Here is a 57,671-nt window from a genome sequence, read left to right as displayed (position 1 = left end):
GTCGGCGCCTTTTTCCTGCCCGCCGCGCTGCCGCTGCGCCGCCGGCTGCGGCAGGTGGTGCTGCCGCTTTATGGAGGCGGGATCCTGGGGGCGCTGCCGCTGTTCTGGTACCTGCTGCGCGATCCCGCCAGCTTCCTGGCCCATGTGGCGGGGTTCCACACCGGGCCGCACAAGGCCTACTGGCTGGACCATGCGGCGGCGGAACCGGGGCTGGCGTTGGGGCTGGGTGCGCGGCTGCAGCTGGCGCAGGAGACCTGGCTGTCCGGCAGCGCGCTGGTGCTGGCGCTGCTGCTGGCCTGCTGCCTGTGGGCCGCGCCGCGGGGCAGCACCCGCAGGACCCCGCCGCAGGGCGGCGGCCAGATCCTGGTGCTGGGGGCCGCGCTGGTCCTGGCGGCGGCGATGAGCCTGCTGCCGGCGCCGGGCTTTGTGCAGTATTATATTCCGCCGCTGGCGGTTCTGGTGCTGCTGGCGGCGCTGCTGTGGCGGCGGCTGGAGGCGCCGGTGCAGGCCGGGCTGCTGCCGCTTCTGGGCGGCGCGGCACTGGTCTGCCTGGCGCTGGGAGCGCCGCGGCTGGGCGGCGGCCTGGCGGCGCTGGCCCGGCCCGGGGAATTTGCCGGGGCAAAGGCCGTGCGCGGCGGCGCCGCGCTGCGCCAGGCGCTGGCCCGCGCAGGCGCGCCGGAAGGGCCCATCGCCACCTTCATGCCGGTCTACCCGCTGGAGGCCGGACTGCCGGTATATGCGGAATTTGCCACCGGGCAGTTTGCTTACCGGATTTCGCCCTATTTGAAAGAAGAGCTGCGGCGCCATTACCGGATGGCGGGGCCTGAGGATCTGGAGGCGCTGTTTGCCGCCGATCCGCCCGCTGCCCTGCTGCTGGGCTACGCGCCGGAGCTGGAGAAACCGCTGCTGGCCTATGCGCTGGCACGGGGCTGCCGCAGGATCCCGGCCGGGGAGAGGCCGGAAGAAGGGCAAAAAGAAGGGCCGGGGGATCTGGCCAACAGATACGGCACCGGACAGCTGTTCCTGTGCCCGCCGCACAAGCAGCCGTGAAGCTGCAGCGGCCGCAAGACGAAGGGGTTTGAGGCCCGGAAAGACCAGAGCAGGCCGGGGCGGGGGCCCGGGCGCAGGCGTGGGAGATGTATTTTGACGAGTGGAGGGATTACCGATGCAATGCGTGCTTCTGGCCGGCGGGCTTGGCTCCAGGCTGGCTGAGGAAACCGTGTCCATACCCAAGCCGATGGTCGAGGTGGGGGGGCGCCCGATCATTGCCCGGGTGATGGATATCTACAGCCATTTCGGCCATCAGGAATTTATCGTGGCGGCGGGCTACAAGGCACTGCTGCTCAAGCAGTTCTTTGCCAATTACCATCTGATTGCCAATAATATCAGCGTCTCGGTCGACACCGGAAAGCTGCGGCTGATCCCGTCCCGCCCCGGCGGCTGGAACGTCTCGGTGGTGGACACCGGCGCCCATACCATGACCTCGGGGCGGATCCGCCGCCTGCGCGACTGGCTGACCCCCAACGAGACCTTCATGTGCACCTATTCCGACGGGCTCGGCAATATCGACATCGCGGCGCTGATCGACTTCCACAAGTCGCACGGCAAGCTGGCCACGGTCACCGCGGTGCAGCCGCCCGCCCGCTTCGGCAATATCGAGCTGAAGGGCGACCGGGTCGATGCCTTCACCGAGAAGGTGCGCAAGCGCGAGACCTGGATCAACGGCGGCTTCTTCGTCTTCGAGCCCGGGGTGATGGACTATATGGTCGACGACATGGAGCCGCTGGAGCAGTCGCCGCTGACCCAGATGGCGCGCGACGGCGAGCTGATGGCCTACCGCCATGAAGGCTTCTGGCACCCGATGGACACCATCCGCGACCGCAACAGCCTCAACGCCATGTGCGACGAGGAGGTGCCGCCCTGGATGCGGTTCGAAGACAGGCCCGGCGCGGCGTTCCCCGCCGTGGCGATCTGAGGCGGCGCGCATGGCAGAGGGTCCGGATCCCGGTTTCGGCGGCGTCTTTGCCGGGCGGCGGGTGCTGGTCACCGGCCATACCGGCTTCAAGGGCGGCTGGCTGTGCCTCTGGCTGCAGCAGCTGGGGGCCCGGGTCACCGGGCTGGCGCTGGCGCCGGAGCCGGGCCCGTCCTTCTTTGCCGCCTGCGGGCTGGATCAGGCTCTGGACAGCCGGATTGCCGATATCCGCGATCCCGGCGCGCTGGCGGAAGCGCTGGCGGGGGCGGATGCGGAGGTGCTGTTCCACCTGGCTGCGCAGCCCCTGGTGCGCCGGTCCTACCAGGCGCCGGCCGCAACCTTCGAGACCAATGCCGGCGGCACTGCCCATGTGCTGGATGCAGCACTCAGGATGCCGTCGCTGCAGGCCGCCGTCGTGGTCAGCAGCGACAAATGCTACGAGAACCGGGAATGGGACTGGGGCTACCGCGAGAGCGACCCCCTGGGCGGCCATGATCCCTACAGCGCCTCCAAGGCCTGCACCGAGCTGGTGGCGGGCGCCTACAGAAATGCTTTCTTTGCGGCCCCGGACGGGCCGCAGCTGGCCACCGCCCGGGCGGGCAATGTGTTCGGCGGCGGCGACTGGGGCGCGGAGCGGCTGGTGCCCGATCTGGCCCGTGCTGCCGCTGCGGATCAGCCGCTGCAGATCCGCCGCCCGCAGGCGGTGCGGCCCTGGCAGCATGTGCTGGAGCCCTTGTCGGGCTACCTGGCGCTGGCAGCGCGGCTCCTGGGGCCGGAGGGGGCAGAGTTTGCCGGAGCCTGGAATTTCGGCCCGCCGCTGGCGGGCACCGTCACCGTGCGGGAGCTGACGGCGCTCTTCTGCGCGGCCTGGGGGGCGGGGGCGCCGAAGATGGATTTCAGCCCGGCAGAGGACGGCCCGCATGAGGCCGGGCTGCTGCGGCTCGACAGCACCCGGGCGCGGCTGCGGCTGGGCTGGCAGCCGCAGCTGGCGCTGCCGGAGGCGGCGGCGATGACAGCTGAATGGTACCGGGCGTTCCAGGACGGCGGCACCGGCATGGCGGCGCTGAGCCGGGCGCAGATCAGCCGCTACAGCAGCCTGATGGCGGCAGATGCAGACAGAACAGGGATCCGGCGGCAGCCCGCCGCGCAATAGCAGCAAGCGGCCCGGGGGCGCCGCGCACAGACGGTTTGAGGGGGATGATTTCAATGCGTGTGAATTACGGCCAGACAGTGCACGGCCAGGAAGAGATCGATGCGGTTGTCGAGGTGCTGAAGACCTCGACCCAGATGGGGCCGCGGGTGCGGCAGATGCAGCAGGAGGTGGCGGCGCTCTTTGCCAAGCGCCACGGGATCATGGTGAATTCCGGCTCCTCTGCCAATTACCTGGCGGTGGAAATCCTGGACCTGCCCAAGGGCAGCGAGGTCATCACCCCGGCGCTGACCTTTGCCACCACGGTGGCGCCGCTGGTGCGCCAGGGGCTGGTGCCGGCCTTCGCGGATGTGGAGGAGGGCACCTATAACATCGATGCTGAGGCCATCGAGGCAATGATCACGCCCAGCACCTCGGCGCTGATGATCCCGTCGCTGATCGGCAACCTGCCGGACTGGCCGCGGATCCGGCAGATTGCCGATGCCCATGGGCTGAAGGTGATCGAGGACAGCGCCGACACCCTGGGCGCCGCCATCGGCGGCACCAGCACCGGCACCTGGTCCGATGTCTCCACCACCAGCTTCTACGGCTCCCATGTGATCAACGGCGCGGGCAACGGCGGCATGCTCTGCGTCAATGAGGACAGCCTGGGGCGGCAGGCGCTGCTGCTGCGCTCCTGGGGGCGGACCTCCTCGCTGTTCGAAGAATCCGAGAAGCTGGAGAACCGGTTCAGCGCCCGTGTCGACGGCATCGATTATGACGCCAAATTCCTGTTCGAGGCACTTGGCTACAATCTGGAGCCGTCCGAGATCAGCGCCGCCTTCGGACTGGTGCAGCTGGGCAAGCTGGAGCGCAACATCACCGCGCGGGAGCAGAATTTCGCAGCCCATCTGGCGTTTTTTTCCCAATACAGGGACTGGTTTGTCCTGCCCCGCCAGCTGCCGCAGTCGCGCACCGGCTGGCTGGCCTTCCCGCTGACGCTGCGCGCAGACGCGCCGTTCAGCCGCAAGGAGCTGCAGATCGCGCTGGAGCGGGCCGACATCCAGACCCGGCCGGTGTTCACCGGCAACATCCTGCGCCAGCCGGCCATGCAGGGGGTGGCGCACCGGGCCGCGCCGGGCGGCTATCCGCAGGCCGACCGGGTGATGGAGGGCGGCATCCTGCTGGCCTGCCACCACGGGCTGGAGGCGGCGCAGATTGCCTACATGCATGACACATTCAGCCGCTTCGCGGCCCCGTTCCAGAAGGACATTGCCTCATGAACCGGACCTTCACCCGCCCGCCTGCCACCCGCCCGCCTGCGCGCCCGTCACTGCTGACCGCCTGCCGCTGCTGCCGCTCGTCCAATCTGATGCTGGTGCTGCCGATGGGCGCGCATCCGCCCGCCAACATGTTCGTGCGCCCTGAGGACCGGACCAGGCCGCAGCCGTCCTTTGCGCTCAATGCCCAGGCCTGCCTCGACTGCGGCCTGCTGCAGGTGGCCGACCAGGTGCCGCCGGATTTCTTCACCAACTATCTCTATGTGCCCTCGGGCGCGGCCACCATGCACAGCCATTTCGCGGAGCTGGCGCAGGTGGCCGTGGCGCGCGCGGGCCGCGGTGAAGGCGCCGGGCTGATCGTCGACATCGGCTGCAACGACGGGCTGATGCTCAGCCATGCCAATGCGCAGGGCGGCCGCACCCTGGGCATTGATCCGGCTGCCAATCTGGCGGTGATCGCGGCAGAGCGCGGGGTGCGGGTGGACACCGCCTTCTTCAACCCGGAGACCGCAGCACGGGTCCGCGCCGCCGAAGGCCCGGCCCGGGTGATCACCACCACCAACACCTTCAACCACATCGATGACCTGCATGGCTTCTGCACCGGGGTGCTGGCGCTTTTGGAAGACGACGGCACCTTCATCATCGAGGTGCCCTGGGGCAAGACCATCCTGGAGACCAACGAGTTCGATAATGTCTATCACGAGCACCTGTCGGAGCTGAGCCTGCTGTCGATCGTGCGGCTGGGCGAAGCGGTGGGGCTGGATGTGGTGGATGTCACCCGGCTGCCGGTGCATGGCGGCTCGATGCGGGTGTTCCTGCAGCCCGCGGCGCTGCAGGCGGACCCCGCGCCCGTGGTGGCACAGATGCTGGAAGAAGAACGGGCCGCCGGTCTGTTGCGGCGCGAAAGCTACGAGGCCTTTGCCGGCCGGGTGCAGGATCTGGGCGAAGTGCTGACCCGGATCCTGAAGGGGCTCAAGGCCAGCGGCAAGAGCATTGCCGGCTACGGCGCCCCGGCCAAGGGCAACACGCTGCTGAACTATTTCGGCATCGGCCCGGAGACGCTGGACTTCCTGGCCGACCGCAACCCGCTGAAGCAGGGGCTCTATTCGCCGGGGATGATGATCCCGGTGCTGGGGCCGGAGGCGGTGGCGGAGCGGCAGCCCGACTACCTGCTGGTGCTGGCCTGGAATTTCTTTGATGAAATCCGCGAGCAGATGGCGGAGTTCGAGGCCCGCGGCGGCAAGTTCATCGTGCCGCTGCCCAGCCCGCGGATCATTCCCTGAGGGCGGGCGGTGGCACGGGTGCTCATAACCGGGGCCAGCGGCTTCATCGGCTCGCATCTGGCGCGGGCCTGCCTGGCGCGCGGCGACGCGGTCAGCGTGCTGCTGCGCCCGGCCTCGCGGCTGGACCGGCTGCAGGGCATTGCACCGCAGCTGCAGCTGCTGCGGGCGCCGCCGCAGGACCCGGCGGCACTGGCCGCGGCGCTGGCGGCGGCCCGGCCGCAGATCCTGTTCCACGCCGCCGCCGCGACCCGGTTCCGGGCGGAGCCGGGGCTGGAGGATCTGGGCCGCAGCATCGGGGACAACCTGCTGCCGCTGACCGCGCTGCTGGCTGCCGCCGCCGCGGCGGAGCCGCCGCAAGTGCTGGTGCGGCTGGGCACCATTGCCGAATACGGCGCCGGGCCGGAGCGGTTCAGCGAAACCGCCCGCGAGGCGCCGCTGAATGCCTACGGGGCCTCGATGCTGGCCGCCACCCGCTATCTTGAGATGGCGCAACCGCGGCTGCCGTTTGCGGCGGTGACAGCCCGGCTGGCGCTGACCTGCGGGCCCGGCCAGTCGCAGGATTTCCTGATCCCGCAGCTGGCCCGCAACCTGGCCGCGGGCCGGGTGACAGAACTGCACAGCCCGCACAGCCGCCGCGAGCTGATTTATGTGGAGGACGCGGTGGCCGGGCTGCTGGCCATTGCCGCCCGGCCTGCCGCCGCCGGGCCGGTGGTCAACCTGGGCAGCGGCCTGGCCCCGGACATGGCAGAGCTGGCGGCGCTGATGGCCCGGCTGGCGCAGGCGCCGCAGGCGCTGATCCGCCTCCCGGCGGAGGCTGCAGCGGGCCGCGGCACAGGCAGCCTGCTGCACACGGATACCACGCGGATCCGCAGCCGCCTGGGCTGGGCGCCGCAATTCACCCTTGCCGAAGGGCTTGAAAGGATATTGCAATGGGAACAACAGATGCTGCAGACCCCGGCCGGGGCGCAGAAACAGGACCGGAAACAGGCCTGACGCTGGTGTCGGTGCTGATCCCGGCGCTGAACGAGGAGCAGACCGTGCGCACCGCCTATGAGCGGGTCGCCGCGGTGTTCGAGGGGCTGCCGGACTGCACCCCGGAGATCATCTTCACCGATAATCACTCCAGCGACCGCACCTTTGCGATCCTGACGGAGATCGCTGCCGCCGACCCGCGGGTGCGGGTGATCCGCTTTTCCCGCAACGTCGGCTACCAGGCCTCTGTGCTGACCGCCTACCGGGCGGCGCGGGGCGATTGCGCGGTGCAGCTGGATTGCGACCTGCAGGACCCGCCCGAGCTGATCCCGCGGATGCTGGAAATGTGGCGCCAGGGCCATCACGTGGTCTACGGCATCCGCCGCCGCCTGCCCGACGGGGTGCTGGTGGCGGCCGCGCGGCGCGGTTTCTATGCGCTGATCGACATGATCAGCCAGGACGACCTGCCGCGCAATGCCGGCGAGTTCCGTCTCAGCGACCGCCGCATCCTGGATGAGCTGCGCCGCTCCAACGACCGCTCGCCCTATGTGCGGGGCATGATCAGCGGCATGGGATTCAGCCAGGCGGGGTTCGAGTACGACCGCGCCGCCCGCACCGCCGGAGAGTCGAAGTTTCCGTTCCGGGCGATGCTGTCGCTGGCGGTGGACGGGCTGATCAATCATTCGCTGCTGCCCCTGCGGCTGGCCTCGCTGATCAGCCTCACCGCCGGGCTGCTGACCTTCCTGCTGATGATCTTTTATGTGATTGCAAAGGTGGTGTTCGGCCAGGACTGGCCCGCGGGCTTTGCCACCACCACCATCCTGCTGCTGCTGTCGATTACCCTCAACGCCATGTTCCTTGGCATCATCGGCGAATACATCGGGCGGATCTTCCTGCAGTCCAAGGATCTGCAGCGGCCGCTGATCGAACGGGAGCTGAACGCGCCGCCGGAGTTCCACAGCGCCCGCCCGGCGGCGCTGCCGCCGCCGCAGGCAGAGCTGCCGCGCAGGCCGCGGCCGCGCCCCCCTTCCGAAGGCGCGCCGCCGGGCCGGCTGCGCCAGCGCAGCAGTCATTGAACGGGCCGGGAGGGAGCGCGCGATGCGGCTGCTGCTGATCCAGGGCGGCTTCGGGGCCGGCGGCGCCGAGAAGGTGATGGCAATGCTGGCCGCCCACCGTGCCGCCCGGGGCGACGAGGTGCATGCGGCGGCGCTGTCGATGCCTGCCGAAGGCTCCTATTTCCCCTATCCGGACGCGGTTGCCCTGCATCCGATGCAGACGGCCGGCGCCCCGGCGCGCGGTGCCGTGCAGCTGCACCGCATGCGCCACATCCGCCAGGTCATGGGCCTGGTGCAGCCGGATCTGGTGGTGTCCTTCCTGACCAAGGTGAACGTGCTGACCCTGGCGGCGGCGGCCACGCTGCATCCGTCCTGCCCGGTGATCATATCGGAGCGCAACAATCCGCAGGCGCAGGGCGGGCACCCGGTCTGGCGGCGGGCGCAGGACCTGCTGGCCCGGCGCGCCGCCGCCGTGGTGATGCAGACCCAGCGCGCCCGCGAGGCGCTGCCCTGCGCCCTGCGCGCGCGTGCCCGGGTGATCCCCAACCCCTGCGCCCCCTATGCCGGCATCGCGCCGCGGCTGGATCCGGGACGGGACGGGCTGCAGCTGGCGGCCGCCGGGCGGCTGGACCGGCAGAAGGGGTTCGACCTGCTGCTGCAGGCGATGCAGGAGATACATGCAGCGCTGCCCGCCACCCGGCTCACCATCTGGGGCGAGGGCCCGGAGCGGAGGCGGCTGGAGCAGCTGCGCGCCCGGCTGGGGCTGCAGCACTGCGTGTCGCTGCCGGGCCTGTGCCCGCAGCCCGGCGGCTGGATCGGGGAGGCCGACATGCTGCTTCTGTCCTCGCGCTACGAGGGGTTTCCCAATGTTCTGGCAGAGGCGGCGGTGCACGGGCTGCCGGCGGTGGCATTTGACTGCGACTACGGCCCGCGCGAGCTGATCCGCGACGGGGAAAACGGGCTTTTGGTGCCGCCGGAGGATCCGGCTGCCCTGGCCCGCGCGGTGATCCGGCTGGCCCGCGACCCGGGCCTGCGGCAGCGCATGTCCACGGCGGCGCCGCAGGCCTGGGCGCGGCTGGCGCCGGACCGGGTGCTGGCGGACTGGGATCAGGTCATTGCGGGGGCTGCCGGGCCCGGGGCCGCTCAGGCCGCCCAGGCGGCCAGCGCCGGGTCCAGTTCATCCAGGCTCTGAATCCGCAGATGCGCCGCATGACCGGCACCGGGGGGCTCGGGATCATGCACCGCCCCGGGGCGCAGGATCTGCACCGCGGCCCAGCCGCGCGCCCTGGGGGTCACGAAATCCTTGGCCGGGTTGTCAGCGACATAGACCAGCCGGGCGCCCCGCGGCGCCTTGTCTTCCATTTCCCGGAAGGCGCGGGGATGCGGCTTGCCATATCCCGCCCCCCAGGCGCCGGTGGGCCGGATATGCTTTATCAGAGCCTGTAATCCAAGTGCTGAGATCTTGTTGCGCTGCATGGTTTCCGGCCCGTCGGTGATCAGGCCCAGCGGCCCGGGCGCCTGTGCCAGATAGCGCGCCGCATCCGGGCACAGCGCGATCTCGGGCCTGTGGCCCCGGTACCCGGCCACCAGCTGCGCAATCCGTTCCGGCCCCGCAGCCAGCCCCAGTTCTGCACAGGCGCGGTCGAAGACATGCCGCCGCGCGCCGCCCTCGAACAGGGCGCGGCAGGCGGCACCGAACCCCCGCACCCCGGTCTGCGCGGCCACCACCTGCTCCAGATGGCGGTAGCCGCTGAAGGCGAAATCGCGTTCCAGATACAGCGTGTCATCCAGGTCGAAGACCACCATCCAGCCCGGCGCCGCGCGGCCCATCCCGGTCAGCCCCGGTAGACGGCGCTGTCATAGCGCATCATCCGTACGCCCTCGCGCCAGTTGTCATGCGCGCTGCAGGGCAGGCCCGAGACCTCCTCCAGCAGCCATTGGGCGAAACAGGCGCCGGCCTCATCCGCCAGCGGGTAGCCGCCGCCGAAGCGGGCGTTGATCTCGATCACCCTGGGCTGGCCGTCCGCCGCGCTCAGCACCTGGAAACAGGCCACGCCGCGCAAGCCGGGCAGCGCCCGCAGGATGCCTTCGGCAATTGCATGGAGATCCGCCCGCCGTTCGGTGATGCCCTTTTCCACCTCGCCCGCGCGCACCCGCTGGCGCAGATGCGGGATCACCGTGCGCAGGGCTCCCTGGCTGTCGACGAACATGTTGACGGTGTATTCCGGCGCTGCCAGCAGCTCCTGGAAGATCATCGGCTCGGGGAAGCAGGCGGGCAGATCCTGCAGCTGTTCGAACACCTGCAGCCCGCGGCTGGCGCTGCCGCCCGAAGGCTTGGCAAAGACCGGCCAGCCAAGCGCCTCCGGCGCCGCCTCCAGCCCGGTCCGGTCCAGGGTGCGCGGCACCGGCACCCCGGCCGTGCCCAGCACCTGCGCCGTTTGCAGCTTGTCGCGCACCGTTCCGATCACCGGCACCGGCGACACATGCAGCCGCGCCCCCAGCGCCGCAAATTCCTCCGCGGCGCGGGCCAGCGGCATCAGATCCGGGTCTATCGTGGGCACCACCAGCTGCGCCCCGGTCCGGCGCACCACGTCCAGCACCGCCGCGCCGTAGCCCGGATCATCGCAGCGCGGCACCTGAAACGCCCGCTCTGCCAGCGCGCAGGCCGCACTGCCGTCCGGGTCCAGGTCGCAGGCCAGAACCTCCAGCGGCAGGCCCAGCCGCCCGGCGGCGGCGCGGAACCGCTGCATCAGCTCCACCCGGCGCCCCGCCGAACAGATCAGCACCCGCACCGGGGCAGCACCGGCGCTCATGGCCGGGCCTCCGTGCCCAGGGCGGCCTTCTGCGCCGTCTCCCGCTCTGCCAGCAGCGGCAGCAGCGCGGCATGCACCGCTTCGGCCATCACCCGGTTGCCGGCCGCGTTCAGATGGCCGTCATAGCGGTGATAGAGATCCGCGCCGCCGCGCCGGTAGCTCTGCACCAGCAGATCCAGCAGGCTGACCCAGGCGATCCCTTCAGAAGCTGCGAACTGGGTCAGTTCCCGGTCCGGCAGGTCCGGGATCACCCCCTTGGGCGGGCTGTCCGCCGCAGCCGCAAAAACCTGGAACAGCTGCGGCACCGAAACCACCAGCAGCGCGGCGCCCCGGGCCGCGCAGAATTCACGGATGCGCCGCAGCAGCGCCTGGGTCGCCGCCATCTTGCGCTGCACCAGATCCGAGGCGGGCAGGCTGTAGAAGGCGGCCCGGGGTGTCATCAGATAGAGCCGCACATAAGTGCTGTCGCTTTTCATCAGCTGCCGCTTGAGCAGGGTGACCGCCTGCAGCGAGGAGCGTTTCCTGGCGCCCTGGGCAATCACTGCCCTGGCATCGCCGCGGGCGGTCTCGGTGCCATCCGGCGCGCGCTGAATAGGCTCGTTCACGAACAGGTCGTTGGTCATGAAGCTGACCAGCACGATATCCGGCTGCAGGCTGCCGTAGAGCCGCTCCAGATACAGCGCCTGCTGGGACGTGTCATAGCCCGGCACCCCGGCATTGATGATTTCGACGGCGCGGCCCCCGGCAGCAAAGCGCTGCTCCAGCAGGGCGGCCCAGCTGTCCTGCGCCGCATTGGCGGCGCCGAAGGTGAAGGAATCCCCCAGGAGCAGGACCCGGACGGCGCCTGCGGCGGGTTCTGCCGCAGGCGCGCCGCCGGTGCGGAAGCCGCGGCTGTCGGTGGCATATTCCACATCATATTCCGGCGCCCGCACCCGCGCCCGCGTGCCGGGCCGGTTGACATGGCCCAGCACCGGATCCTTCAGCGCCATCGGCCCGCCCTCCAGATAGGCGGTGCGCACGGTCTGCGGCGCCAGCAGCCGGATGCCGCCCTCCAGCCCGGCGATCAGCAGCAGCGTGGCGAGGCCGACCAGGGCCGCCATGCGCATATGAGTCCGCACGGAGCTGTTCCTTTCCTGTTTCATCCCTGTCCTCACCCCTGTCTCCCCCGGTCCCGTCATGCCATCCAGCGCCGCAGCCAGAGATCCAGCATCAGCACCGCCCACAGATGGGCACCCCAGTTGCGCCGCCCCGACAGGTGCTCCTGCCAGCGCCGCCGCAGGAGCGCTGCATCCAGCTCATCCGCCACCGCGCCGCCGGTTTCGAACAGATCTGCGGCCCGCGCCCTCAGCGGTCCGCGCAGCCAGGCATTTTGGGGGATCGAAAACCCCTGTTTGGGGCGGTCGAACAGCTGCTGCGGCACCCGCCGCGCCAGCAGCTGCCGGAGTGCCGCCTTGCCGCCGCCGCCGTCAAAGCGCAGCGCGGCCGGCATCCGCCAGGCGGTCTCCACCACCCGGTAATCCAGCAGCGGCGCCCGCACCTCCAGCCCTTCCGCCATCGAGGCCCGGTCCACCTTCACCAGCACATCGCCGGGCAGATAGACCAGGGTGTCCAGCAGCATCATCAGCGCCGGCAGGCCAAGACCCTCAGGCAGGGCGCGGGCGGTGAAGGCCGCGGGCGGCCGGGCCGGGGCGGCGCGCATCACCGCATCCGGCGCCCACATCGAAAACTGCGCTTCATAGCGGCTGCGGAAATCCGGATGCGCCAGGATGGCGGCCAGCTTGCGCAGCCGGTCGGGGCTGGCTTCGCGGCGCAGATGCGGCGGCAGCCCTGCCCGCAGCGCCGCTGTCAGTCCCCGCATCAGCATCTCCGGGGCACCGGCCAGCATCCGGGCGGCCATTCCCGGCACCCGGCCGGCCAGCCGCTCGAACATCATCATCCGCCCGTAGCGCGCATAGCCGCCAAAGCTTTCATCGCCGCCGTCGCCCGACAGCGCCACCTTCAGATGCCCGCGGGCCAGCTGCGACACCAGCAGCGACGGCAGCTGCGAGGGATCGGCAAAGGGCTCGTCATAGACATCCGGCATCCGCTCCAGCAGATCCAGCGCCATGTGCGGCGTGGCGGTGACCTCATGGTGGTCGGTGCCGATATGGCGGGCCAGGGCGGCGGCATGATCAGCCTCGTTCACCTCCGCCTCGCCAAAGCGCACGGTGAAGCTCAGCACCGGGGTCTGCGACTGGGCCTGCATCATCGCCGTCACCAGGGTGGAATCGATGCCCCCCGACAGGAAGGCGCCCACCGGCACATCCGCCACCATGCGCTCGCCCACTGCCGTTTCCAGCTGCGCCTCCAGCGCCGCCAGCGCTGCGGCCGTGTCCGGGAACGGATCGGCCAGCCCCGCCGCCGCCGCGGCTTCGGCCCGCCAGTACGGCCGCGCCTGCGCCGCCAAAGCCCGGGCAGAGGGCGGCGGCGCAGCCAGGTCCAGCTCCAGCAGGTGGCCCGGCGGCAGTTTCACCGCCTCGCGGTAGATCGTTTGCGGCGCCGGGATGTAGCCGTAGCTGAGAAAGGCCGCCAGCGCCTGCCGGTCCAGCTGCGGCGCGGTGAATGCGGGGTGGGCGCGCAGCGCCTTCAGCTCCGAGCCGAACAGCAGCAGCCCGCCCTGCACCCCGATGTACAGCGGCTTCTTGCCCAGCCGGTCGCAGGCCAGGATCAGCCTGCGCGCCTGCCGGTCGTAAAGCGCCAGCGCAAACATGCCGTTGACCCGCTCCAGCGCCGCCTGCACCCCCCAGATCTCCGCCGCCGCCAGCAGCACCTCGGTATCGGAACTGCCGCGGAAGGCGGTGCCGCGCGCCGCCAGCTCCGTCCGCAGCGCCCGGTAGCCGTAGATCTCGCCGTTGAAGACCGCCATGTAGCGCCCCCCCGGCGACGCCATCGGCTGATCGCCGGTTTCGCTGAGATCGATGATGGCCAGCCGACGCTGGGCCAGCGCCACCCCGGCCTCCGGGTCCAGCCACAGCCCCTCTCCGTCGGGGCCGCGGTGGGCCAGGCTGGTGCTCATGGCCTGCAGCGCAGCGCGGGCGGGAACTGCTTCAAACGGGCCGAAGGCGGCAAAGCCGGTCACACCGCACATGGCAGGGCCTCCCCGTTCAGCACCGCATCAAAGGCGGCGGCAATGGCGGGCAGGGTATAACGCTCTTCCACCCGCGCCCGCGCCTTTTGCGCGGCGGCGGCGTAGCGCTCCGGGCTCCAGCCCGCCATCTCCGTCATTGCGGCGGCCAGCGCCGCCGGATCGCGCGGCGGCACCACCAGCCCGGAAGGGCCGGCCACCGCGGCGGCATCGCCGGTGTCAGTGGTGATCACCGGGCGGCAATGGCTCATCGCCTCGGCCAGCACATTCGGAAACCCCTCGGTGCGCGAGGACAGCACCAGCGCACCGATGCGGCGGTAGAACCCGTCCATATCCGCCAGCTCGCCGCAGAGTTCGATCCGCTCCGGCGGCAGGCCGCTCTGCGCCAGCAGATGGCGGATCTGCGGATTGCCGGCCTCCACATCCTCGCCCGCCGCCGCAAAGCGCAGCTCCGGGCAGCGCTGCAGGGCAAGGGCGGCGGCGGCAAAGAAGCAGCCGTGATCCTTCTGCGGGTGAAGCCGCGCCGCGATGCCGAACACCCGCGCCGGGCCGGGCTGCGGCTGCGCGGATGGCAGCGCGAACCCGTTCGGAATCATCAGCGCCCGGGCGGGCGCAAACCCGTAGGCGCCGTGCTGCTCCAGGGCGCGCTGCGAATTGTAGATGATGCCGGCCGCCTGTCCCGACAGGCGGCGCGACAGGCGCACCGCGGCACGGGTGCTGCGGCTCAAAGCCGCCGGATCGTCCAGCGCCTGGCGCACCGTCCAGTAGAGCGGCACCCGGCTGCCCGCCAGCCGGGCCGCCAGGGCGCCGATGGCCATGGCGTGGTACATCCAGCACAGGATGGCGCGCGGGCGGCGGCGGCGGATCAGCTGCGCCAGCTGCCAGGCGGCCCCCGGCATCGCCAGCGCCGAGCGCGCGCCCAGCGGCGCGTAAGAAACGCGGGGATTGTCCACCAGCGCAATGTTGCGCGGCGAGGCCTCGGTCAGCGGCACCACCAGGGCCGGCTCCCGGCTCTGCGCCAGCAGCCGCGCCAGCATGGTCTGGGCACCGCCATGGGAGGCAAAACTGGTGATCACATGCAGGATCATGCCCGGTGCGCCTCCTGTGCGCCCTGTGCATCCGGGGCACAGGCCCAGGCGCTCAGATCGCAGCCCATGAGCTGTTGCAGCAGCGCTGTGTCGCTGCGGTAGAAAGCGCGCATTTCCGCCGCCAGCGCCGCGGGCAGCGGCGGATAATCCACCGGCCGGGCCACCGCCGCCCGGATCTGGCGCAGCGGTGTGCGGTGGCGGATCCGGTCCAGCCAGGGCCGCGCCGGGCGCAGCAGCTGCCGCAGCCGCAGCGGCACCATGGGCGCGCTGCGGTCCTTCACCCGCCCCGCAGGCGGCGCGGGCAGGGCGCTCCGGCAGCCGATATGGGCCGCCAGCCGGGCCAGCTGCACCTGCGGATGGCGCACCGTCTCCTCATAGAGCAGCAGCAGAATCCGGCGGCGCGGAAACAGTGCCAGGAAGCGGTTCAGATGATGGCCGTAGAGCCCGTCCTGCAGGAAGCGCTCGCCCGCGGCGCGCTGCGGGTCCAGCCAGCGGATGATATCGCTGTCCGCCTCGCCGCGGCGCAGCAGCATGCAATAGTCGGAATAGGCGCGCGCCACCGGGTCGCGCAGCTGCACCGCCAGCCGCACCTGCGGGCAGGCCGCATGGATCCGGGCGGCGGCCTCCGGCGCGGTCAGATAGGTGTTGGATTTCTCGCCCAGAAGCTGCCCCGGCGCCCGCGGCGGGAATTGCGCCGCATACCAGTCCGGGCCGCGGCGGAACCCGCGCGAGAAATAATGCAGCTCAGGGTCCGGCATCACGATCTCCGGGCTCTGCTGCAGCGCCCGCTGCAGCCAGGTGGTGGCGCATTTGGCGCCGCCGATGATCAGGAAATCGGGGCGCGGCTCAGGCATTGGCCAGCCTCCCCGCCGGATCCTGCGGCAGCAGGCGGCGGTAGATTCCGCTGACCTCCGCCACATGGCGGGCGGTGCTGTACTGCGAAAGCGCCTCCTTGCGGGCGGCAGCGGTGATCCGTTCCTGCAGTGCCGGATCTGCCGCCAGCCGGGCCACCGGCGCGGCAAAGGCACCGGGGTCCTGCGGATCAACCAGGAACCCGGTGCCGCCATCGGTGATCGCTTCGGGGTTGCCGCCGTGGCGGGTGGCAATGACCGGCGTGCCCAGGAACATCGCCTCGATCAGGGTGCGGCCGAAAGGCTCGCTCAGTGCGGTGACCAGCAGCGCATCGAGCCCCGCCATGCAGGCCGCGATATCGCTGCGGAACCCCATCAGATGGACCTGTCCGCCCAGGCCAAGGGCCGCCGCGCGAGCTTCGCAGGCCGCATCCAGCCGCTGCTCCGGCTGCTCGGGGCGGCCGAACAGCAGCCCGTGCACCGGGCGCCCCGGCAGCGCCTCCTGCACCGCCCGCACCGCCTCGACAAAATGCAGCGGCCGCTTGCGGCTGTTCAGATTGCCGGCATAGCCCAGCAGCAGCGCTTCCGGCGGCAGTCCAAGCGCCTGCAGCAGCATGGCGCGGCACGCGCGGCGCTCCGGCGCGGGCTGCGGAAAATCGAAGGGGCTGCGCACCACCGACAGCTTGTGCGCCACCGGGCGCAGCGGCCGCGCCGGTTTGGAGAAATGCGAGACGCTGATGATATGGCCGGCAAACAGCGGCGCCAGCATGTTGACGCCAAAGGCCTGCGGATCCTGGCGGTGATGCCACAGAAACCTGCAGCCTTCCCGCCGCGCCGGCAGCATCCAGTTGGCATGCATGCGGCCTTCGTTGGTATGCACGATGTCCGGGCGGATCCGCCGCAGCGCCGCCCGCAGAGCCGGATAGCTGTGCCGGAAATAGGCCAGCACCCCGGCATCCCCCGGCCGCCGGTTGCGCCGCGCGCCCAGCAGCGGCACGTCCTCCAGAACCTCCACCGCCAGCCCCAGGCTGCGGGCATAGGCCCCGGGGGCGCCTTCCGCCTGATGCAGCAGCACATGCGGCTCATAGCAGCTGCGGTCCAGCGATGCGGCCAGTTTCAGTGCGGACACATGGCTGCCGCCCAGCACCGTATCGCCTGCAAAGGGAAACAGAACCCTGACCGCCACGAAACACCCCCGCTGCCCCGGCCGCGCCGCCCTCCGGGCGCGCGGGCGGAGCCAAACTCATCAACTGCAATCAACACCTAAGTGTAATCCGCTCCGCCCGCCCGTCCAGCCTGCCCGCCCAGCCTGCCGCCGGCCCGTTGCGCTCAATCGGGCGCCGTCCCGCCGCGGGCCGGATCCGGGGACAGGCTGGCAGCCAGGGCCAGCAGCCAGGGCACCAGCCAGAAACGGGCATAGAAATGGGTGATCCCGGTCAGCGCCAGGGCCAGCATCAGCACCGTGGCCAGGGTCAGCGCCGGCGACAGGGCCCGGTGCTGGTGCGCCCGCTCGTGCCAGCCCAGCCAGACGCCGGTCATCAGCAGTCCTGCCAGTCCCAGCAGCGACACCAGCCCGCCCTCTGCCAGGATCAGCAGATAGGCATTGTGCACCGGTGCCGAAAACCGGCTGACCATCCGGTACTGGTCGATGCCCAGCCCGCTCCAGATGGTGCCGTCGGCGATCCGCACCGCCTCCTGCATCAGCAGGAGGCGGTCGCCGAACGTGCCGGCCTCGGCCAGGTTGCCGCTGCGCAGCGCTCCCAGCACCCGCTGCTGGAAAGCCTCCGGCAGGAACAGTTCGCCCCAGAAATAGACCGCGATGCCCGCCACCGCCGCGAACAGCATCACCGCCGCCAGGATCCGCACCGCGCCCAGGCAGAGCGCAAACACAAGCAGCCCGGCCGCGGCCAGGAAAAAACCGGTATTGGAGGCCGTCAGCAGCAGCCCGTATCCCAGCACCGCCCAGGCCAGCAGCGCCAGCGCCGGCCCAATCGCCCCGGCCAGCCGCAGCCACAGCGTGAACAGGATGGCCAGCGCCGCCAGGGTGCCGGTGGCGTTGACCCGTTCGATCACTGACTTCAGCCGCCCGTTGGGAGAGACAAAGCGCCAGTCGTCCGGATGGAAATGCACATAATAGGCGCCATGGATCATCACCAGCACCAGCGACAGCACCAGCAGCTTGATCAGCAGCACGGTTTCCTGCCGCGTCCGCCGCAGCAGGACCATCGGCAGCAGCAGCAGTGAAAAACTGTACTGCAGGATCCCCTGGGCGCCATCCAGCGCATCGCCGTTCAGCACCGAGCCTGTCAGGAAACCCAGCAGCAGCAGGAACACCGAGCCGAACCAGATCCCGCCTGCCGCCCCCAGCGGCCGCAGCGGCAGCCGGCCGCGGGCCAGCATCACCGCAAAGCTGCACAGGGCAAAGACATCGCTCAGGGTGAAATAGGCCACGCCCAGGCGCCAGTAGTTGACCGGGGCCAGCATCACCGCGGCCGCCACCAGCGCAAATTCCAGGTGGCCCAGGGTGATGGCCCCGGCGGTTCCGGGCCGCGGCCGCCGCGCGGACAGCGGCACGGGCATCTCCCGGGGCCTCATGGCGCCGCCCCGCCGCTGCGCGGCCCCGGCCGCAGCAGAAGCCAGCCGTTGCCCGCGGTCAGAACCAGCCCCAGCACCAGATGCGCCAGCGCCGCCCCCAGCGGCCCGGCCAGCTGTATCAGCACTGCCAGCGCTGCCAGGAACAGGGCGCTGGCCGCCAGCGACATCCGCACCAGCCAGCTGTCACGGCCGCAGCTGAGCAGCGCATTGCCCAGCATCATCCCGGTCAGCAGCAGCACCGCCGCCGCCATCTGCACGCAGACCGCCGGGGCGGCCGCGGCAAACTCTGCGCCGAACAGCCGCGTCAGCAGCGGCGCCATGACCGGCGCCAGCAGTGCCAGCAGCAGCAGGCCGGAGGCCGCAATTGCGGCGCACAGCCCCAGCGCCAGCCGCCGCAGCCCGGCCGCGTCCCCGGCGGCCCATTTGCGGGCAAACTCCGGGTAGACCGCCTGATTGAGCGGGCGGCCCAGTTTCAGCGCCGCCTCGCCCAGCCGCCGCGCCAGATGGAAACTGCCCGCCGCCGCCGGACCGGCCAGCGCCGTCAGCAGGATCACGTCCAGCCGCTGCACGCTCTGGCGCAGGATCACGTTGATATTGGAATTCCACAGCAGCCGCAGCAGCCCCGGGTTTTCGCGCCGCAGCCCGGCCAGCGGCAGCTGCCGCAGGCTGCCGTGCCCGCCCCGGCGCAGCTGCCGCAGCGCCAGAACAAAGGCAGCCAGCCCGCTGGCCAGCCCCTCCAGCAGCGCAATCAGCAGGAACCCCCACAGCCCCAGCCCCGCCGCCCAGGCCGCCGCGCACAGCCCCAGCCGCACCGCCGCCACCGCCGCGTCCGCCTTGGCCAGCAGGTCGAAACGGTCCAGCACCCGCAGCACTGCCAGACCGGTGGGCCGCAGGTTCAGGAACAGCGCCAGCGCCAGCAGCATCAGATAGCTGCTGCCGTCAGGTCCCAGCTGCAGCCAGCCCGCCGCTGCAGGCGCCGCCGCCAGCGCTGCGCCGCCCGCCAGCACGCCGCCCGCCAGATCCGCCAGCAGCGAGAATTTCACCAGCCGCAGGAACCGCTGCTGCTGGCCTGCCTCCTGTGCCTCGACACCGAACCGCAGCACGCTTTGCCAGGGCTCCAGATGCAGAAGCCGGTTCACAATCCAGCCATAGGCCTGCGCCGCCGCCAGCACCCCAAGCCCCGCCGTGCCCAGGGCCCGGGCCGCAAAGGCAAGGCTGGCCAGCCCCAGAAGCGCACTCAGGATCTGCGCCGCCAGCACCCAGGAGGCATTGCGCACGATGCGGCGCAGCACCGGATGGCGCCCGCGGGCGCGGTCGGCCGTCCCGGCCTTCATTGCGGCACCGCCCGGTCGCCCGCCAGCTCGGCCAGCCAGGCCTCGATGTAGGGCAGGCCGCTGTGCGGATCCGCCGCCCAGGGGTCGGAGGGCACGGCCGGATCCAGCCCCGGCCGGGCGGCCTCCCACAGGTCCGGCAGCCCGTCGCCATCGCTGTCCGCCGGCGCCTGCGCCGGCGGCAGCTGCGGCCAGCCGCCGGCCTCTTCCGCCCGGTCCGCCACCCGGCCGCGGCAGTCCGCAGCCTCTGCCGCCGCCTGCGCATCCTGCGCGTCACGGGGCCGCGACGGCGTGCGGTCTCCGGCCCCGGCCAGAACCGCCTGCAGCACTTCCGCCGCAGGGATCAGAGGCGCCGAAGGCGGGTCCGGGGGAGCGGAAAGCAAGCGTTTCCGGGCTTCGGCGCCCCAAAGTTCCAGCGGCTGTGCGCGGCCGCAGCCCCGGCCGCGGTCCAGTGCCAGATTGTCCCAGGCCTGGATGTCCAGCGCATGATCCGGTTCAAAGGGAAAGGCCTCGGCCGCGGGCGGGCGCGGGCGGATGGTGCTGGGCCCGGCCAGCGCCAGATTGCCGGCATAGGTGATCCGGGTATCGCCATAGAGGTTGTAGAATTCCCCGAACTGGCTGACCGGATTGTAAAAGACATTGTTCAGCACCTCGACTGGGCCGGTGCCGGTGGCATTCACATCCGGATTGCGGTCGCGGTTGTGGGCAAACAGGTTGCGCCACAGCGTGACCCTGCCGCACTCCGGCCGGGGGCCGTCTCCGGAACAGATCAATGCGCCCTTGGAGTGGCGCCCCTTGGGATGGTTGGCCCGGTCCAGCCCCCAGGCCAGGATGCTGTTGGCCAGGGTGATATCCGCGGCCTGGGCGTTGGACACATGGATGTTGAACAGCTCGTCGGTGGCATACATCAGCGACAGATGGTCGAGATAGACCCGCTGCGCGTTCTCCACCGTCACCGCATCAACGCTGGGGCTGGGCCGGGACGGGGCGCCCGGGCGGATCTTCAGGAAACGGACCACCACATCATGGCTGTTCTTGATCACCACCGGGGTATTTGCGGCCTGGCCGAGGCGGATCTGGATGCCGCCGCCCGGCGCGGTCTGCCCGGCCAGATACAGGTCCGGCCCCAGCCTCAGCGGGCTGTCCAGGACGATGGTGCCGCCAACCGCAAAGATGCAGACCCGCGGGCTGCGGCCCTCGGCACAGGCGCGCAGGCTGCCGGGGCCATGGTCCGCCAGGCTCGTCACCTTGCGGATCTCGCCGCCGCGCCAGCCGGTGGCAAAGGCGCCATAGCCGGCGGCGCCGGGAAAAGCCGGCCGCGGATCCGCCGCGGCGGCGGCCGCAGCCAGGCTCAGGCAGAAAAAGCTGATCATCCCCCGCATTCTGCTGCTCCCGGCTATCCGCAATTCAGCACCCCCTGCAGCGGGGTGCCCGTATGCTCCATAACCTCCAGTGCCTGCAGCAGCGCCTGGCTGCCGGTATGGCGGTCGCGCACCACCAGAACAGTCTGCCCGGCGACCGGCGCCAAACGGGCGGCAACCGCGCTTTGCAGCACCGGCGGCGCCCAGTACAGGATGATGTCATACTCCCGCTGCAGCCGGGTCAGCGCAGCCCTTGTGTCAGGGCTGGCGGCAAGGTTCAGCGGCACCTGCGAGCCCGCCGCGGGCAGCAGCACGTCGATCCACTCTGCCGCCACGCTGACCTCCCGCGCCAGCAGCGCCGGGTCTTCCAGCAGGTCTTCGAACAGATGCGGTGAGGGCTGCAGCCCCTGCAGCAGCGGCAGTTGCCGGACCGGGTCCGCGTCCAGGCAGACCAGCAGCACCCGGTGCCCCTCGCTGGCGGCAGAGGCCGCCAGGCACAGGGCCACCAGCCCATGCCCGCTGCCGGGCTGGGCGGCGGTGACCGTGAAGCTCAGGCCCGGCTGCGGTTCCTGGTCCCCGGTGCCGCTGCGGCACAGCAGCGACAGGAGATGCCGGACCGCCTCGGCGGCGGCAGCGGCGGGCGTGCGCCGCGCCAGCAGCGCGGACAGCACGGGCAGGCTGCGCCGGGCCGGCCGCGGAATGGCCGGAAACGGCACGCTGCCCCGCAGGCCGTAGCCGTGCAGCGGCATCCGGCCGGAAAAGACCCGGCTGTCCAGCGCCTCGCGCAGCAGCACCGCCACCAGCGCCAGCGCCAGGCCGCCGGTAAAACTGCCCGCCAGCACCGTCCGGTAACTGGGCAGATTGGGTTGCGGCGGCACCACCGCCCGGGAAATCTGCCGCGCCAGCGGCAGCAGCAGCCCGGCCTGGGTGCCCAGGTCATGCAGCTGCCGCTGCAGCGCCGCATGGCTCTCGCTGAGATCCGCCAGGCGGCGTTCCATTGTCTTGCGCGTCTGTTCGGCCCGTGTCCGGGTCTCCAGCGCGCCGGCCAGCCTGGACAGCTCCGCCCCAAGCACCGCCCGCGCATCGCCGTCTTCCGGCGTTTCCTGCTCCAGATACTCCAGCTGCAGATAGGCCTGCCGCAATTGCAGCAGCAACTGCTGCTGCTGCTGGCGGCTGTCCAGCGCATTGGAGCGCACCAGCCCCGACAGCGCCTCCTCCGCCTCTGCCAGGCTGGCCTCCAGCCCGGCAATCCGCTGCTCCAGCGCCGCCGCCGCCCGGGCTGCCTGCGCGCGGCGGGTTTCCAGGGTCTGCGCCACATAGGTCTGCACCACCCCGTCGGCAATCCGCGCGGCCCGGGCGCCGTCGCTGTCGCGCGCCAGCACCGTGATCGTCAGGCTGCCCCGGTGCAGCAGCACCGAATACCGCTCCTGCAGCTGCGCCGCCACCGCTGCCTGCACCCTGTCCGGCGGCACCGGCGCCGCGCCGGGAGCTGCGGAATAGGGATTGAAGGCCGGGTCCTGCGCCAGCCCCATGCGGGCCGCTGCCTCTGCCGCAAAGCTGCGCGAGCGCAAGACCTCCACCTCGGTCATAATCTGCACCGGTGTCAGCCGGTGCTGGCGCACCTGGGACAGCCCGCTGTCGATGGTCCGGCTGCTCTGTTCCAGCACCAGGGTGGCCTCGGCCAGGTACTGCGGGCCGCTGCGGTACAGCGCCCAGGCCGCCAGCCCCATCACAGCGGCCAGCACCGCCGCCGCCAGCGGCAGGTTGCGCTGCAGCACCGCCGCGGCGCCGCCCAGGCCGATCCGGGCCTCCGGGCGGCCTGACGGCGTCGGCGGCAGCTCCTGGGCTGCAGGGAAAGGGCTGGGCGCGGACAAACTCGTAACACTCTCCGTTGTCTGAAACCGCCGGCTGCAGCAGCCGGCCGGACAGGCCCGGAAGACGCGTCAGAGAAACCGGGTCAGGCCATGCCTCTCCCGCAATGGTAGTGTAAAAAAGCCATCCGGCTACGCCCCGGTCAGCTGAGGATGAAGTCGCTGGCGCTGAAATCGGCCGCATCCAGGCTGCCGTCGCGGTCACGGACCAGGATTTCGAAGGCGTAGCCGCCGCCGGTCACCACATCAAGCATCACGTCGCCGGAAGCCAGATCGCGGGCATAGACCGTGCCGGCCGCGCCGCCGGGCGCATAGGCGGTCATGCCGTTCTTCTCGATGATGATGCGGTCGAGACCGTCCTGGTAGTCCTCAAGCGTGTCATTGCCGTTCTGCACCCGGGCGCCCTTGAAGGCAAACCAGTCGGCATCGGCACCGCCCCAGATCCGGTCGCTGCCCTGGCCCGCGATGATGGTGTCCCGGCCGCTGCCGCCGAAGATCCGGGTGGCCCCGGTGCCGGTGTAGATCAGATCATCGCCGTCCCCGGCCCAAATGAGGTCATTGCCATCCTCGGAACTGATCACGTCGTTGCCGGTGCCGCCGGACAGCGTGTCATCGCCCTGGCCCGAGCTCAGGCTGTCGTTGCCGCTGCCGCCAAACAGCCGGTCGTTGCCGACCTCGCTGTCCAGCACATCATTGCCGCTGCCGCCATACAGATAGTTGTTGCCGTCACCGCCGTCGACGCTGTCATTGCCGGTGCCGCCATAGACCCAGTCATCGCCGGCCTGGCCCTTGAGCTTGTCGTCGCCGCCCTGGCCGTAGATGGTGTCATGGCCGGCCCCGCCGCTCACAGACTGGGTGATCAGCACCCCGGTCACCGGATCCGGTTCATTGGAAAACCCGTCATTGCCGGCTCCGGCATAAATCAGGTCATTGCCGTAGCCGCCCTGGATATAATCCTGGCCGCCGCCGCCATAAATGGTGTCGTCGCCGCCATCCGCGAGGATCCGGTCGTAGAGACTGCCGCCCTTGATCAGGTCGTTGCCGTCGCCGCCCTCGATGACATTGTAGCCATCGCCGCCATAGAGGCTGTCATTGCCATCGCCGCCTTCCAGGCTGTCGTTGCCGCTGCCGCCGTAAATCCGGTCGCGGCCCGGCCCGCCCTTGAAGAAATCATCGCCCCCGCCGCCGTAAAGCGTGTCGTTGCCTTCACCGCCTTCCAGGGTGTCATTGCCCAGATAGGCGGCAATGAGATCCCCCAGCGCGCTGCCCCGGAGCCGCTCGCTGGCGTCCGTTCCGTAAATTTTCATGCCTGCTCCATTCCGGAAATCTGCCTGTTCTTCCCTTGGCGCGGGCGCAAGCCGGGGGCCAGCGCCTTGTGCCCGGGCCGCCGGAACCGGATGATTTCCGCCCATCGGGGCGGTGCCGGGCGGCAAGAACCTGCCCTTTCGGGGCGGCAGCCTGGCTGTTCCGGCCTCGGGCAGCTGCCCTGAAACGGTTCCGGCTCAGGCCCTAGCCGCTGCCATAGCCGGCATAATAGCCGCCGTAGTAGGTGCCGTAGCCATAGCGCTGGTAGCGCGCCGGATCGACGCCCGCGAGGACAGTGCCGCTGGCGGGCACCCGGTTCATGCTCAGCAGCCCGGCAGCGTTCTCCAGCGCCTCCTCGGTGGTCCTGCCCCAATGGGCCAGCAGCAGCACCGTGTCGGCCAGCCCCGCCACCCGGACCGCATCCTGGGTCAGCAGAACCGGCGGCGTGTCCAGCAGGATCAGGTCATAGATGCTGCGCAGCATGGCCATCGACCGGGACGCTTCCGCCCCGGCCGGCATCTCGCGCGGGATCGCCGCGTTGTGCTTGAAATTCAAGAGATCCACCCCCGGGGCCACCCCGTCCCGCAGCACCTTGCGGCTGACCTGGCTGCTTTTGCTCCAGACCCCGGCCGGCAGCTGCGGCGAGGCTTTCTGCCCGGCCATCCGGGTCACCCCGTGCTTGTAGACGTCGAAATCGATCAGCAGCACCTTCTCGCCTTCCTGTGCCGCGGCCAGCGCCAGCGACAGCGCCAGCGTCGATTTGCCCTCATCCGCCAGCGCCGAGGTCACCGCCACCACCGGAGCGCTGCCGGCCGCGCGGGTGCCGGACAGCAGGGTCAGCAGCCCGCGCATGGATTCCGTATAGGCGTTGCGCGGGTGCTCCTGGCAATGGCGGATCAGCGCCCCGGGCCGGTTCAGCCCGCGTGCCTCGAGCCGCGGCACCACCGCCAGATTGGGCAGTCCGGTCACAGTCTCTGCGTGGCTGCCGATCCAGATCCGCCGGTCGGTGAGCTCACACAGGAACGCCACCCCGCCCGCCAGCGCGACCCCGCCCAGAAACCCCGCCGCCAGGATCAGCGGCCGGTTCGGGAAGGCCGGAGCAGAGGGCACATCCGCCCGGGTGATCTGCCGGGCGCCCGGTGTCAGGATGTCGATCTGCGCCTCCAGCGTGTTGCGGCGCTCGGCAAAGGTCTGGTAGCGCGCCACCTCGGCATCAAACTGGCGCTGCAGGTTCAGCAGGGTCAGCTCCGCCCGGGTGCGCCGGTTCAGCTCCCCCTGCAGCGCCTCATGGCGCGCCTGCAGCTCCGCACTGCGGCCGCTTTGCCCGGCCAGTGCGATCCGGGCCGCCAGCCGCTGCAGCTCGCCCTGCATTTCCGCGGTCCGGTCCGGATCGTCGAGCTGATTCTCGCGGATGAAGGCGGCAATGCGGATCTCGCTCTGCGCCAGCTCTTCGTTCAGCGCCGCGATGCGGCGGCCCAGGAACTCCACCGAAGCACGCACCTCGGCCCGGCGGGTCTCCAGCGAGCCTGCGATATAACGCTCTGCCACCGCATTGGCGATATCCGCCGCCTGCTGCGCGGAGCCTGACCGGGTCAGGATGTCGATCGCCAGGCTGTCGCCGCGCCGGGCCACGGTGATGACGGACTGCAGCGCCGCAGTGACTGCTGCCCGCTGCATCTCAGGCGATGCCGCGCCCGCATCCCCCGCCGCTGATGTTCCGTCCGCAGCCTGTGCCAGATAGGGGTTGAATGCCGGATCCTGCTGCAGCCCCAGCCGCCCGGCCACATCCTCCAGGAACGCATTGGACCGCAGGTAATCCAGCTCGGTCTCGATCTGGTAGCGCGACAGGGCCTCGCTCTCCAGCACCTGCTGCGCGGCACTGACCCGGATGTCAGCCTGGGTCAGCACGATGGTGGCCCGGGCGGTATAGCGTTCGGGAATATATTCCAGCAGCAGCCAGGCGCCGCCGGTGCAGGCCGAGATCAGCAGCAGCATCAGCCAGAGGTAGCGGCGCAGCCAGCTGACGAACATCGCAAAGCTGAGCCGCAGGCCTGCATTGGGGCGGGCGGGCGGACGGCGCGCGGGCCCGGTCTGGGAAGACGTCTCGTTCAAAATGTTCAACTCAGCACTCTCCGCAGCATGACGCGTTTCCCTGCAACGCCCGGGCGGGCTGCTGCGCCGGCAGAACCATGCCCTGGAAGCAGGACCCTTTGGTCCTGGCCTTAAGAGACTAGCGTGGGGCCGGGCCTTCTCAAGCGCAAAGGCCGCCTGCCGCCCGGCGCCACCGGGGCCCGGCCTTGCTGCGCTGTCTTTCCCCGCTATATCAAACAGAGTTAAAGGTTTTCAGGTGGTCGGGGGTATGGCCGATTTTCACGCCAATGTGCCGGTCCAGAACGGCTCAGAGCGCAGTTTTGGCATCGTTTTTGCAGTGGTTTTCGGGCTGATCGGCCTGTGGCCGCTGCTGTCCGGCGGCGGTGTCCGGCTGCTGTTCCTGCTCATTGCGGCGGTCTTTCTGGTTCTGGCCTTTGCAGCGCCGGCCGTGCTGCGCGGCCCGAACCGGCTGTGGTTCAGGTTCGGCATGCTTCTCGGAGCCATTGTTGCGCCGCTGGTCATGGCGCTGACCTTTCTGGCGGCCTTTGTGCCGATGGGCCTGCTGCTGCGGCTGCGGGGCAAGGATCTGCTGGCGCTCAAGCTGGAGCCGGAGGCCGAAAGCTACTGGATCGAGAGAGAGGCGCCGCCGAACAGCATGAAGCGCCAGTTTTAACGGTTATGGGTAAACGGGGGGAGCCTTATCCATGTCATTTGTGTCCGAGATCTGGCTGTTCCTGCGGCAGCGCAAGAAATTCTGGCTGCTGCCGATCCTGATCGTGCTGAGCCTGTTCGGCGCGCTGATCGTGCTCAGCCAGGGCTCCGCGGTGGCGCCCTTCATCTACACGCTGTTCTGATCCCATGACCTATCTGCTGGGGATTTCGGCACTCTATCATGACAGTGCAGCGGCGCTGCTGCGCGACGGCGGGATTGTTGCCGCTGCCCAGGAGGAGCGCTTCACCCGCCGCAAGCATGACCCGGGCTTTCCCGCCCATGCCATTGCCTATGTGCTCAAGGAGGCGGGCATCACCCTGGACCAGGTGGATCACGCGGTGTTCTACGACAAGCCGTTCCTGAAATTCGAACGGCTGCTGGAAACCTATCTTGCAGTGGCGCCGAAGGGGTTCAACTCCTTCCGCATGGCGATGCCGGTCTGGCTGCGCGAGAAACTGTTCCTGAAGGATCTGCTGACCAAGGAGCTGCGCCGCTGCGATGCCGGGTTCAGCGATGAAAAGCTGCTGTTTGCCGAACACCACATGAGCCACGCCGCCAGCGCCTTTTACCCCTCGCCCTTCGAGGAGGCGGTGGTGCTGACGCTGGACGGGGTCGGCGAATGGGCCACCACCACCGTCGCCATCGGCCGCGGCCATGATCTGAAGATGGTGAAGGAGCTGCATTTCCCGCATTCGCTGGGGCTGCTCTATTCCGCCTTCACCTATTACACCGGCTTCAAGGTGAACTCCGGCGAGTACAAGCTGATGGGGCTGGCCCCCTATGGCGAGCCGCGGTTCTATGATCTGATCCTCGATCATCTGGTCGATCTCAAGGCGGACGGGTCGTTCCGGCTGAACCAGGCCTATTTCAACTACATCTCCGGCCTCACCATGACCGCGCCGGCGTTGGAAAAACTGTTCGGCGCGCCGGTGCGCAAGCCGGAAACCGATCCGCTGACCCAGTTCCACATGGATGTGGCCGCCTCGATCCAGAAGGTGACCGAGGAGATCGTGCTGCGGATGACCCGCAGCCTGGCGCAGGAATACGGCATTCCCAATCTCTGCATGGCCGGCGGCGTGGCGCTCAATTGCGTGGCCAACGGCAGGATCCTGCGCGATGGCGCCTTTGAAAACCTCTGGGTGCAGCCCGCGGCAGGTGATGCCGGCGGCGCCCTGGGGGCCGCCTATGCCGCCTGGCACCAGGAACTGCAGCAGCCGCGCCGGGTCAATGGCTGCGACGCCATGCGCGGTGCCTATCTGGGGCCGCAGTTTGCCGACAGCGAAGTGGCGGACGGGCTCAGCGCCGCCGGCGCCCGCTTCACCACCCACAGCAGGGACGAGCTGACCGGCCTGACCGCGCAGGCGCTGGCCGAGGGCAAGGCGGTGGGCTGGTTCCAGGGGCGGATGGAATTCGGGCCGCGGGCGCTTGGCGGCCGCTCGATTCTGGGCGATCCGCGCTCGCCTTCGATGCAGAAGATCCTGAACCTCAAGGTCAAGTACCGTGAAAGCTTCCGCCCGTTTGCGCCCTCGGTTCTGGCCGAGGACGCAGGCAGCTGGTTCGAACTGGACAGCTGCAGCCCTTACATGCTGCTGGTGGCCGGGGTGCAGCCCGGGCGGCGGCGGCAGATGAGCGCCGAGGAGGAGGCGCTGTTCGGCATCGACAAGCTGAACGTGGCGCGTTCGGAGATCCCGGCGGTGACCCATGTGGATTATTCCGCCCGGGTGCAGACGGTGCATGCGGAGACCAACCCGGACTACCATGCGCTGATTTCCCGCTTCAAGGCGCTCACCGGCTGCCCGCTGGTGGTCAACACCTCCTTTAACGTGCGCGGCGAGCCGATCGTCTGCACCCCCGAAGACGCCTTCCGCTGCTTCATGGGCACCGAAATGGACCTGCTGGCTGCGGGCAACTGCCTGCTGCGCAAGGAGGACCAGGACCCGGCCCTGCGGGAGAATTACGAAACCAAATACGAACTGGACTGACCGGCGCCGGCAAGCCCATTACGGCAGGCAAGGAGACGCAGCATGGCACAGATATCCGCAGGGCAGGGAGGCGCCGGACGGCTGCTGTGCCTGATCCCGGCGGTCTATTTCCTGGCCATTGCCGCTTATGCGCTGCTGCATCCGGAGCATTTCACGGCCGGGCTGCCCCGCTTCCTGCGCTATGTGGCGGTGCCCGGCGCGCTGGCGCTCGTCCTCGCCGCCGCCGCCTTCCGGCTGCCCGCTGCCGCCCGGCTGATAACCGGGCTCACCACGGTTTCGGTGCTGGCGGCTCTGTTCCTGTTCGAGGCCTGGCTGACCCTGCTTCACCTGCCCGCCCAGGCCGGAATGCTGGGGCTGGGCAGCAGAACGGCAGATACCGTGCCCTATCAGCGCAGCCTGCCGCCGGCCTATACATTCAAAGCCCTGAACGAAGAGCTCGGCACCGCCCGGCTGGAGGCGGCGGTGCTGGAAGGCCGGCCCGGCGCGCCGGTCTACCTGTGCAGCCGGGCCGGCGGGCCGGTCACCTACCGCTCCGGCCGCTTCGGGTTCCGCAACCCGGACCCCGGCGGCACCCCGGCCCGGCCGGCCCCTCTGCTGCTCCTGGGCGACTCCTTTGCCGAGGGCATGTGCCTGCCCGACGGCGAGGATCTGGCCAGCCGCCTGCGGCAGCGCTTTCCCGGCCTGGTCAATTCCGGCACCCGCGGCGCCGGGCCGCTCTACGAGCTGGCGGTGCTGGGCCGCTACGGGCCGCTGCTGCAGCCGCGGCTCACCGTGATGGCCTTCTTTTCCGGCAACGACTGGACCAATCTGGAGCGCGAAGCCGCCTTGCCCTGGCTGGCCGAAGCCCTGCAGGAAGACGCCCGCTTCGGCCCGGCGGGCAGCCCGGAGCGCCAGGCCGAAGCGGAACCGGTGATCCGGGGCTGGTGGCAGCAGAGCCGCCCGCCTCTGCTGGAATACGCCAGCCGCCGGAAGTTCCTGCGCAACTTCCTCGCGCTGCAGAAAACAGCCGCGGTGCTTGGACTGCATTACCCGCAGGCAGCGCAGCCGATGCCGCTTTATGATGCGGTGCTGCAGCGGGCGGCCGGCATCACGGCGCAGTGGGACGGTGAGCTGGTGGTGGTGTTCATTCCGGAGGTCAACCGCTTCCACGGGCTGTTCCGCAGCGGCTCCGTGCATGATCCGCTGCGCCGGATCGTGGCGCAGTCGGCGGCCCGGGCCGGGCTGCGGATGATCGATCTCACCGAGGGGTTTGAAGCCAGCCCCGATCCCCGGGCGCTTTATGCGCCCGATGCGCATTTCAGCGCCGCCGGCGCGGAACTGGCGGCGCAGATCATTGCCCGTGAGACCGGCGCCGGAACAGAAACCGCCGCCCGGCAGGGAAAGGGAAACCGGCCATGAAGATCCTGTCATTCAAATCCGGACATGACGGCACCGTTGCCGGGGCGGATGCCGCCCGCGGCCAGCTGCTGTTTTCCTATGAGGCGGAAAAGGACAGCCACCCGCGCGCCGCGCCGGTCACCCCGGACACTTTCATCGACGCGGGCCTCTGGTTCAAGGAACTGCCCGACGTGCTGGCGCTCAGCGGCTGGTCCGGCACCGGCCGCACCCATGCCACCAGCGCCGGTGCCGGCTATTTCGGCACCGGGCCGGGCTCCGAGCGGATCGGCAAGAAGACCTTCTTCGGCAAGACGCTGGACTATTATTCCTCCACCCATGAGCGCGCCCATATCTGGAGCGCCTATGCGCTGTCGCCCTTCCCGCAGGGCGAGCCCTGCTACGTGCTGGTCTGGGAAGGCGTGCTGGGGGATTTCTACGAGATCACCGCGGATCTGGAGATCCGCCATCTGGGCCGGGTGATGGAGGCACCCGGCGCCCGCTTCGCGGCTCTCTACGGGCTGGCGGATCCCGCCTTTCAGCTGCCGCCCGGACAGCAGCGGCGGCAGGATCCCGGGCGGCTGATGGCCGCCGCCGCCCTGGGCCGCAACGGTGCGGCGGATACGCAGGAACAGGCACTGATCACCCATCTGCTGGAGGCGCCGCTGGAGCAGGCGCTGGACAAGGTGCGGCTGGCCGCCTCGCCGCTCTGCAATGCCGGCATCCAAAGCCAGGCGCTGCGCGACATGGCGGTGAAACTGCAGGATGCGCTGTTCCGCCGGTTTCACGATTTCGCGGCACATACCCTCACCAAGGGCTATCCGCTGCTGATTTCCGGCGGCTGCGGCCTCAACTGCGGCTGGAACAGCCGCTGGCGCGAATGCGGCCTGTTCCAGGATGTCTTTGTGCCGCCCTGCACCGGCGATTCCGGCTGCGCCATCGGCACGGCGGCGGATGCCATGCGCCATTTCACCGGCCGCGCCAAGCTGGACTGGAGCGTCTATTGCGGCCAGCCTTTCCTGGACGACCGGGCGGCGATGAACGGGGAGCTGAACGGCGCCCGGATGGAAGAGCTGAAGCTGGAGACCGTGGCGCAGGCGCTTCTGGAGGGCAAAGTCATTGGCTGGGCCCGCGGCAATTGCGAAATCGGCCCGCGCGCCCTTGGCAACCGCTCGATTCTGGCCGCCCCCTTCGAGGCGTCCATGCGGGTGCGGCTGAACCGCATCAAGGGCCGCACTAACGACAGCCCGGTGGCCCCCGCCTGCCTGGAAGAGGACGCCGCGCGGCATTTCAGCGGCCCGCTGCCCGCGCCGCATATGCTGGATTTCCACCAGGTTACCGACCCGCGGCTGCAGGCGGTCACCCATGCCGACGGCTCGGCCCGGCTGCAAACCGTCAGCCGCAGCCAGAACCCGGCGTTCCACGATCTGCTGACCGCCTTCAAGGCGCTGTCGGGGACTGGCGTGCTGTGCAATACCTCGCTGAATTTCCCGGATGCGGGCTTCATCAACAAGACCAGCGACCTTTGCCATTACGCCCGCTCCGCAGGCCTCGACGGCTTTGTGGCCGGCAACAGCTGCTACTGGTTCGGCTGACCGGCCCGCGGCCGGCGGCACAAGGAAGCCGGAGGGCAGAGGCGGAACTGCGGCCCGGACTGCGGCCGGAACTGCGGCCTGCGGGCTGCACCGCCGGCAAAAGCGCAGCCGCCGGCACCGCAGCAATTGATCCGGCCCGGCCATCCATGCTCTAAGCGGGGCAGCAAATAACACGTCCGGGGCCGCAGCACCCGGCAGCAGGCAGTTCCGAGAAGGCAGGTTTCCCCGTGACCCCGATCAAGACCCTTGTGCGCAGGACCGTTCCGGCAATGCTGCTGTGCCTGGCCGCCGCTCCTGGCCCGGCGCAGCCGCCGCAGGCAGCGCCGGAAACCGGGCCGGGATCCGCCGCCGCGGCGCCGCGGCTGAAGCCGCTGCCGCCCCCCAGCCTCAACTTCTACGGCTCCCCCGGTCTGATTGACCTGCCAAGCGCCGAGATGCTGCCGGACGGCCAGTATGCGGTCACCTATTCCTGGTTTGCCGGCATCTCCCGCTACAACATGACCTTCCAGGCGCTGCCCTGGCTGTCGGCCAGCTTCCGCTACAACGGCATCCAGGACCTGAACCTGTTCGGCTTCAGCACCTATTACGACCGCGGCTTCGACGTGCGCGCCCGGCTCTGGCGCGAGCGCCGCTGGCTGCCCGAGGTCACCCTCGGCCTGCAGGATTTCGCCGGCACCGGGGTCTATGCGGCAGAGTATTTCGTCGCCACCAAACGGTTCGAAGCCGCCGCCCTGGGCTGGGGCAGGGGCCCCGGGCGGCTGAAGCTCACCGGCGGATTGGGCTGGGGGCGGCTTGGCAGCAACGGCGGCATCGCCACCACCGGCGGCACCCGCCCCGGTTTCGTGGGCGGCGACACCGGCGGCGAGCTGGCCACCGACCAGTGGTTCCGCGGCACGGTGTCCCCCTTTGCAGGCTTTGAATGGCAGCCGGACGAGCGCTGGAGCTTCAAGGCGGAATATTCCACCGATGCCTATGTGACCGAAACCCGCGATTCTGATGTGTTCGAGCACAAGTCGGCCGCGAACTTCGGGGTCGAATACCAGCACTCGGAGCGGCTGCGCCTGGGTGCCTATTACCTCTACGGCTCGGAGTTCGGCCTCACCGCCCAGATCCAGCTCAACCCCAAGCACCCGCCGACACCGATGGCGGTGCCCGCACCGCATCCGGTTGTACCGCGCAGCCATTGGGCCACCGAACAGGCGCACTGGAGCCGGGACTGGGCCGCCAGCGAGACCAAGCAGCGCCAGATCCGCGACCTGGCAGCAGAGGCGCTGAAGGCGGACGGGCTGGTGCTGGAGGCGATCACCCTCGAGGGCACCCGGGCCGAACTGCGCTACCGCAACCCGCGCTACCGCTCGGCGGGGCAGGCGGCCGGCCGCGCCGCCCGCGCCCTGGCGCAGACGCTGCCGCCCTCGGTGGAGACCTTCCGCCTGGTGCCGGTGCACCGCGGCACCGGCCTCGCGGCGGCCGAGATCCGCCGCTCCGACCTGGAGGCGCTGGAGTTCGACCCCGATGCCCCGGACGCGCTGTTTGCTGCAACCGGGATCAGCGAAGCCGGGCCGCTGCCGCCGGATGCGGTGTTCTCAGCAGAGCTGTACCCGGCTTTCGCCACCTCAGTGAGCCCCTATACCAAACCGGCCTATTTCGACCCGGAGCAGCCGTTCCGGATCGATGCGGGCCTGGATTTCGCCGCCTCCTATTCGCCCGCGCCCGGCTGGCGCATCGCCGGCGCCATCCGCCAGCGGCTGGCCGGCAACGTGAAGAACGGCCGCGCCTCCAACTCGGTGCTGCCGCATGTGCGCACCGACCAGGTGGAATATGCCCAGTTCGGAACCACCCTGGAAAACCTCTATGTCAGCCGCCTGTGGAAGCCGGGCCGCAATCTCTATGCCCGCGCCAGCGCCGGCCTGTTCGAGAGCATGTACGGCGGCATCTCCGGCGAGGTGCTGTGGAAGCCGGTGAACAGCCGCCTCGGCCTGGGCATGGATCTGAACTATGTGGTGCAGCGCGATTTCGACCAGCGGTTTTCCTTCCGTGACTACCGGGTGCTGACCGGCCATGCCTCTGCCTATTACGAGCTGGACCGCGGCTACCAGCTGCAGGTGGATGCGGGCCGCTACCTGGCCGGCGATTACGGCGGCACCTTCAGCCTGAACCGGGAATTCGACAACGGCTTCCTGGTCGGCGCCTTCTTCACCCTCACCAATGTCTCCGCCGAGGATTTCGGCGAGGGCTCCTTTGACAAGGGCTTCCGCTTCAGCATTCCGGTGGACTGGCTCCTGGGCAAGCCGTCGCGCTCCAGCTTCGGCCTGACCATCCGCCCGACCCAGCGCGACGGCGGCCAGAAGGTGGTGGTGCCGGACCGGCTCTATGCTCCGGTGCGCGCGGCCCACCGCCGCAGCCTGGAAGAACAGCGCGCGAGGTTCTGGGAATGACGCTGATCCGAGTGACCGCTGCCCTGCTGGCAGCCGCCCTGCTGCTGGGCGGCTGCGCCCGCGGCCCCGAGCAAAAGCCGGGCGAACTGGAAGTGCTGCAGGCGGTGGGGGAACAGATCAGCCGCCGCCGCAAGCCGGCGCCGCCCGCCGCACCGCTGACCCGGGCGCTCTTGGACCAGCAGCCGCAGAACTACATCGAAGTCACCATCGAGAACCGCGATGCCAAGGCCTATCTGACCCGCGTTCTGGAGCGCCGCGACAGCCATCCCGGCACCATCGAGGTCTGGCGCACCCAGGACAATGTCTCGCTTGCCTTCCGGCAGGGCATGGTGATTGCCACCCGCGGCCTCGGCGGCGGCCTGCTGTCGGCTGAGGTGCCGGCTGCAAAGGGCGTTGGCGGCCCGGCCCGCGGCGGCGCCCGGCGCTACAGCTTGCGTGCCGACGGCAACGGCCAGAGGGTGGTGAACATGGCCTGCAGGCTGCACGACCTGGGCCCGGAGACGGTGGAGATTGTCGAAATCACCCGCCCCGTCCGCCATCTGCAGGAATACTGCGAGGGCGCCGGCGGGGTGGTGGTCAACGATTACTGGGTTGATTCGCGCCCGGGGCGCGCCCTGGTCTGGCAGTCGCGGCAATGGGCCGGGGCAGAGACCGGCTATGTGCGGATCCGCCATCTGCAGCGCTGAGGCAGCCCGGATTTCCTGCCCCGGCCTGCCGCCCCGCGCTCGCGGCTTTGCCGCAACGAACGGAAAAAATCGGTCCTGCAAACCGGATTTCAACTGTTTTGCAGCTATTCCATGCGTTGAAATGAAAACCAGCCTCCCCTAAGGTCGCCTCAACGCGTCTTTCACAGTTCTCCAAAGGAGTTTGACATGAAGAATCTTCTGACTGCCCTGGCCCTGGCCGCCCTGGCCTCCGCCACAGCCGTTTCGGCTCAGCAAGTCGCCCCAGCACCCGCGCAGGGTGCTGGCGCAGGGACCGGTGCTGGCGCAGGTGCGGGGGCCGGGGCAGGCGCAGGTGCTGCTGGTGCCGGCGGCTTTGCCGTGGGCGGCCTGAGCGCTGCTGCCGTGGCCGGCATCGTGGCCGCTGCCGTTGTGGTCGGCGTGGTAGCCAATGACGACGACACCTCCGGCACCACCACCACCACCGAGTGATGCCCGGCCGCGCCCCTGTGGCGCAGGCAAGATTTCAGGAAAACGGGCCTGCGAGGGCCCGTTTTTTATATTCCTCTCTGCAGTCATGGAACTGCCGGATCCAGGCCCGGTCTGCGGCGCAATCCGATTTTAACATAACCTTCGTTATGAGAAGCTTCTTCTGCAGCCGCAAGGCAGTAATGCCACCCATCAGCAAAGCAGAAGTCTCCCTCTCCTCGCATAAGGCAGCGAGGACGAGCAGACATGGGTTGGGTGATGATGAGCGCGCCTGCTGGGGCTGACGCGCCGCCTGCTGTTCCGGCTGCTGAAACGGTGCCGCCGCGGGGGCAAGCCCGCCCGCTCAGGCGCTGCTGCAGGCAGGCACGCCCATGCGGATGATCTCGCTGCCCTTGATCTTGTGCACCCCGGAAATCCGGTTGCGCCCCTCCGCCATGAACCAGGACTGCAGCGGCGCCGGGTAATACTGCGCCATCACCCGGCTGAAATAGTCGAACTTCTCCTGGGTCAGGCGGCGGCCGCCGCGCGAGGGGCCGTGGAAGCCGAAGGTGGTGGCCGGGTCGACACAGGCGCCCGGCAGGCCCAGGAACATGGTGCAGGTGGAATAGCAGACCTTGCCGCGGATCTCGACCCGCACCCCGTGTTTCTGCAGGTTGCTGAGCTCGATCAGCCGGTCATGCAGATAGCCGCCGCGGTCGCTGCCCACCACATAGGTCTGCCGGGCCGCCGCCGCAGAGGGCTGCAGCAGCATCAGCGCCAGGCCGCAGGCGGCGGCCGCCCGGGCAGCCGGGCGAAAGGCGGAACGGGCGCGGGACAGAGGGGCAAAGGCCGGCATGGTCAGATCTCCAAGGCAAAAACGGGCGTTGGAGACTGGATAGACACCCCCTGCGGGCGGGTCGGGGTGCGGATGTGGCAAAAGTTAGTACATTATCAACACTTTAGCCTGCATGTTAGGCAAATTTTAAGGAACCTTAACAGACCCCCTGCCGCGGCGGCGCAGCCCGGGCAACCCCGGTCAGATCAGCCCGAAATCCCCGGCAGCAAGGGCCGCGGCGGCAATCAGCCCATTGGCCAGCATATGCGCCTGAACCGCTCCGCCAGGGCGGCGGGTCCGCAGATACAGCAGCCCGAACGCCAGCCCCGCCAGGGCACCGGCCAGCCAGCGGTCATGCAGCGCGGCAAACAGCAGGCTGCTCACCGCCAGCCCCGCCAGGGCCCGCCAGGGCGCCGCGCCGGGGCCGCCCGCGATGCGCTCCAGCACATAGGCGCGGAAGAACAGCTCTTCGATCACCGGCACCAGGAGCACCGTGCCCAGCAGGCGGCAGAGGATCCAGACCGGATCCGGCGTCCCGGCAGCAGAGGCGGCGGCCTCCGGGGCGGTCCAGAGCCACAGCGCCGCCACCGCGCATCCGGTGAGCCAGTCAGCCGGGCCCGCCCGCCAGCGGAACGTCTTCAGCGCAGGCCAGAACAGCCCCAGCCCCAGCACCATGAACGCCACCCGCAGCGGGTAGCCATCGGAAGAGGGCTGCCAGAACAGCGGGGTGAGCGTGCCGCTGATCATGAACAGGATGAAGGGCACGAGGCGGGCAAACAGAGGGTCCGCCCTCAGCCCGCCCTCTGCCCCCTGGCCTGCCCCCCGGCCTGATCCGGCCGCGGCCGGCAGCGCGGGCTGCTCCTGGAACAATTCCGTATTGTGGGCGATGGCCAGGACCGCAAAGGCCAGCAGGGAGAACATCAGCCAGCCCGCATAGGAGTGAAAGCCCCCCACCGCCAGGTCCGGAGAAACCCTGGCGCCAAGCCAGATCAGGGCGGCAATCCGCAAGACGTTCAGAATCCAGCTCAGGCCGACGGCCAGCGGCAGCAGGATCAACCAGAACGGCAGCATGCGCAGCGTCCGGCGCGTCAGCAGCGCATATATCCCCATGAACACCGCCATCAGAGCCATGCCTTCGACCCCGGAGCAGGCCTCGGCAATGCGGACAAAAAACCCCTGGAAGCCAAGGACGCGTTCGCTGGGAAGACTGTAAAGCTCACTGCCGGACAGAGAGAACACCAGGCTCACGGCCTGGAAGGTCGCCCGTGTCAGCACCCGGTTGTCGCCCCAGAGCCAGCTGACGGCCTCGGCCACCAGCGGCAGCAGAAAGACACCGATGGCCGCCAGCGGCAGGAAAGCACCATTGCTGAAGAACCACCGCGCCCAGCCGCGCAGCGGCAGCAGCCAGAGGGCAGCACCAGAGAACGCCAGCGCCGCTCCGGCCAGAAACAGCGGCGCCGCCAGGCTGAACTGCGCCTCCAGCTCTGCCAGCGTCAGCCAGCCGAAAGGAGCCAGCCCCAGCCCCAGCCCCAGCAGATGCAGCAGCGCCGGGCCCGGGCGGCGGGCGGGCGCATCCGCCGCCAGCTCCAGGTAACTGTGCCACAGACGGGGGCGGCACAGCGTCATCCCGGCCACCGCCAGACTCACCAGCAGCACGCTCAATGGCAGCGTGCGCAGGGCCCTGCACAGCTCAAAGGCCGCCACATTGCTGCAATTGAACTGCTCTGTCTCATAGGTCAGCAGCCGCAAGGCCACGGCCTCGGCCAGCGCAACCAGCACAAAGGCCAGCAGCCGCAAGGGCACAGGTTTCACAAATTCAGCCTGTCTCATTGCCATCCTCTGGAATTGGATTTCGAGCCCCGCAAGCCCCTGCCCTTGTCTCAGCCGTTGTCAGAGATGCTCCTTTTTCCAGCAAAGCGCCCTCATGCTCAAGGGGTCAGCCAAGCTCCGGCCGTTTGCAGCAGCCCCCTTGCAAACATACCCCGGCGCCATTGGCCCTGAACAGCAGCTGCCCCGGCCGTGTGACCCCCCGTTGAAATTTTGGGCGCAAAAACCCCCTTACACTTGTCACAAGGCAAGGCATTCACTAGGACCCTTTCCTGACAGCACTTTGATCGAGTATTTAATCATGTTGATTACCCCCGTCCTCCTGTGCGGAGGCTCCGGCACACGCTTGTGGCCCTTGTCGCGCAAGAGCTACCCCAAGCAGTTTGTCCCGATCATGGGCGAAGAGACCCTGTTTCAGGCCTCGGCGCGCCGCCTGTCCGGTGAAGCCGGCAGTTTCCGCTTTGCCGCCCCCGTGGTTCTGACCAATTCAGATTTCCGGTTCATCGTGACGGAACAGCTGCAGGCAGCCGGCATCGACCCCGGCGCCATCCTGATTGAACCGGACGGGCGCAACACCGGGCCCGCGGTGCTGGCGGCCGCCCTGCGCGCCCATGCCGAAGCGGAAGATGCGGTGCTTCTGGTGGCCCCGTCGGATCACGTGGTGCCGGACACCGCGGCGTTCCACGCGGCGGTGGCCCGCGGCCTTGAGGCGGTGGCCCAGGGCCAGCTGGTGACCTTCGGGATCACCCCCAGCCATGCGGAAACCGCCTATGGCTATCTCGAGCTTGCCGCCGCGCCGGACAGCGGCGGCGCGCCGGTGCCGCTCAAGCAGTTTGTGGAAAAACCCGATGCGGCCCGCGCCGCCGAAATGCTGGCGGCGGGCAATTTCAAGTGGAACGCAGGCATCTTCCTGTTCCGCGCCGCCGACATCATCGCCGCTTTTGCGGCCCATGCGCCGGCATTGATGGAGCCGGTGCAGGCCGCGCTGGAGGAGGCCAGGCCGGACCTCGGCTTCCTGCGCCTTGCACCAGAGCCCTGGGGCCGGGCCGAAGACATTTCCATCGACTATGCGGTGATGGAAAAGGCGGCAAACCTCTCGGTGGTGCCCTTTGATGCGGCCTGGTCCGACTTGGGCGGCTGGGATGCGGTCTGGCGCGAAAGCGGGCCGGATGCAGACGGCGTTGTCACCAGCGGCGGCGCCACGGCAATCGGCTGCCGGGACACGCTCCTGCGCTCCGACAGCGAGCAGCTGGAGGTGGTCGGCATCGGGCTCGAGGGCATCATGGCGGTGGCGATGAATGACGCGGTGCTGGTCGCCGACAAGTCCCGCGCCCAGGATGTGAAGAAGGCGGTTGCCGCGCTCAAGGAGAAGGGCGCGGCCCAGGCCACCCAGTTTCCCAAGGACCACCGCCCCTGGGGCTGGTTCGAAAGCCTGGCGGTGGGCGACCGCTTCCAGGTCAAGCGGATCCTGGTGCACCCCGGCGCCGCGCTGTCGCTGCAGAGCCATGTGCACCGCTCAGAGCACTGGATCGTCGTCGAGGGCACCGCGAAGGTGACGGTGGACGGCGAGGTGAAACTCGTGACCGAAAACGAAAGCGTCTACGTCCCGCTGGGCTCCGTTCACCGGATGGAGAACCCCGGCAAGGTGCCGATGGTGCTGATCGAAGTTCAGACCGGCGCCTATGTCGGCGAGGACGACATCGTGCGCTACGAAGACGTTTATGCCCGGGGGTGACACCATGAAGATTGCAGTCGCGGGCCTGGGCTATGTCGGCCTGTCCAACGCGGTTCTGCTGGCGCAGCACAACGAGGTTGTGGGCGTGGATGTCTCGGCGGAACGGGTGCAGATGGTCAACAGCCGCCAGTGCCCGATCGCCGACGCCGGGCTGGAAGAGTTCCTGGCCAGCCGCCCGCTGACGCTTTCGGCGACAACAGATGCCGCTGCCGCCTATGCGGGCGCGGATTTCGTGATCGTGGCGACACCCACGAATTATGACCCCAGGAACAACTATTTCGACACCGCCAGTGTCGAAGCGGTGATCGAACAGGTGATCGCGGTCAATCCCAAGGCCACCATCGTCATCAAGTCGACAATCCCGGTTGGATATGTCCAGGTGCTGCGCCAGCAGCTGGGCACCGATCAGGTGATCTTTTCCCCGGAATTCCTGCGGGAAGGCCAGGCCCTTTACGACAATCTGCACCCCAGCCGCATCATCGTCGGCGAAGACTCCGCACGGGCGCGGGCCTTTGCGGACCTGCTGCTGCAGGGCGCCGAGAAGAAGGATGCCGAGATCCTCTTCACCGGCCCGAGCGAGGCCGAAGCCATCAAGCTGTTTGCCAATACCTACCTGGCAATGCGCGTGGCCTTCTTCAACGAGCTGGACAGCTATGCCATGGCCGGCGGCATGGACAGCCGCCAGATCATCGATGGGGTGAGCCTCGACCCGCGCATCGGCGGCCATTACAACAACCCGTCTTTCGGCTATGGCGGTTACTGCCTGCCCAAGGACACCAAGCAGCTCCTGGCCAATTACAACCATGTGCCGCAGAACCTGATCCGCGCCATTGTCGATGCCAACCGCACCCGCAAGGACTTCCTGGCGGATCAGATCCTGATGAAGGGGCCGCGGGTGGTCGGGGTCTACCGCCTGGTGATGAAAGCCGGGTCGGACAATTTCCGGCAAAGCTCGATTCAGGGCATCATGAAGCGGCTCAAGGCCAAGGGCATCGAGGTCATCGTGTATGAGCCGGTGCTGGAAGACGGGGATTTCTTCCGCTCCCGGGTGATCCGGGATCTGCAGGCCTTCAAGGCGGAGGCCGACCTGATTATTGCCAACCGGCTGACCCCGGAAATTGAAGATGTCAGCGCGAAGGTTTTCACCCGCGACCTGTTTGGAGAGAGCTGAGACAGCTGATGCCTGCAGGCCAGGCCGGAGCAGCAGGTGTCTGACTGCGGCCCCGGCAGGGCATGGAACATACGGGCCGTTTCTGCGGTCCTGCCGCCTTCCCGTGAAGGCCTGACGGAGTTTTTGTGCAATGTATTACATTCTGAGCCTGCTCATAGGCCTTTGCGCCCTGCTGGTCATCTACCCCTATTTGATCTACCCGCTGCTGCTGAGGCTGCTGCCGGCGCGGGCGGTGGCGCGGGATCCGGCGCACAGCTGCAGCGCCACGCTGGTCTTTTGCGCCTACAACGAAGGCGGGGTGATGGCCGAGAAGCTGAAGAACATCGAAACGCTGAAGGCGCGCCACCCGGATCTGGAAGTGCTGGCCTTCGATGACGGCTCCTCTGACAGCACCTATGAGCAGCTGGCGGCGCGGCCGGACCTGCTGACCGTGGTGCAGGGCGGCGGCCGCAACGGCAAGGCGCATGGCATGAAGCGGCTGGCGGCGCGGGCCAGGGGCGAGATCATGATCTTCACCGATGCCAATGTGCTGCTGGATGAAACCGCGGTCAGCAATCTTTTCGCCTGGTATGCGGACCCGCAGGTCGGCGGCGTCTGCGGCACGCTGAAATACCTGGGCGCCGGGGAATCCGCCACCGCTTCGGTGGGCGGGCTGTACTGGCGCCTCGAGGAAAAGCTGAAATCGCAGGAATCGCACACCGGCAATGTCATGGGGGCGGATGGCTCCATCTTCTCGCTGCGCCGGGCGCTCTACCCGGAGTTCCCGGATACGGTTCTGGATGATCTGACGGTGTCGATGGCGGCGGTGTTTGCAGGAAAGCGGCTGATCAAGGCCGATGATGTCATCGCCTATGAGCGGCTGGTGGCCTCGCGCGGGGAGGAGTTCTCGCGCAAGGTGCGGATCGCCGCACGGGCCTATCACACCCATATGCACCTGCGCCCGCAGCTGGCGGGCATGGCGCCGGCGGACAAGTTCAAATACCTGTCGCGCAAGGTGATCCGCTGGTTCGGCGGCCTGTTCCTGATCCTGGGCGCGGGGCTGACGGTGCTGACCGCGGCGCTGATCTCACCGCTGCTGGGCCTGGCGGCGCTGGCGCTGCTGCTGGCGGCCTGCCTGCTGGGGCCGCGGATCAAGAGCGGCCCGGCCGGCGCCATTGCCGAGATCGTCCTGGCCCTGCTGGCGACTCTCCTCGGGGTGCTGCGGGCGCTGCGCGGCCAGACGGTTGTCACCTGGTCACCGGCCAAAACACGATGAGCGGGGCTGCCATGACACAAGCCATGACACAAGCCGTGACACAGGGCATGGAACAGGCCGCCGGGGCGCCGGCCCAGGACCGGCCGCGGGTGCTTTACCTGACCAAGGTCTATCCCTATCCGCCCGCCACTGCGGGGGATGCGGTCTATTCACGCGGGATCATCGAGGCGGTGTCGCAGACCTGCGAAGTGACGGTGCTCTGTGCCAGCAGCGGTGCGGAACGCCGCGATCCCGCAGGCATTGACTGGCATGTCACCGGCCCGCAGCGGCGCGGCCGGGCCGGGTCGGTGCTGTCCGCGCTGCCGCTGATCGCCTGGAAAGGGGCCACCGCGGATTTCACCGCCCGGCTGAAGCAGCTGCTGCAGCAGAACTGGGATGCGATCGTGCTGGACAATCTGGGCCTGGCCCATGCGCTGCCCGCGGCGCTGGACTACCGTGCCCGCAATCCGGGCACCAAACTGGTCTATATCTCCCATGAATACGAGCTGCCGACCCGCAGTGCCAAATACGGCAGCTATGACCTGAGCCTGCCCAAACGGATCATGGCCACCCGCGACCTGGCCAAGGTGCAGCGCGCCGAAGAGGCGCTGCTGCGGCACTGCGACATCGTGACGGTAATCAACACCGCGGATCTGGTGCCCTTCCGCAAGATCGGCGGCGGCCGCAAATACCTGGACCTCAGCCCCGGCTACAACGGCCCGGTCGTGGCCAGCCGCAGGATCACCAAGGAGACGCCGCGCCGGATCCTGCTGCTGGGCGGGCGGCGCTCGGAGCAGAAGCGGCAGATCCTGCTGGACTGGATGGCGGCTGCCTACGGCCGGCTGTGCGCGGCGGGGATCGAAATGGTGATTGCCGGCGACATGGAGGAGAGCCTGCGCGAAAGGCTGCGCCGGGACTATCCCAAGGCACAGACGCTGGGGTTCGTCGAAGATCTGGAGGCGCTGATTGCCTCCGGCCGCATGGGGGTCATTGCCGACACCGTGGGCGGCGGCTTCAAAATGCGGCTGCTGTCGCATGTGTTCGAGCGGCTGCCCATGGTTGGCCTTGATGGCGCAATCAGCGGCCTGCCGACGCCAGAGGGACGCGGCTATCTTGCCAGCCCGGGGCTGGAGGCGCTGGTGGATCTGGTCTGCAAAATCATTGATGATGCGGATCTGCTGAACGGGCTGCATAATGCGGCCTTTGACGATTGCATTGCCGCCTATTCCTGGCAGACCCGCGCCGAGGCTTTCGCCCGGGCGCTGGGGCCGGACGCCGGCAGTGTTCTGGTCTGAGGAGGCGCCGCAATGAATGTCAGGTCTTCGGCAGGACGGCTGCTGGCGCAGGCGCGCTCGCCCAAGGCGCGCTCTGCCGCCTGGGCGCTGCTGGGGCTGGCCGGGCCGACATTCCTGCAGCTGGTCTACATGGTTGTTGCCGCCCGCGTTCTGGGCGCGGATCTGACCGGGAATTTCTTCCTCATCGTCTCGGTGGCGCTGATTGCGTCTTCCTTTACCGGATTGGGCGGCGGCGGCCTGGTGCTGCGCGACACCGCCCGCGATGCCGCCAGCGGCCCGCTGGCCTTCGGCCGCGCCCTGGCGGTGTCGCTGGCGACCTTTCCGCTGCTGCTGCCGCTGATGGCGGTGGCGGCCTGGCTGGTCACCAAGGGGCAGCTGCCGCTGTGGGTCATCCTGCTGATCGGGGCTTCGGATCTCTTTGCCGCCCGGGTTCTGACCACCAGCTGGTCGCTGTTCATCGCCCGCGAGGAGCAGATCCGGGCCTCGCTGCTGATCTGCGCGCTGCCGCTGGCGCGGCTTGCAGCGGTGCTGCTGACCGGGCTCTGGCCCGAGCCGCTGCGGCTGCTGGCCTTCTCGGCGATGTATTTCGCGGCCAGTTATCTGGTTCTGGCGGGCGCCCTGATCTATGTGCGGGCCCGGGTGGGCAAGCCGGTGCTGCGCCTGCGCGGCTTCGACGGCAAAAGCGGTGTCAGCTTTTCCCTGACCTGGCTGAACGGGGCGCTGCAGACCGAAAGCGACAAGATCATCCTCGGCCTGTTTTCGACGCCTGCGATGGTGGCGGTCTACGGGGTGGCCTCGCGGCTGATGGACGGGGCGGCAATGCCGCCGCGGGCCCTGCGGGTGACCTTCCAGTCCCGGCTGTTCCGGGAAGGCGCCCAGGGCCATGGCAAGACCTATGATCTGAGCCTGAAACTGGTGCCGGCCGTTGTGGTTTACGGCTTTATCGCCTGGGCCGGATTTGCAGTGCTGGCGCCGCTGATCACCCGGGTCTTCGGGCCCGAATTCGAGCTTCTTTCCCGCATCCTGCCGGTTCTTGGCGCCCTGCCGCTGGTGCGGGCGGTGGCGGATTACGGCGCCGAGATCTTCATGGCGTCCGACCGCCCCTTCGTGCAGGCCATGACCCAGACCCTGGCCACATCGCTGCGGATCGGGCTGGGGCTGTTCCTGATCGGCGGCTTTGGCGTGCAAGGCGCCATTGCCACGGCGATTGCCGTCAATGCCATCTCGGCCTCGATCCTCTGGGGGCTGGCCTGGAAGATGAACCGGGCCGCCGCGGCGGCGGCCCCGGGGAACGGCGGATGATGAGCAGCGCTCCCGCCTCTCCGCGGCCGGCGGCCGGGCGGCTGCGTGTCAGCAGCGTGGTCATGGCGCTGTTCGTGATTTACCTGACCGGTGCGCATCTGCGCCTGTCGGTCTATTCGGGCGGCAGCCTGCTGCTGCCGATGTATCCGATGCTGCTGAGCGCGGCGGCGCTGGCCCTGCTGTTCATCAATCCGCTTCTGAACCGGGCCGGGGCCAGTTTTGCGCTGTTTGCCTTCTGCATGCTGCTGCTGCCGCTGCTGAGCACGGCCCCGCAAAGCGGCCTGTCGCTGGGGGTGGCTCAGTTCCTGGTGTCGGTGATCTCCGCCCTGGCGGTGATCCAGGCCCTCAGCACCCTGGATCCGCGGCGGCTGCGGCGCATGATGATCATCTTCTGGAGCGTCCTGGTCGCTCTGGCCCTGATCGAGAACATGGGGCTGAAGCCGGTGTTCGACCAGATCCGCGAGACGCTTTATTCCGGCAGCGGCCGCTTTGTCTATTTTGCCGAGGCGCGGGACGTGGCGCTTTACGGCCGTGTCAGGGCCACGGTCTTTGCCAGTGAGCCGTCCTTTCTCGCCGACAGCCTGTCGGGGCTCATGCTGATGATCTTCTTCCTGGACCCGCGGCGCGGCAGCCTCGCCTCCTGGGCGCGCCTGGGGGCCATGGTCGCGGTCTGCTTTGCGCTGTCGCCCAGTTTCAAGATGGTCTTCTACCTGGCCGCGGCCGGGGTCTGGCAGTTCTGGCCGCAGCGGCTGGCCGGAATTCTGGTACTGGTCTTTGCAGTGGTGATCCTGGGGGCGCTGACCGCTGTTTTCTTTGCGCCGCTGGCCGCCCTCTTCATGGAAGCCGCTGGCGGGCATCTCGAAAGCGGCAGCTTCTACGGGCGGATTGCGGTGGCCCCGGAAGTGGGCTTTGGCGCGCTGCGGGATTATCCGCTGTTCGGCTACGGGATCGGCAATGATGAAGGCGTCTACCCGGTGGTGGCCCAGGTCTGGCAGGACAGCGGCGCGTTCTTCCTGTTCCCATGGTATCAGGGGCTTCCGGCAACCGACCTGATGTCGAACGGCTTCTGGTGGCAGTGGATCTTCCTGGGGCTGCTCGGGGTGCCGCTGTTTGCGGTGCTGGTGATGCGGCTGCTGCGGCTGCTGGGGGTCAGGCTGCCGTTCCGCACCCTGCTGTGCTGCTGGATCGTGTGGTATGCGGGCTTTGCCTTTGTCGACCCGCACAGCTGGTATGTGGTGGTGGTTTTCTCAATCGGAGCGATGACGTTCAAACCCGGCAGCAGCCGGACCGCCGCGGGGGAAATGGCAGCATGAGCAAGCTGCGCAAGATGACGGTCCTGCTGCGCGCGGCGAGCCGGCTGTCGCCGCGGATGGCGGCCTATATGCTGCGCAGGCTGCTGCGCAACCGGCTGGCCCCGCGGTTCCCGCAGGCCTACCGGAACCGGATCGGGCGGATTGCCCGGGGCCTGCCGCTGCCTGTCCCGCCTGCCGGCGTCACGCCGGGGCTGGCGGAGGTGGCGGAATTCTACTGTGCCGAGTACCGCGGGATGGTGGCCGGGGTGCCCCGCGGCAAGATGCGGTTCCACGGGCGCACGGTGGATTTCGGCGCGCCGCAGCAGGTCGACTGGAACCACCGGGTTGCCGAAGAAGGCGACCACCAGATGTGGCGGGTCAAACTGGCGCATATGGGATTTCTCTGCCCGATGCTGCTGGAAGGCGGCGCCGAACAGGGCGCGGCGGCCCGGATCCTGGCCGAAGGCGCGCTGGCAGGCACCGACATGGCCGCCCCGGGGGCGTTCAGCGGCTATTGGTTCCCCTATGCGGCCTCGCACCGGCTGCTGGCCGTTGGCGCCGCCCTGCTGGCAGGCGGCAGCCGGGTGCCGCCGGAGACCGCCGCCGCCCTGTCCAGGCTGCTGCAGCTGAATGCGGCCTTTGTGCTCGACAATATCGAGCACGAGCTGTGCAACAACCATGTGGAGCGCAATCTGGCCGGGCTTTGCCTGTATTTCAGCCATGTCCCCGAGGTTCCGGCCGCGGTGGCCGCGCGGCTGGAACGGGACATCGCCCGGCTGCTGCGGGCCACCATTCTGGAGGATGGCACCCAGATCGAACGCTCCCCCATGTACCAGGGGCTGAGCCTTGTCTCGCTGGCGGTCATGGCCGAGGCGCCGTTCCTGACGGCAGGCCTGCGCCGGGCGCTGGCAGACCGGCTGAGCGCGGCCCGCACCGCCTTTGCCGCCCTGTGCCACCCGGACGGCAAGGTTGCCCTGTTCAACGACTGCTGGCATGGCGAAGTGCCGGTCTGGACCGGCGCACCCGCGCCGGACGGCCGCATCCTGCTGCCCGGGGGCGGCTACGGGCGGCTGGCACAGGGCGATGATCTCTGCGTGATGGATGCAGGCCCCCTGGGGCCGCGCTGGAACCCGGGCCACGGGCATGCGGATTTCCTCTCGCTCGAGATCAGCCTGGGCGGCCAGCGCCTGCTGGTCGATCCCGGCACCTCGCGCTACAACACCGGCCCGGAACGGGCTTATGAACGCAGCGCAGCAGCCCACAACGGCCCCGCCTGGAGCGGATATGAACCCGCCGATTTCCTGGGCTGCTTCAAGGTCGGCCGCACCGCTGCGGCCAGACTGGTGCCCGGCTCCCGTCTGCCTGAAGACGCCATGGCGGGGCTGTTCCGCAGCCGCCCCGGCCAGGTGGCACGGGCGGTCCGGATCTTTGCAGGCCGGGGGTTCCTGATAGCGGACCGCTGGTCGGGATCCGCGCCCGGCAGCCAGGTGGCCTGGCGGCTGCCCGGCGAGTGGCAGCCTTTGGCCTCAGAGGAAGGCTGGCTGTTCCGCCATGGGGAAAGCGGCCGGACGGCCTGTATCATGGCGCTGACCCCGGTTGCGCCGGCAAAGCTGGAGGCGGGGCATTGGGCGCATCACTACGGCGGCCGGGACCCGGCCCATGTGCTGCGCCTGAGACCGCAGCCGCAGGAGCGCACCGGCCAGCAGCTGCTCACCTGGGTTGGCCATGAGGCGCCGGAAGAACATATTGCCGCGGCAGGGGAAACCCTGATGCGGCACCTGGCCGGACTGATGAAATCCGCTTGAGAAAACGGAGGCGATGCAATGCCATTTGAAACCGCAGAAACACGGCTTTTGCCGCCGGGCGCGCTGCCGCTCGGCCTCGGCTGCAGCCGCCTGGGCTCGGTCAACGGTGCCTCAGGGCCGGAGGCCGCGGCGCTGATCCAGGCCGCGCTGGAGGAGGGGATCCGGTTTTTCGACACCTCCAGCATCTACGGCCAGGGCGACAGCGAACGGCTGATCGGCCAGGTTCTGGGCAACCGTGACGACTGCATCGTCTGCTCCAAGGCGGGCAAGTACCTGACCTGGAAGCGGCGCCTGCTGCTGCCGGTCAAGGGGCTGCTGCGCGGGGCGGCCCGCCGCTCGGACCGGGCCCGCAGCGGCGTGGCGGCGGCGCGGTCCAAACCGATGCCGGTGCGCTGGGACAAGGGGTTCCTGCACCAAAGCATCGACAGCAGCCTGCGCCGCCTGGGGCGGGAGCGGATCGAGATGTTCATGCTGCACAGCCCGGCGGCGGAGGTGCTGCTGGACGGAGGCGCGATGGACGCATTGGCACAGGCGCAGAAGGCGGGCAAGCTGGGGCTGATCGGGGTGTCGCCCGATGACGCCGCCAGCGCCGCGGCGGCGCTGAAGGATCCCCGGGTGCAGGCGCTGCAGATCCCGATGCTGCCAGGGGACAGCACATTTGACGGCGTGGCCGCTGCGGCGGCCGCGGCCGGGGTGCATGTGATTGCCCGCGAAATCCTGGGCGGGGCGCAGGCGGTTTCCGGCGCTGCCGGCCCCGGTGCCCATGTGCGGGAGCGGATCGCCGGGCTGATCCGCCAGCCCGGGGTCACCCTGCCGCTGGTCGGCACCACCAAGCTTCAGAACCTGGCCGCCTGCGCCGCCGCCGCCCGCAGCGCGGTCTGACCGCCGGAGGCCGGGATCAGCGGGAGAGCAGCTTCTCCAGCAGCCCGGGCCGGGCGGCATCTGCATAGTTGCGGCCGCCGCTGTCGGTGCCCGGGAGCGGCCCGAGGGGCTCAAAGCTGGTGGCCGGCCTGACCGCGATGCCCGCGCTGCCCGCGCCCTGGGTCAGCAGGGTCAGCTCATTGATATGCATGATGAAATCCGGCGTCAGGAACTGCGGGCGGCCATCCCGGATCTCCTGTGCCATTTCGGCGATGCCGCTGAACTTGTCCTGGGCATAAACCTCGCGGCGGCGCAGCCATTCCACCAGCCGCTGCTTGAGCGAGGAGTTCATCTGCTGGTCCTTTTCGACCGCCGGGGTCTTCCAGTTGCGCACCAGCGGGATCTTGCGGCCGCCGATGCCGAACAGGCGGCCCAGGCCGGGGCGCGCGCGCAGGGTCTGGAACTTGCGCGCACTCAGACTGCCCTTGCTGTAACGCTCCAGGAACACCGGCGAGCGGTAATGGCGGTAGCTGTCGCCGGTGATCTCGCCCGCATGGCCGATCACCCGCATGCGGTGGTCGCGCGGCGCCACCACGCTGCAGGTGATCCGCGCCGCGGCGCCATTGGCAAACTGCAGATTGGCCACCGAGTAGTCCGGGGTGCCTGACCGGCCGGGCAGGCCTTCGGTCTTGTTCTCGATCAGCTCGCTGGAAAAGGCGGTGACCGACACCGCAGGCCCCAGCAGGCCGCAGATCCAGACCAGGTGATAGCCGAGATGCTCATAGGTGCAGCCCTCGAGGATTTCCTCGGTCAGGGGCCACGGGGCGCCGGTGGGGCTTTTGACCTTTTCGAACTCCATCAGGTGGATCGGGTTGTCGTCCAGCTCGGCATAGACCAGCAGCGGCTTGCCGATGGCGCCGTCCTCGACCGCCTTGTACATGGTGCGCACGGTATCGCTGAAGATATTGCAGGGGGCGGCGCCCAGGCGGACACCCTTTGCGCCGGCCAGGGCAAACAGCCTGCGGGATTCCTCCACGCTCTTGGTCAGCGGCTTTTCCGAATAGACGTGCTTGCCTGCCTCCAGCGCCTGTTTGCTGACCTCGAAATGCGCCGCGATCGGGGTCAGGTTGACGACGATATCAACCTCGGGATCGGCCAGCAGCTGCTCATAGGAGCTGTAGGCATGAAACCCGTAATGCGCCTGAACACGCCGCATGCGCTCCGGATTGATGTCAAAGACGCCCTTGATGGTAATCTCGTCATGGGCGCGGACCGTGCGCATGTAGATGTCAAAGACAAACCCGCAGCCTGCAAAGGCGATATTCATTGGAAACAATCCTCGGAATTTAACAAAGATGCCGGGGCAGCAGGCCCCGCCGGGCAGTTCGGTTCAAATGCGGCTGTCCGCGGGGCAGGCGTGCAGGCAGGGGCGGCACCCTGGCTCAGGCCCGGTGCCGCCCCGCCGGTCAATCCGCCAGCGCGTTCACCGGCGCGGTGATCAGCGACGGTGTGATCTGGTCGATGGTGCGGCCCCAGCGGGTCACCGGGTTTTCCGCCACGAACACGATGTCATCGGGGCGCAGCTCGAAGCGGGCGGCCAGCGGCAGATGCGCGGCGTTGCGCACATCCAGGTGCCAGGCCGTGACCGCGCCGAATTCGCGGATATCCTGTGAGGCGCGCAGCACATAGACTTCCGATGCGTCGCCGGTCTCCTTGGCAATGCCGCCGCCGGTGTCGAACAGCGCATCCGCCAGCGTTGCCTTGCGCCCGAACGGCAGCGTGTAGCGGCCCTGGGTGCGGACTTCGCCGCTGAGATAGACGTAATCCCGCTCCACCGCGTCCAGCTCCACCGCCTGGCTGAAATTCTCCCGCCGCTCATCAAGGTCGGCGCGGCGCAGGTTGAGCGCGGCCGTCAGCTCTTCAACGGCGGCGCGGCGGCCGCTGATGGTGGTCTGCTGCAGCTGGATCTGCTGGGCAAAGTAACGCTCGGCGCGGCCAAGGTCGTAATCGGTATCCACAAACACCGAGTCATCCGCCAGAAGGTTGAGGCGCTGCAGCGCGGAGCGGGCATAGAGATCCTCCAGCGGGATCTGGTACATGGTGCCGCCGCGGTAGATCCGGACCGAGCTGGTGTCGATATCCGCCACCGAGACCGATCCCGCGGCCGCCAGCGCCTCGCCCAGGGTGAGCGGCGTCAGGGTGATCGGGTAGACGCCGGGCGTGCCGACCGCACCGCCGACCGACACCCGGCGGGAATTAAACTCCGACACCTCCAGGCTGAAGGTCGGGTCGATCTGGCTTTCCACCAGCCGCTGGAACAGCAGCGCCTCGGCCTCATCCACGGTGAGCCCCTCGATGCGCACCCGGCCCACGTCCGGGATATTGATCGCGCCGTCATCCTGCACGGTATAGCCGTTGCGGCTGTTCTGTGCTGCCAGCAGGCCCGACAGTTCGGCAACCGTGTTCTGGGTCGAGGGGGTGGACAGCGTCACCACATCGCCGGTGCCGATGGTGTAGGGGCCGGGGTCGACGCTGGGCGGCGGGTCCAGCCGCAGCCCCTGGCGGCTGCCGCCCTGGGAGGACGGCGCGTCAGGCAGGGCGCCCAGCCCGCGCGGGCTGGCACCGGCGCCGGAGCCCGCCGAGAGGCCGAAAACGGCCGGCAGGGTCTTCGGCTGATAGGCGGCACGGTTGGCGACCATCACGGTCTCCGGCGTCATTGCCACCACCCGGACCTTGCCGGCATCCGACACGCCGGCCTTGACGGCCGGGCTGCGGTAGATGGTTGAGCAGCCGGACACCAGCCCGGCCAGGGCCAGGGCGCTGAGGGCAAGGGAAATGCGGCGCACGATGCGTCCTCCAATCAACTTACATTCAATTCTCATCCGGCACCCTTTTCATGAAGAGGTTGCCCAGGAAGCTGCCGGTCCACTGCGAAGACTGCAGCACTGCCCCCTGCCGTATCCAATAGGTATTTGTGAAGCTTTCCGCCAGCCCGTGGCAGCGCTCCTCCAGCTTCTGCACCGGCACCGGCTCCCCGCGCAGAAAGATGGTGTCCGCCGCCGGATGCGTGACTTCACACCGGTAGGCATGCAGCTCGATCTGATCGTTGCCGTTGAGAAAGCTGTGAAACCGCTCTGCCGTGCCTGGCTGCACTGCCAGCACCAGATCCGCGCTCTGGCGCACATCCGACCCCGCCAGGCCGGAGCCGAAGCCCTTGGCGGAGGTGAGGAACCCCTGTTCCAGCGTGATGGTGGCGCCATCGGCGGTGAGCCAGGTCTGCACGCCCCTGCGTTCGGTTTCCAGGAGCATGACACCGCTCAGCCCGCGGGTCGGGAACCCCACCTCCAGCCGCGGCGGGATCGGCCGGACAGAGGCCAGCGCCGAAGCGCGCGGGTGGAACCGGGGCGCATCGGGCTGCAGCGCGCCGCGCAGCAGGTCGAGATCGTCTTTTGCCTCGCCGCAGGACAGCAGCAGCAGGGCGGACAGCAGCAGGGCGGACAGCACGGGCCACAGGCGTTTCATCGCATAAACCTCCCCCAGCCCTTGACCAGCTGCTGGGCGCGGGCCTCGCGGGTCACGCCATACAGCCGGTTGCGCACATTGAGCCGGGCGCCGCCATCGCGCAGCACCGGGCGGATCACCTGGGCCAGCCGGTCGCGCGACGGGCGGCCGGTCAGCCAGGAGACCGGGATCTCCAGCCGGATCCCCTTGTCAAAGGAGCCTTCGCCGAAGTCATCGAAGCTCACCGTGGTCAGGGTGAAGAAGGCGCCGACCTTGAAACCATTGGCAAATTCCCGGTCCAGCGTGAGCGTGGCGCCGTAATCGCCGGCCAGGTAACGGCCTGCGTCCACCTGGGCGTGGTAGCCGCCGGGCAGATCGTAATAGGCGGAGACATGGCCGGTGGCGGTGGCATAGTCCTGGAAGCCGAACAGCACATCGAAATCGCGCTGGCGCACATAGTTCAGCTCAGCCCCCAGGGCCAGGCGGCTGTTCGCCGGGAACCACAGGATCTCCCCCGACAGCCCGCCATACATGCTTTCCAGATAGCCCAGCGTGGTGCGGGCATAGAGGTTTTCACCGGGCCGCCAGATATATTCCGCGGTCAGATGCTCGATGCGCAGATCGGACTGCTGCGCATAAAGGCCCCAGTCAGAGCGCACCCGCTGGATCACCGAGTTGGACTGGCGCTGGCTGTCATCCAGGTTGCCGGCCGCGGGCTGGCGCAGCCCGGCGGACAGGGTCAGCCCCGGCGACAGCGTGTAATCCAGCCCCAGCTGGGCGCCGATCTCATAGCGGAAGGGCGCGTCGGGGTCAAAGAACGACGCCTGCAGATAGGGGCCGAAACGGTAGCGGAAATGCGGATAGGCCGCCCCGGTGAAGCCGCCCTTGGCCAGGGAGATGCTGTCGGAGACCTCGGCGCGGGCAAAGCTGCGCCAGGCGCCGTCCGGGTCATGCTCCAGCTCATAAAGATCATTGCGGGCAATCCGCACGGAGCTGAGCGGCACCCCGTTTGCCATCAGCGCAATGTCAAAGCCCTGCACCTGCGCCGGCTGGGTGTTGGCCAGCACCCGGGCGGTGCGGCCGATGGCCTGGGCGGCCTGGCCGTAACGGCCGTTTTCCACCCCGATGCGCAGCCTGTCCCCGTCGGTCTCGAGATAGATCAGCCGCAGCCCCTCCTGCTGCAGCTTTTGCGCCAGCACCTGCTGGCGGCGGGCCGGGGCGGCGGGATCGTCCGGCAGGTTCCAGCTGGCCAGCGCCACGCGGTCAACCGGCAGCAGCGGCGGCGGCGCCGCCCCCTGCCCGCCCGGCGCCACGCTCTGGCGCGGGTCGATGAAATAGCTGTAGTTGAGCCCGAGAGTGGTGCCGTACATGTAGGACGCGGTCAGCTGCGTGCCGTTTTTGAACCGGTACTGGAGGCCGAAATTGAACGGGCTTGCGGCCTCGAACCCGATCCGGCCGCGTTCCTGGGAGTAGAGGTCCGGCGAATATTCCGCGAGCAGGGTCAGCCGGTCGTTCCAGGCCCAGCTGGCGCCGCCGAACAAAGCGGCCTCGCCCCGGAACCAATTGCCGAAATCAAGCTGGCCGGTTTCAGAAATGCCTCCGGCATTCGAGGCGGCCCGGGTCTTGAACCGGTCCGACAGCACCCCCAGCGGGTTGGAAAAACTGCCCCGCCCCGCGATCCGGCCCCAGCCGATGCCGCCGGAGAGTTTCAGCCGCTCCCGGAAGGTCTTGGTGGCCACCAGGTATTCCGAGGCGTAAACCCCGGTGCCGCCGAAGTCGCGCAGGCCCAGGACCAGGGCCGGCGCGCTGCGGCTTTCCTCGCGCAGCAGGAAGTGGAGATCGAAGCTGCGGTCGAAGCGGTCGCCGATCTGGCCGTCGAATCCCTCGATCACCGCATAGCGGAAACTGCCATGCATCCAGGGCAGCATCTGGAAGGTCATGGTGGCCCGCAGGGTCCGGTCCAGCACGCCGCTGGTAAAGGCCAGGGTGCCATCGGGGTACATTTCGGCCGACGGCGTTTCGATCAGCCCCGGTGTGCCGTAGGTCGAGGTGGTCTGCGCCGTCACGGCTGCGGGGGCCGCCAGCACCAGCGCTGCCAGCAGCAAATGCCGCCCCTGGAGTATCCGTTGTCTCATAACACTTTTAAAATCACTTGCCCCGGCCTTCCCTTATCCGTTTTGCGGCAGGCTGTCCCGCGGACAGGCGAAAAGGCCCGAAATGTCTCTTTCCTGTGGCGAATCTGCCTGTCTCATTTCCTGTTTGAGATGGCAGCGCAACCCTTGCCTGGACGAAAACGCCCCTGCCGCGGCGGTGACCGCTCCCGGCCGCGGCGCGGCCCCGGGAACGCGGCGGAAAGTGCTGTTTTTTGGCACAGGGCGGCAACTTTGCAGCAGTGCAGCATTCTCAGGAGCCGCAGGGCATGATAGTTTGGCCGCGAATAGTTTCAGGAGATTGATGATGATCCGGATTACCCTCTTGGCACTGGCCCTTTCTGCTACCAGCGTTACCGCTCAGACGGCCAGCCAGGACGACTGTGAAGAAAACCAGGCCAATGATGACGACGCCTGCATCGGCGCCGTGGTTGACGCCGGAGAAGCCGCCGCCGCTGCGGAAGCGGAAGGCGTCACCGGCTTTGTGCCGCTGATTGCCCCTGCCCTGGGCGCAGCAGCTGCGGCCGCCGGCCTGGCTGCCGCGGCGGGCGGCGGCGCAACCCCCTCCACCACAAGCACCGTCAGCACCAACTGACGGCGGCAGCTGCGGCCGTCAGACGGGTCTGAAAAAGACCGGCCTGACAAACGGGCCTGAAAAAAACGGGCCTGAAAAAGACGGCGCGCCCGGGGCCGGGCGCGCCGCTCTTCTTTGCACGCCCCGTTTGCGCGCAGGACCTGCTACGCGCAGGCCGGTTCAGCTGGCGTAATATTTCGAGCCGTAATCACCGTAGCTGTGACCGTACTGCTTCATCCTGCGGGTGTTGATCTGGCCCAGGATCATCCCGGTCAGGCGCTGGTTGTCGGTGTGGAACAGCCGCAGGGTTTCCTCCACATCCTGCGCCGCGGTGTCATCCCATTTCACCGCCAGCAGCACCGCGTCCGCATTGCGCGCAATCAGCCGGGCATCAGACACGATCAGCACCGGCGGCGTATCAATCAGGATCACGTCATAGCGCTGCCGCATCTCCTCCAGGAAGGCGCGGAACCGCTCCGAAGCGAAGAGATCCGCCGCATTGGCCGAGGTCTTTTCCCCCGCCAGGATGTCGCAGCCCAAGAGCGGATCCTGGAAGATCGCCGCTTCGGCCGGAGACTCGCCCGCCAGCACCGAGACGATGCCCTGCGGCGGCACATTGCTGAGCTGGGCCGTCATCGTCCGGCGCCGGATGTCGCCCTCGACCAGCAGCACCTTCTTGCCGATGCCCACAAAGTTCTGCGCCAGCGCCAGCGCGTTGGTGGTCTTGCCTTCGCCGGGCAGCGAGGAGGTCATCACCACCACCTGCGGCGGCTGGTCGACATTGGACAGCATCAGCGAGGTGCGCAGGTTGCGCACCGCCTCCGCCGTGGCAGAAGACGGTTTCTCAGCCAGGTATTCCAGGACCTTGCGCCGCCCGCTCGCCGGGAACACCGGGATCTGCCCCAGCACGCTGTAGCCGGTCTTGCGCTCCAGCTCCCGGGCCGACCGGTAGCCGCTGCGCCGGGCCTCCAGCAGCAGCACGATACCGGAGCCGAGCAGCAATCCGAGGACCCCGCTCAGGACAAGGATCATGGACTTGCGCGGGGACGACGGGTTCAGCGGGATCACCGCCTGTGACAGCATCCGGCTGTCCGCTTTCTGGATGCCCTCCTGGGCAGAGGTCTCCTTCAGGCGGAGCAGGAAATACTCATACAAAAGCCGCACCGCTTCCGACTCGCGGTTGAGCTGCTGCAGGGTGATCAGGTCTTCGCTCTGCCGGGCAATCTGGCTGCTCAGCTCGGCTTCCGACTGGACCAGGGTCTTCACCTGCTGGGCGCTGCGGCGGGCTTCGACCGCGGCCCGGGCCAGCACCCGCTGAAACGCCGTATCAAAGGCGGTGCCGTCCTGCTGCGCCAGCAGCCGCTGCAGCTGCCGGTCCTGGCTGATCTCCGCCTGCGCCTCCCGGGTGGCGGCATCGCGCAGCCCGGCATAGCGCGCCTGGGCGGTTTCCGCCGCGGTTCCGGCCATCAGGATGCGCTCGCGCAGGTCCTTCAGCTGCACCTCCTGCGCCTGCAGCGCCTCCGGCGATACCAGCGCCGTTGCAGCGTTGAATTCATTGACCTTGGCCTCGGCGGCCTCCAGCTGCTCCTGCAGCTCCGCCACCCGGGTGGTCAGCCAGGTTGTCGCCTGTTCGGTGGCGTCGAATTTCACCTCGATCTGGTTGAGCGTGTAGAGCTCCACGATGGTGTCGGCGATCATCGCGGATTTCAGCGGCGACTCGGTTTCGACCACGACATGGTACACCAGGCTCAGCGGCACGTTTTGCACCACCACCTTTTCCAGCAGCGCCGAAATCACATCGTCACGGGTCAGCTTCCGGGCCAGATCCTCCGGAATATCCGGGGCTTCCGCCGGCCCGCCCAGAACTGCCGCCACCTGCATCTTAAGCCTCCCGGCCAGGGGGACAGGCTGAAGCGCGGCGTTGAATTCCGGATCAGAGACCAGGTCGAGCTTGTCGACAACCTTGCCCATCAGCCCCCGGGAACGCAGCACTTCAAGCTCCGAGTTGACCTCGGTCACATCGCCGGACAGGCCGCTGACCACGCTTTGCAGGTCAACCACGCTTTGCTGCTGTGTTTCCAGCATTACCACGGCGCCCGAGGTATACAGCGGCACCGCAGCGACAAAGGCGTAGAAGCCGCCCAGAAACACCGCCGCGGCGGCAGAAGCAAAAATGGTCCATTTGCCGCGCCACAGGGTCGCAAGCAGGTGCCCGAGATCAATGACATCGTCTTCCGGAGCCTCTCCCGGCGCCAGGCGCCGCACTGGAAAGGAAGAAGTTTCATTCAAAGGCGATTGTTTCATGAATACCCGCATACCATAATGACCGGAGCGTGCCGCACAGGCGCGTCAGCCCCCGCATACACGCGGCGGCTGCAAGAAGAAAGCCCGCGCAGGGGGCGCGGCGGTTCAGCGGCCTGTGGCGCCGAGCACAGCGAGGCCGGTTCTGGCGATGATTTTGAGATCGGCCGGGAAGCTGCGGCGGCTGAGATAGGCCACGTCCAGCGCCACCCGTTCGCCGTAGCTGATATCATTGCGCCCCGAGACCTGCCACAGCCCGGTGATGCCGGGCTTCTGGGCCAGATAGGCGGCGGCGCTGCTGCCGTATTTGGGCAGCTCCTTGGTGACGATGGGGCGCGGGCCGACAAAGCTCATCTCCCCCTTCAGCACATTCCAGATCTGCGGCAGTTCATCCAGGCTGGTCTTGCGCAGGACATGGCCCAGGCGGCTGATGCGCGGA

Annotated in this window: 46 protein-coding genes (1 of these 46 running past the window's edge); 25 read left to right on the top strand and 21 right to left on the bottom strand. The window is 68.7% G+C overall.

From position 1 onward, the window contains the following. The 8 genes from N6L27_RS20530 to N6L27_RS20495 all read left to right on the top strand — a co-directional run. Positions 1 to 1,050, top strand: partial view of a hypothetical protein gene (locus N6L27_RS20530; RefSeq protein ID WP_271909298.1) — the 3' portion only. 633 nt of this gene lie to the left of the window's left edge; the window shows 1,050 of its 1,683 coding nt (coding positions 634–1,683); its start codon lies off the left edge, out of view; the stop codon is at positions 1,048 to 1,050. A gap of 115 nt (positions 1,051 to 1,165) precedes the next feature. Continuing rightward, positions 1,166 to 1,975: a glucose-1-phosphate cytidylyltransferase gene (gene rfbF / locus N6L27_RS20525; RefSeq protein ID WP_271909297.1), complete on the top strand. Its 810-nt coding sequence runs from the start codon at positions 1,166 to 1,168 to the stop codon at positions 1,973 to 1,975. A 10-nt stretch (positions 1,976 to 1,985) separates the two neighbouring features. Further along, on the top strand, positions 1,986 to 3,125 hold the full coding sequence (rfbG, locus tag N6L27_RS20520) for a CDP-glucose 4,6-dehydratase (RefSeq protein ID WP_271909296.1): 1,140 nt from the start codon (positions 1,986 to 1,988) through the stop codon (positions 3,123 to 3,125). A 53-nt stretch (positions 3,126 to 3,178) separates the two neighbouring features. Next, positions 3,179 to 4,384 (top strand): DegT/DnrJ/EryC1/StrS family aminotransferase, encoded by a 1,206-nt coding sequence (locus tag N6L27_RS20515; RefSeq protein WP_271909295.1) that lies wholly within the window; start codon positions 3,179 to 3,181, stop codon positions 4,382 to 4,384. Beyond that, positions 4,381 to 5,664 (top strand): class I SAM-dependent methyltransferase, encoded by a 1,284-nt coding sequence (locus N6L27_RS20510; RefSeq protein WP_271909294.1) that lies wholly within the window; start codon positions 4,381 to 4,383, stop codon positions 5,662 to 5,664. The genes N6L27_RS20515 and N6L27_RS20510 overlap by 4 nt, the downstream gene beginning before the upstream one ends. A 9-nt stretch (positions 5,665 to 5,673) precedes the next feature. Then, positions 5,674 to 6,657 (top strand): NAD-dependent epimerase/dehydratase family protein, encoded by a 984-nt coding sequence (locus N6L27_RS20505; RefSeq protein ID WP_271909293.1) that lies wholly within the window; start codon positions 5,674 to 5,676, stop codon positions 6,655 to 6,657. Further along, a complete protein-coding gene (locus N6L27_RS20500) occupies positions 6,594 to 7,712 on the top strand; it encodes a glycosyltransferase family 2 protein (RefSeq protein ID WP_271909292.1) in 1,119 nt (372 codons plus the stop codon). The genes N6L27_RS20505 and N6L27_RS20500 overlap by 64 nt, the downstream gene beginning before the upstream one ends. A gap of 22 nt (positions 7,713 to 7,734) precedes the next feature. After that, complete coding sequence (locus tag N6L27_RS20495; protein WP_271909291.1) at positions 7,735 to 8,883, top strand: glycosyltransferase; 1,149 nt, start codon at positions 7,735 to 7,737, stop codon at positions 8,881 to 8,883. Here N6L27_RS20495 and N6L27_RS20490 read toward each other — a convergent pair. The 13 genes from N6L27_RS20490 to N6L27_RS20430 all read right to left on the bottom strand — a co-directional run bounded on the left by N6L27_RS20490 (position 8,835) and on the right by N6L27_RS20430 (position 26,151). Beyond that, positions 8,835 to 9,521: an HAD family hydrolase gene (locus N6L27_RS20490; protein ID WP_271909290.1), complete on the bottom strand. Its 687-nt coding sequence runs from the start codon at positions 9,519 to 9,521 to the stop codon at positions 8,835 to 8,837. The genes N6L27_RS20495 and N6L27_RS20490 overlap by 49 nt on opposite strands. Positions 9,522 to 9,526: 5 nt before the next feature. Continuing rightward, positions 9,527 to 10,504: an ATP-grasp domain-containing protein gene (locus tag N6L27_RS20485; protein ID WP_271909289.1), complete on the bottom strand. Its 978-nt coding sequence runs from the start codon at positions 10,502 to 10,504 to the stop codon at positions 9,527 to 9,529. Then, positions 10,501 to 11,622, bottom strand: a complete 1,122-nt coding sequence (locus tag N6L27_RS20480) for a GDSL-type esterase/lipase family protein (RefSeq protein ID WP_271909288.1) — start codon at positions 11,620 to 11,622, stop codon at positions 10,501 to 10,503. Before N6L27_RS20480 ends, N6L27_RS20485 begins: the two co-directional genes overlap by 4 nt. Positions 11,623 to 11,678: 56 nt before the next feature. Next, positions 11,679 to 13,631 carry an asparagine synthase (glutamine-hydrolyzing) gene (gene asnB, locus N6L27_RS20475; protein WP_271909287.1) on the bottom strand — a complete coding sequence of 651 codons (1,953 nt, stop codon included), beginning with the start codon at positions 13,629 to 13,631 and terminating at the stop codon, positions 11,679 to 11,681. Then, positions 13,619 to 14,716 (bottom strand): glycosyltransferase, encoded by a 1,098-nt coding sequence (locus N6L27_RS20470; RefSeq protein ID WP_271909286.1) that lies wholly within the window; start codon positions 14,714 to 14,716, stop codon positions 13,619 to 13,621. Before N6L27_RS20470 ends, asnB begins: the two co-directional genes overlap by 13 nt. After that, complete coding sequence (locus N6L27_RS20465; RefSeq protein ID WP_271909285.1) at positions 14,713 to 15,570, bottom strand: sulfotransferase family protein; 858 nt, start codon at positions 15,568 to 15,570, stop codon at positions 14,713 to 14,715. Before N6L27_RS20465 ends, N6L27_RS20470 begins: the two co-directional genes overlap by 4 nt. Continuing rightward, positions 15,563 to 16,753, bottom strand: coding sequence for a glycosyltransferase family 4 protein (locus tag N6L27_RS20460; RefSeq protein ID WP_271909284.1), 1,191 nt, complete (start codon positions 16,751 to 16,753; stop codon positions 15,563 to 15,565). Before N6L27_RS20460 ends, N6L27_RS20465 begins: the two co-directional genes overlap by 8 nt. Positions 16,754 to 16,896: 143 nt before the next feature. Then, on the bottom strand, positions 16,897 to 18,141 hold the full coding sequence (locus tag N6L27_RS20455) for an O-antigen ligase family protein (RefSeq protein ID WP_271909283.1): 1,245 nt from the start codon (positions 18,139 to 18,141) through the stop codon (positions 16,897 to 16,899). Positions 18,142 to 18,158: 17 nt separating this feature from the next. Next, a complete protein-coding gene (locus tag N6L27_RS20450) occupies positions 18,159 to 19,496 on the bottom strand; it encodes a lipopolysaccharide biosynthesis protein (protein ID WP_271909282.1) in 1,338 nt (445 codons plus the stop codon). Further along, positions 19,493 to 20,875 carry a pectate lyase family protein gene (locus N6L27_RS20445; RefSeq protein ID WP_271909281.1) on the bottom strand — a complete coding sequence of 461 codons (1,383 nt, stop codon included), beginning with the start codon at positions 20,873 to 20,875 and terminating at the stop codon, positions 19,493 to 19,495. Before N6L27_RS20445 ends, N6L27_RS20450 begins: the two co-directional genes overlap by 4 nt. 14 nt (positions 20,876 to 20,889) lie before the next feature. Beyond that, positions 20,890 to 22,728, bottom strand: a complete 1,839-nt coding sequence (locus N6L27_RS20440; RefSeq protein WP_271909280.1) for a hypothetical protein — start codon at positions 22,726 to 22,728, stop codon at positions 20,890 to 20,892. A 140-nt stretch (positions 22,729 to 22,868) separates the two neighbouring features. After that, positions 22,869 to 24,032 (bottom strand): calcium-binding protein, encoded by a 1,164-nt coding sequence (locus N6L27_RS20435; protein WP_271909279.1) that lies wholly within the window; start codon positions 24,030 to 24,032, stop codon positions 22,869 to 22,871. A 202-nt stretch (positions 24,033 to 24,234) separates the two neighbouring features. Next, positions 24,235 to 26,151, bottom strand: coding sequence for a GumC family protein (locus tag N6L27_RS20430; protein ID WP_271909278.1), 1,917 nt, complete (start codon positions 26,149 to 26,151; stop codon positions 24,235 to 24,237). A gap of 238 nt (positions 26,152 to 26,389) precedes the next feature. Between N6L27_RS20430 and N6L27_RS20425 the strand changes: the two genes are divergently transcribed. From N6L27_RS20425 to N6L27_RS20390, 8 genes are all read left to right on the top strand, one after another. After that, entirely contained in the window at positions 26,390 to 26,794 is a 405-nt protein-coding gene (locus N6L27_RS20425) for an SxtJ family membrane protein (protein WP_271909277.1), read from the top strand. A 31-nt stretch (positions 26,795 to 26,825) separates the two neighbouring features. Then, complete coding sequence (locus tag N6L27_RS20420) at positions 26,826 to 26,975, top strand: DUF5989 family protein (RefSeq protein ID WP_260019163.1); 150 nt, start codon at positions 26,826 to 26,828, stop codon at positions 26,973 to 26,975. A gap of 4 nt (positions 26,976 to 26,979) precedes the next feature. After that, a complete protein-coding gene (locus tag N6L27_RS20415; RefSeq protein ID WP_271909276.1) occupies positions 26,980 to 28,815 on the top strand; it encodes a carbamoyltransferase family protein in 1,836 nt (611 codons plus the stop codon). A gap of 42 nt (positions 28,816 to 28,857) precedes the next feature. Next, a complete protein-coding gene (locus N6L27_RS20410) occupies positions 28,858 to 30,213 on the top strand; it encodes a GDSL-type esterase/lipase family protein (RefSeq protein WP_271909275.1) in 1,356 nt (451 codons plus the stop codon). After that, positions 30,210 to 31,784: a carbamoyltransferase C-terminal domain-containing protein gene (locus N6L27_RS20405; protein ID WP_271909274.1), complete on the top strand. Its 1,575-nt coding sequence runs from the start codon at positions 30,210 to 30,212 to the stop codon at positions 31,782 to 31,784. Before N6L27_RS20410 ends, N6L27_RS20405 begins: the two co-directional genes overlap by 4 nt. Before the next feature lie 227 nt (positions 31,785 to 32,011). Beyond that, positions 32,012 to 34,219: a YjbH domain-containing protein gene (locus N6L27_RS20400; protein WP_271909273.1), complete on the top strand. Its 2,208-nt coding sequence runs from the start codon at positions 32,012 to 32,014 to the stop codon at positions 34,217 to 34,219. After that, positions 34,216 to 34,905: a YjbF family lipoprotein gene (locus N6L27_RS20395; RefSeq protein ID WP_271909272.1), complete on the top strand. Its 690-nt coding sequence runs from the start codon at positions 34,216 to 34,218 to the stop codon at positions 34,903 to 34,905. Before N6L27_RS20400 ends, N6L27_RS20395 begins: the two co-directional genes overlap by 4 nt. A gap of 186 nt (positions 34,906 to 35,091) precedes the next feature. Beyond that, positions 35,092 to 35,373: a hypothetical protein gene (locus tag N6L27_RS20390; RefSeq protein WP_271909271.1), complete on the top strand. Its 282-nt coding sequence runs from the start codon at positions 35,092 to 35,094 to the stop codon at positions 35,371 to 35,373. A gap of 340 nt (positions 35,374 to 35,713) precedes the next feature. Here N6L27_RS20390 and N6L27_RS20385 read toward each other — a convergent pair whose 3' ends face one another. Together N6L27_RS20385 and xrtE are read right to left on the bottom strand one after the other, a co-directional pair. Then, positions 35,714 to 36,205 (bottom strand): hypothetical protein, encoded by a 492-nt coding sequence (locus tag N6L27_RS20385; RefSeq protein WP_271909270.1) that lies wholly within the window; start codon positions 36,203 to 36,205, stop codon positions 35,714 to 35,716. Positions 36,206 to 36,385: 180 nt separating this feature from the next. Further along, positions 36,386 to 38,014 carry an exosortase E/protease, VPEID-CTERM system gene (gene xrtE, locus N6L27_RS20380; protein ID WP_271909269.1) on the bottom strand — a complete coding sequence of 543 codons (1,629 nt, stop codon included), beginning with the start codon at positions 38,012 to 38,014 and terminating at the stop codon, positions 36,386 to 36,388. A gap of 298 nt (positions 38,015 to 38,312) precedes the next feature. Here xrtE and N6L27_RS20375 point away from each other — a divergent pair, with 298 nt between their 5' ends. The 8 genes from N6L27_RS20375 to N6L27_RS20340 all read left to right on the top strand — a co-directional run bounded on the left by N6L27_RS20375 (position 38,313) and on the right by N6L27_RS20340 (position 48,727). Beyond that, positions 38,313 to 39,746, top strand: a complete 1,434-nt coding sequence (locus N6L27_RS20375) for a mannose-1-phosphate guanylyltransferase/mannose-6-phosphate isomerase (RefSeq protein WP_271909268.1) — start codon at positions 38,313 to 38,315, stop codon at positions 39,744 to 39,746. 4 nt (positions 39,747 to 39,750) lie between these two features. Continuing rightward, positions 39,751 to 40,917, top strand: coding sequence for a nucleotide sugar dehydrogenase (locus N6L27_RS20370; protein WP_271909267.1), 1,167 nt, complete (start codon positions 39,751 to 39,753; stop codon positions 40,915 to 40,917). Between the two features lie 130 nt (positions 40,918 to 41,047). After that, positions 41,048 to 42,172, top strand: a complete 1,125-nt coding sequence (locus N6L27_RS20365; RefSeq protein WP_271909266.1) for a glycosyltransferase — start codon at positions 41,048 to 41,050, stop codon at positions 42,170 to 42,172. Between the two features lie 11 nt (positions 42,173 to 42,183). Continuing rightward, complete coding sequence (locus tag N6L27_RS20360; protein WP_271909265.1) at positions 42,184 to 43,446, top strand: glycosyltransferase; 1,263 nt, start codon at positions 42,184 to 42,186, stop codon at positions 43,444 to 43,446. Positions 43,447 to 43,458: 12 nt separating this feature from the next. Then, positions 43,459 to 44,748 carry a lipopolysaccharide biosynthesis protein gene (locus N6L27_RS20355; RefSeq protein WP_271909264.1) on the top strand — a complete coding sequence of 430 codons (1,290 nt, stop codon included), beginning with the start codon at positions 43,459 to 43,461 and terminating at the stop codon, positions 44,746 to 44,748. After that, entirely contained in the window at positions 44,748 to 46,061 is a 1,314-nt protein-coding gene (locus N6L27_RS20350; protein ID WP_271909263.1) for a hypothetical protein, read from the top strand. The genes N6L27_RS20355 and N6L27_RS20350 overlap by 1 nt, the downstream gene beginning before the upstream one ends. Further along, positions 46,058 to 47,845: a heparinase II/III family protein gene (locus N6L27_RS20345; RefSeq protein ID WP_271909262.1), complete on the top strand. Its 1,788-nt coding sequence runs from the start codon at positions 46,058 to 46,060 to the stop codon at positions 47,843 to 47,845. Before N6L27_RS20350 ends, N6L27_RS20345 begins: the two co-directional genes overlap by 4 nt. An 18-nt stretch (positions 47,846 to 47,863) precedes the next feature. Further along, positions 47,864 to 48,727, top strand: a complete 864-nt coding sequence (locus N6L27_RS20340) for an aldo/keto reductase (protein WP_271909261.1) — start codon at positions 47,864 to 47,866, stop codon at positions 48,725 to 48,727. Positions 48,728 to 48,743: 16 nt separating this feature from the next. Here N6L27_RS20340 and N6L27_RS20335 read toward each other — a convergent pair whose 3' ends face one another. The 4 genes from N6L27_RS20335 to N6L27_RS20320 form a co-directional block, all read right to left on the bottom strand. After that, positions 48,744 to 50,033, bottom strand: a complete 1,290-nt coding sequence (locus N6L27_RS20335; RefSeq protein ID WP_271909260.1) for a Gfo/Idh/MocA family protein — start codon at positions 50,031 to 50,033, stop codon at positions 48,744 to 48,746. 139 nt (positions 50,034 to 50,172) lie between these two features. Continuing rightward, positions 50,173 to 51,429 (bottom strand): polysaccharide biosynthesis/export family protein, encoded by a 1,257-nt coding sequence (locus N6L27_RS20330; protein ID WP_442915811.1) that lies wholly within the window; start codon positions 51,427 to 51,429, stop codon positions 50,173 to 50,175. Positions 51,430 to 51,577: 148 nt separating this feature from the next. Continuing rightward, positions 51,578 to 52,228 (bottom strand): YjbF family lipoprotein, encoded by a 651-nt coding sequence (locus tag N6L27_RS20325; protein ID WP_271909258.1) that lies wholly within the window; start codon positions 52,226 to 52,228, stop codon positions 51,578 to 51,580. Then, on the bottom strand, positions 52,225 to 54,342 hold the full coding sequence (locus tag N6L27_RS20320) for a YjbH domain-containing protein (RefSeq protein WP_271909257.1): 2,118 nt from the start codon (positions 54,340 to 54,342) through the stop codon (positions 52,225 to 52,227). The genes N6L27_RS20325 and N6L27_RS20320 overlap by 4 nt, the downstream gene beginning before the upstream one ends. A 322-nt stretch (positions 54,343 to 54,664) precedes the next feature. Between N6L27_RS20320 and N6L27_RS20315 the strand changes: the two genes are divergently transcribed. Next, complete coding sequence (locus N6L27_RS20315; RefSeq protein WP_271909256.1) at positions 54,665 to 54,952, top strand: hypothetical protein; 288 nt, start codon at positions 54,665 to 54,667, stop codon at positions 54,950 to 54,952. Positions 54,953 to 55,111: 159 nt separating this feature from the next. On the opposite strand, the gene N6L27_RS20310 is transcribed toward N6L27_RS20315, so the two are convergent. Together N6L27_RS20310 and N6L27_RS20305 are read right to left on the bottom strand one after the other, a co-directional pair. Continuing rightward, the gene (locus tag N6L27_RS20310) at positions 55,112 to 57,235 is read right to left on the bottom strand and encodes a polysaccharide biosynthesis tyrosine autokinase (RefSeq protein WP_271909255.1); all 2,124 of its coding nucleotides are present in this window, start codon (positions 57,233 to 57,235) and stop codon (positions 55,112 to 55,114) included. Positions 57,236 to 57,340: 105 nt separating this feature from the next. After that, positions 57,341 to 57,671, bottom strand: a 331-nt coding sequence (locus N6L27_RS20305) for a sugar transferase (protein WP_271909254.1), incomplete at its 5' end; no start/stop codon positions are given.

Origin of the sequence: Leisingera sp. SS27 (assembly GCF_028368855.1) — a bacterium.
GTDB lineage: Bacteria > Pseudomonadota > Alphaproteobacteria > Rhodobacterales > Rhodobacteraceae > Leisingera.
This window is presented reverse-complemented; position numbering and strand designations above follow the sequence as displayed.

Coding starts and splice junctions, on each gene's coding strand:
- rfbF (WP_271909297.1), top strand. CDS start 1,166: ATGCAATGCGTGCTTCTGGCCGGCGGGCTTGGCTCCAGGCTGGCTGAG.
- rfbG (WP_271909296.1), top strand. CDS start 1,986: ATGGCAGAGGGTCCGGATCCCGGTTTCGGCGGCGTCTTTGCCGGGCGG.
- N6L27_RS20515 (WP_271909295.1), top strand. CDS start 3,179: ATGCGTGTGAATTACGGCCAGACAGTGCACGGCCAGGAAGAGATCGAT.
- N6L27_RS20510 (WP_271909294.1), top strand. CDS start 4,381: ATGAACCGGACCTTCACCCGCCCGCCTGCCACCCGCCCGCCTGCGCGC.
- N6L27_RS20500 (WP_271909292.1), top strand. CDS start 6,594: ATGGGAACAACAGATGCTGCAGACCCCGGCCGGGGCGCAGAAACAGGA.
- N6L27_RS20495 (WP_271909291.1), top strand. CDS start 7,735: ATGCGGCTGCTGCTGATCCAGGGCGGCTTCGGGGCCGGCGGCGCCGAG.
- N6L27_RS20490 (WP_271909290.1), bottom strand. CDS start 9,521: ATGGGCCGCGCGGCGCCGGGCTGGATGGTGGTCTTCGACCTGGATGAC.
- N6L27_RS20485 (WP_271909289.1), bottom strand. CDS start 10,504: ATGAGCGCCGGTGCTGCCCCGGTGCGGGTGCTGATCTGTTCGGCGGGG.
- asnB (WP_271909287.1), bottom strand. CDS start 13,631: ATGTGCGGTGTGACCGGCTTTGCCGCCTTCGGCCCGTTTGAAGCAGTT.
- N6L27_RS20470 (WP_271909286.1), bottom strand. CDS start 14,716: ATGATCCTGCATGTGATCACCAGTTTTGCCTCCCATGGCGGTGCCCAG.
- N6L27_RS20465 (WP_271909285.1), bottom strand. CDS start 15,570: ATGCCTGAGCCGCGCCCCGATTTCCTGATCATCGGCGGCGCCAAATGC.
- N6L27_RS20450 (WP_271909282.1), bottom strand. CDS start 19,496: ATGAAGGCCGGGACGGCCGACCGCGCCCGCGGGCGCCATCCGGTGCTG.
- N6L27_RS20445 (WP_271909281.1), bottom strand. CDS start 20,875: ATGCGGGGGATGATCAGCTTTTTCTGCCTGAGCCTGGCTGCGGCCGCC.
- N6L27_RS20435 (WP_271909279.1), bottom strand. CDS start 24,032: ATGAAAATTTACGGAACGGACGCCAGCGAGCGGCTCCGGGGCAGCGCG.
- N6L27_RS20425 (WP_271909277.1), top strand. CDS start 26,390: ATGGCCGATTTTCACGCCAATGTGCCGGTCCAGAACGGCTCAGAGCGC.
- N6L27_RS20420 (WP_260019163.1), top strand. CDS start 26,826: ATGTCATTTGTGTCCGAGATCTGGCTGTTCCTGCGGCAGCGCAAGAAA.
- N6L27_RS20415 (WP_271909276.1), top strand. CDS start 26,980: ATGACCTATCTGCTGGGGATTTCGGCACTCTATCATGACAGTGCAGCG.
- N6L27_RS20410 (WP_271909275.1), top strand. CDS start 28,858: ATGGCACAGATATCCGCAGGGCAGGGAGGCGCCGGACGGCTGCTGTGC.
- N6L27_RS20405 (WP_271909274.1), top strand. CDS start 30,210: ATGAAGATCCTGTCATTCAAATCCGGACATGACGGCACCGTTGCCGGG.
- N6L27_RS20395 (WP_271909272.1), top strand. CDS start 34,216: ATGACGCTGATCCGAGTGACCGCTGCCCTGCTGGCAGCCGCCCTGCTG.
- N6L27_RS20390 (WP_271909271.1), top strand. CDS start 35,092: ATGAAGAATCTTCTGACTGCCCTGGCCCTGGCCGCCCTGGCCTCCGCC.
- N6L27_RS20385 (WP_271909270.1), bottom strand. CDS start 36,205: ATGCCGGCCTTTGCCCCTCTGTCCCGCGCCCGTTCCGCCTTTCGCCCG.
- xrtE (WP_271909269.1), bottom strand. CDS start 38,014: ATGAGACAGGCTGAATTTGTGAAACCTGTGCCCTTGCGGCTGCTGGCC.
- N6L27_RS20375 (WP_271909268.1), top strand. CDS start 38,313: ATGTTGATTACCCCCGTCCTCCTGTGCGGAGGCTCCGGCACACGCTTG.
- N6L27_RS20370 (WP_271909267.1), top strand. CDS start 39,751: ATGAAGATTGCAGTCGCGGGCCTGGGCTATGTCGGCCTGTCCAACGCG.
- N6L27_RS20365 (WP_271909266.1), top strand. CDS start 41,048: ATGTATTACATTCTGAGCCTGCTCATAGGCCTTTGCGCCCTGCTGGTC.
- N6L27_RS20360 (WP_271909265.1), top strand. CDS start 42,184: ATGACACAAGCCATGACACAAGCCGTGACACAGGGCATGGAACAGGCC.
- N6L27_RS20355 (WP_271909264.1), top strand. CDS start 43,459: ATGAATGTCAGGTCTTCGGCAGGACGGCTGCTGGCGCAGGCGCGCTCG.
- N6L27_RS20350 (WP_271909263.1), top strand. CDS start 44,748: ATGAGCAGCGCTCCCGCCTCTCCGCGGCCGGCGGCCGGGCGGCTGCGT.
- N6L27_RS20345 (WP_271909262.1), top strand. CDS start 46,058: ATGAGCAAGCTGCGCAAGATGACGGTCCTGCTGCGCGCGGCGAGCCGG.
- N6L27_RS20340 (WP_271909261.1), top strand. CDS start 47,864: ATGCCATTTGAAACCGCAGAAACACGGCTTTTGCCGCCGGGCGCGCTG.
- N6L27_RS20335 (WP_271909260.1), bottom strand. CDS start 50,033: ATGAATATCGCCTTTGCAGGCTGCGGGTTTGTCTTTGACATCTACATG.
- N6L27_RS20325 (WP_271909258.1), bottom strand. CDS start 52,228: ATGAAACGCCTGTGGCCCGTGCTGTCCGCCCTGCTGCTGTCCGCCCTG.
- N6L27_RS20320 (WP_271909257.1), bottom strand. CDS start 54,342: ATGAGACAACGGATACTCCAGGGGCGGCATTTGCTGCTGGCAGCGCTG.
- N6L27_RS20315 (WP_271909256.1), top strand. CDS start 54,665: ATGATCCGGATTACCCTCTTGGCACTGGCCCTTTCTGCTACCAGCGTT.
- N6L27_RS20310 (WP_271909255.1), bottom strand. CDS start 57,235: ATGAAACAATCGCCTTTGAATGAAACTTCTTCCTTTCCAGTGCGGCGC.